60 protein-coding genes, 2 tRNA genes and 1 pseudogene (1 of these 63 running past the window's edge) are annotated in these 57,671 nt (G+C 34.2%); 50 read left to right on the forward strand and 13 right to left on the reverse strand.

Annotated features, from left to right (window positions below):
- The first annotated feature begins 157 nt into the window (after positions 1-157).
- Complete coding sequence (locus tag KTQ83_RS01025) at positions 158-649, forward strand: PocR ligand-binding domain-containing protein (protein WP_186999385.1); 492 nt, start codon at positions 158-160, stop codon at positions 647-649.
- Positions 650-693: 44 nt separating this feature from the next.
- On the opposite strand, the gene KTQ83_RS01030 is transcribed toward KTQ83_RS01025, so the two are convergent.
- Positions 694-1,344 (reverse strand): polysaccharide deacetylase family protein, encoded by a 651-nt coding sequence (locus KTQ83_RS01030; protein WP_217255846.1) that lies wholly within the window; start codon positions 1,342-1,344, stop codon positions 694-696.
- Between the two features lie 49 nt (positions 1,345-1,393).
- Positions 1,394-2,065 carry a hypothetical protein gene (locus tag KTQ83_RS01035; RefSeq protein WP_217255787.1) on the reverse strand — a complete coding sequence of 224 codons (672 nt, stop codon included), beginning with the start codon at positions 2,063-2,065 and terminating at the stop codon, positions 1,394-1,396.
- Positions 2,066-2,265: 200 nt separating this feature from the next.
- Between KTQ83_RS01035 and KTQ83_RS01040 the strand changes: the two genes are divergently transcribed.
- The 3 genes from KTQ83_RS01040 (at position 2,266) to KTQ83_RS01050 (ending at position 5,617) form a co-directional block, all read left to right on the forward strand.
- Positions 2,266-2,589, forward strand: a complete 324-nt coding sequence (locus tag KTQ83_RS01040) for a cyclic-di-AMP receptor (protein ID WP_003865930.1) — start codon at positions 2,266-2,268, stop codon at positions 2,587-2,589.
- A 123-nt stretch (positions 2,590-2,712) separates the two neighbouring features.
- Positions 2,713-3,945 (forward strand): phosphoribosylamine--glycine ligase, encoded by a 1,233-nt coding sequence (gene purD / locus KTQ83_RS01045; RefSeq protein WP_117925736.1) that lies wholly within the window; start codon positions 2,713-2,715, stop codon positions 3,943-3,945.
- Between the two features lies 1 nt (position 3,946).
- Positions 3,947-5,617: a formate--tetrahydrofolate ligase gene (locus KTQ83_RS01050; protein ID WP_217255788.1), complete on the forward strand. Its 1,671-nt coding sequence runs from the start codon at positions 3,947-3,949 to the stop codon at positions 5,615-5,617.
- Positions 5,618-5,713: 96 nt separating this feature from the next.
- Here the strand turns inward: KTQ83_RS01050 and KTQ83_RS01055 are convergent, their stop codons facing one another.
- Both KTQ83_RS01055 and KTQ83_RS01060 read right to left on the reverse strand, forming a co-directional pair.
- Entirely contained in the window at positions 5,714-6,508 is a 795-nt protein-coding gene (locus KTQ83_RS01055; RefSeq protein WP_217255789.1) for a hypothetical protein, read from the reverse strand.
- Positions 6,509-7,399: 891 nt separating this feature from the next.
- Entirely contained in the window at positions 7,400-7,873 is a 474-nt protein-coding gene (locus KTQ83_RS01060) for a PTS sugar transporter subunit IIA (RefSeq protein ID WP_217255790.1), read from the reverse strand.
- Positions 7,874-8,170: 297 nt separating this feature from the next.
- On the opposite strand from KTQ83_RS01060, the gene KTQ83_RS01065 reads away from it, so the two are divergent.
- The 6 genes from KTQ83_RS01065 (at position 8,171) to KTQ83_RS01090 (ending at position 15,057) form a co-directional block, all read left to right on the forward strand.
- On the forward strand, positions 8,171-8,995 hold the full coding sequence (locus KTQ83_RS01065) for a PRD domain-containing protein (RefSeq protein WP_117925732.1): 825 nt from the start codon (positions 8,171-8,173) through the stop codon (positions 8,993-8,995).
- Positions 8,996-9,102: 107 nt separating this feature from the next.
- Positions 9,103-10,653, forward strand: coding sequence for a PTS transporter subunit EIIC (locus KTQ83_RS01070; RefSeq protein ID WP_117925731.1), 1,551 nt, complete (start codon positions 9,103-9,105; stop codon positions 10,651-10,653).
- Positions 10,654-10,671: 18 nt separating this feature from the next.
- Positions 10,672-12,033 (forward strand): 6-phospho-alpha-glucosidase, encoded by a 1,362-nt coding sequence (locus tag KTQ83_RS01075; RefSeq protein ID WP_217255791.1) that lies wholly within the window; start codon positions 10,672-10,674, stop codon positions 12,031-12,033.
- A 340-nt stretch (positions 12,034-12,373) separates the two neighbouring features.
- On the forward strand, positions 12,374-12,712 hold the full coding sequence (locus KTQ83_RS01080; RefSeq protein ID WP_217255792.1) for a hypothetical protein: 339 nt from the start codon (positions 12,374-12,376) through the stop codon (positions 12,710-12,712).
- A gap of 111 nt (positions 12,713-12,823) precedes the next feature.
- Positions 12,824-14,068: a peptidase T gene (gene pepT, locus KTQ83_RS01085; RefSeq protein WP_217255793.1), complete on the forward strand. Its 1,245-nt coding sequence runs from the start codon at positions 12,824-12,826 to the stop codon at positions 14,066-14,068.
- Positions 14,069-14,154: 86 nt separating this feature from the next.
- Positions 14,155-15,057 (forward strand): ROK family protein, encoded by a 903-nt coding sequence (locus tag KTQ83_RS01090; protein WP_217255794.1) that lies wholly within the window; start codon positions 14,155-14,157, stop codon positions 15,055-15,057.
- Between the two features lie 6 nt (positions 15,058-15,063).
- On the opposite strand, the gene KTQ83_RS01095 is transcribed toward KTQ83_RS01090, so the two are convergent.
- Entirely contained in the window at positions 15,064-16,395 is a 1,332-nt protein-coding gene (locus KTQ83_RS01095) for a 6-phospho-beta-glucosidase (RefSeq protein ID WP_217255795.1), read from the reverse strand.
- A gap of 393 nt (positions 16,396-16,788) precedes the next feature.
- Between KTQ83_RS01095 and KTQ83_RS01100 the strand changes: the two genes are divergently transcribed.
- The 18 genes from KTQ83_RS01100 to KTQ83_RS01185 all read left to right on the forward strand — a co-directional run bounded on the left by KTQ83_RS01100 (position 16,789) and on the right by KTQ83_RS01185 (position 29,585).
- Positions 16,789-17,091, forward strand: a complete 303-nt coding sequence (locus tag KTQ83_RS01100) for a PTS sugar transporter subunit IIB (protein WP_217255796.1) — start codon at positions 16,789-16,791, stop codon at positions 17,089-17,091.
- Positions 17,092-17,142: 51 nt separating this feature from the next.
- Positions 17,143-18,528, forward strand: a complete 1,386-nt coding sequence (locus KTQ83_RS01105; protein ID WP_244975712.1) for a PTS sugar transporter subunit IIC — start codon at positions 17,143-17,145, stop codon at positions 18,526-18,528.
- A 75-nt stretch (positions 18,529-18,603) separates the two neighbouring features.
- Complete coding sequence (locus tag KTQ83_RS01110; RefSeq protein ID WP_217255798.1) at positions 18,604-18,918, forward strand: PTS sugar transporter subunit IIA; 315 nt, start codon at positions 18,604-18,606, stop codon at positions 18,916-18,918.
- Between the two features lie 17 nt (positions 18,919-18,935).
- Positions 18,936-19,118: a glycosyl transferase family 1 gene (locus KTQ83_RS01115; protein ID WP_217255799.1), complete on the forward strand. Its 183-nt coding sequence runs from the start codon at positions 18,936-18,938 to the stop codon at positions 19,116-19,118.
- Positions 19,112-20,488 (forward strand): glycoside hydrolase family 1 protein, encoded by a 1,377-nt coding sequence (locus tag KTQ83_RS01120; protein WP_217255800.1) that lies wholly within the window; start codon positions 19,112-19,114, stop codon positions 20,486-20,488. Before KTQ83_RS01115 ends, KTQ83_RS01120 begins: the two co-directional genes overlap by 7 nt.
- A gap of 23 nt (positions 20,489-20,511) precedes the next feature.
- A complete protein-coding gene (locus KTQ83_RS01125; protein WP_217255801.1) occupies positions 20,512-21,006 on the forward strand; it encodes a DUF3284 domain-containing protein in 495 nt (164 codons plus the stop codon).
- Positions 21,006-22,094: a DUF871 domain-containing protein gene (locus KTQ83_RS01130; protein WP_217255802.1), complete on the forward strand. Its 1,089-nt coding sequence runs from the start codon at positions 21,006-21,008 to the stop codon at positions 22,092-22,094. The genes KTQ83_RS01125 and KTQ83_RS01130 overlap by 1 nt, the downstream gene beginning before the upstream one ends.
- Positions 22,095-22,097: 3 nt before the next feature.
- Positions 22,098-22,763 (forward strand): GntR family transcriptional regulator, encoded by a 666-nt coding sequence (locus KTQ83_RS12605; protein ID WP_342367241.1) that lies wholly within the window; start codon positions 22,098-22,100, stop codon positions 22,761-22,763.
- A 67-nt stretch (positions 22,764-22,830) separates the two neighbouring features.
- A tRNA-Leu gene (locus tag KTQ83_RS01140) sits at positions 22,831-22,916 on the forward strand.
- 10 nt (positions 22,917-22,926) lie between these two features.
- Positions 22,927-23,002: transfer RNA gene (locus KTQ83_RS01145), tRNA-Thr, on the forward strand.
- A gap of 95 nt (positions 23,003-23,097) precedes the next feature.
- Positions 23,098-23,817 carry a sugar isomerase domain-containing protein gene (locus KTQ83_RS01150; RefSeq protein WP_217255803.1) on the forward strand — a complete coding sequence of 240 codons (720 nt, stop codon included), beginning with the start codon at positions 23,098-23,100 and terminating at the stop codon, positions 23,815-23,817.
- 21 nt (positions 23,818-23,838) lie between these two features.
- Positions 23,839-24,945 (forward strand): AI-2E family transporter, encoded by a 1,107-nt coding sequence (locus tag KTQ83_RS01155; RefSeq protein WP_217255804.1) that lies wholly within the window; start codon positions 23,839-23,841, stop codon positions 24,943-24,945.
- Between the two features lie 61 nt (positions 24,946-25,006).
- Entirely contained in the window at positions 25,007-26,386 is a 1,380-nt protein-coding gene (purF, locus tag KTQ83_RS01160; RefSeq protein WP_117926677.1) for an amidophosphoribosyltransferase, read from the forward strand.
- 2 nt (positions 26,387-26,388) lie between these two features.
- Positions 26,389-27,273: a Cof-type HAD-IIB family hydrolase gene (locus KTQ83_RS01165; RefSeq protein WP_217255805.1), complete on the forward strand. Its 885-nt coding sequence runs from the start codon at positions 26,389-26,391 to the stop codon at positions 27,271-27,273.
- A gap of 28 nt (positions 27,274-27,301) precedes the next feature.
- Positions 27,302-27,610 (forward strand): thioredoxin, encoded by a 309-nt coding sequence (gene trxA / locus KTQ83_RS01170; RefSeq protein ID WP_117926679.1) that lies wholly within the window; start codon positions 27,302-27,304, stop codon positions 27,608-27,610.
- Between the two features lie 36 nt (positions 27,611-27,646).
- On the forward strand, positions 27,647-28,057 hold the full coding sequence (locus KTQ83_RS01175) for a gamma-glutamylcyclotransferase family protein (RefSeq protein WP_217255806.1): 411 nt from the start codon (positions 27,647-27,649) through the stop codon (positions 28,055-28,057).
- Positions 28,058-28,111: 54 nt separating this feature from the next.
- Positions 28,112-28,696, forward strand: coding sequence for a VanZ family protein (locus KTQ83_RS01180; protein ID WP_117926681.1), 585 nt, complete (start codon positions 28,112-28,114; stop codon positions 28,694-28,696).
- A complete protein-coding gene (locus KTQ83_RS01185) occupies positions 28,686-29,585 on the forward strand; it encodes a ketopantoate reductase family protein (RefSeq protein WP_217255807.1) in 900 nt (299 codons plus the stop codon). The genes KTQ83_RS01180 and KTQ83_RS01185 overlap by 11 nt, the downstream gene beginning before the upstream one ends.
- A 16-nt stretch (positions 29,586-29,601) precedes the next feature.
- Here KTQ83_RS01185 and KTQ83_RS01190 read toward each other — a convergent pair whose 3' ends face one another.
- The gene (locus KTQ83_RS01190) at positions 29,602-30,519 is read right to left on the reverse strand and encodes an ATP-binding protein (RefSeq protein WP_244975713.1); all 918 of its coding nucleotides are present in this window, start codon (positions 30,517-30,519) and stop codon (positions 29,602-29,604) included.
- Between the two features lie 190 nt (positions 30,520-30,709).
- Here KTQ83_RS01190 and KTQ83_RS01195 point away from each other — a divergent pair, with 190 nt between their 5' ends.
- Together KTQ83_RS01195 and KTQ83_RS01200 are read left to right on the forward strand one after the other, a co-directional pair.
- The gene (locus KTQ83_RS01195) at positions 30,710-30,958 is read left to right on the forward strand and encodes a hypothetical protein (RefSeq protein ID WP_117926684.1); all 249 of its coding nucleotides are present in this window, start codon (positions 30,710-30,712) and stop codon (positions 30,956-30,958) included.
- A 3-nt stretch (positions 30,959-30,961) separates the two neighbouring features.
- The gene (locus tag KTQ83_RS01200) at positions 30,962-31,330 is read left to right on the forward strand and encodes a hypothetical protein (RefSeq protein ID WP_117926685.1); all 369 of its coding nucleotides are present in this window, start codon (positions 30,962-30,964) and stop codon (positions 31,328-31,330) included.
- Between the two features lie 139 nt (positions 31,331-31,469).
- On the opposite strand, the gene KTQ83_RS01205 is transcribed toward KTQ83_RS01200, so the two are convergent.
- The gene (locus KTQ83_RS01205) at positions 31,470-32,966 is read right to left on the reverse strand and encodes a carboxypeptidase M32 (RefSeq protein WP_217255809.1); all 1,497 of its coding nucleotides are present in this window, start codon (positions 32,964-32,966) and stop codon (positions 31,470-31,472) included.
- 107 nt (positions 32,967-33,073) lie between these two features.
- Here KTQ83_RS01205 and KTQ83_RS01210 point away from each other — a divergent pair, with 107 nt between their 5' ends.
- From KTQ83_RS01210 to KTQ83_RS01255, 10 genes are all read left to right on the forward strand, one after another.
- Positions 33,074-33,574 (forward strand): nitroreductase family protein, encoded by a 501-nt coding sequence (locus KTQ83_RS01210; RefSeq protein WP_117926840.1) that lies wholly within the window; start codon positions 33,074-33,076, stop codon positions 33,572-33,574.
- Positions 33,561-34,073 (forward strand): GNAT family N-acetyltransferase, encoded by a 513-nt coding sequence (locus tag KTQ83_RS01215; RefSeq protein ID WP_217255810.1) that lies wholly within the window; start codon positions 33,561-33,563, stop codon positions 34,071-34,073. Before KTQ83_RS01210 ends, KTQ83_RS01215 begins: the two co-directional genes overlap by 14 nt.
- Before the next feature lie 98 nt (positions 34,074-34,171).
- The gene (locus KTQ83_RS01220) at positions 34,172-36,100 is read left to right on the forward strand and encodes a BglG family transcription antiterminator (protein WP_217255811.1); all 1,929 of its coding nucleotides are present in this window, start codon (positions 34,172-34,174) and stop codon (positions 36,098-36,100) included.
- Positions 36,097-36,381: a PTS sugar transporter subunit IIB gene (locus tag KTQ83_RS01225; protein ID WP_217255812.1), complete on the forward strand. Its 285-nt coding sequence runs from the start codon at positions 36,097-36,099 to the stop codon at positions 36,379-36,381. Before KTQ83_RS01220 ends, KTQ83_RS01225 begins: the two co-directional genes overlap by 4 nt.
- A gap of 1 nt (position 36,382) precedes the next feature.
- Complete coding sequence (locus KTQ83_RS01230) at positions 36,383-36,835, forward strand: PTS sugar transporter subunit IIA (RefSeq protein WP_217255813.1); 453 nt, start codon at positions 36,383-36,385, stop codon at positions 36,833-36,835.
- On the forward strand, positions 36,835-38,244 hold the full coding sequence (locus KTQ83_RS01235) for a PTS galactitol transporter subunit IIC (RefSeq protein ID WP_244975714.1): 1,410 nt from the start codon (positions 36,835-36,837) through the stop codon (positions 38,242-38,244). The genes KTQ83_RS01230 and KTQ83_RS01235 overlap by 1 nt, the downstream gene beginning before the upstream one ends.
- Positions 38,245-38,247: 3 nt before the next feature.
- Positions 38,248-38,943 carry an L-ribulose-5-phosphate 4-epimerase gene (gene araD, locus KTQ83_RS01240; RefSeq protein WP_217255814.1) on the forward strand — a complete coding sequence of 232 codons (696 nt, stop codon included), beginning with the start codon at positions 38,248-38,250 and terminating at the stop codon, positions 38,941-38,943.
- A 46-nt stretch (positions 38,944-38,989) separates the two neighbouring features.
- Entirely contained in the window at positions 38,990-39,808 is an 819-nt protein-coding gene (locus KTQ83_RS01245) for a transketolase (protein ID WP_217255815.1), read from the forward strand.
- A complete protein-coding gene (locus tag KTQ83_RS01250) occupies positions 39,808-40,731 on the forward strand; it encodes a transketolase family protein (RefSeq protein ID WP_217255816.1) in 924 nt (307 codons plus the stop codon). The genes KTQ83_RS01245 and KTQ83_RS01250 overlap by 1 nt, the downstream gene beginning before the upstream one ends.
- Positions 40,732-41,331: 600 nt before the next feature.
- A complete protein-coding gene (locus KTQ83_RS01255) occupies positions 41,332-42,357 on the forward strand; it encodes a 3-deoxy-7-phosphoheptulonate synthase (RefSeq protein ID WP_244975715.1) in 1,026 nt (341 codons plus the stop codon).
- 102 nt (positions 42,358-42,459) lie between these two features.
- Here the strand turns inward: KTQ83_RS01255 and ftsH are convergent, their stop codons facing one another.
- The 5 genes and pseudogenes from ftsH to KTQ83_RS01280 form a co-directional block, all read right to left on the reverse strand.
- Positions 42,460-44,328, reverse strand: coding sequence for an ATP-dependent zinc metalloprotease FtsH (ftsH, locus tag KTQ83_RS01260; RefSeq protein ID WP_117925903.1), 1,869 nt, complete (start codon positions 44,326-44,328; stop codon positions 42,460-42,462).
- A 120-nt stretch (positions 44,329-44,448) separates the two neighbouring features.
- Positions 44,449-44,763 carry a PRD domain-containing protein gene (locus tag KTQ83_RS01265; protein WP_367947721.1) on the reverse strand — a complete coding sequence of 105 codons (315 nt, stop codon included), beginning with the start codon at positions 44,761-44,763 and terminating at the stop codon, positions 44,449-44,451.
- A 96-nt stretch (positions 44,764-44,859) separates the two neighbouring features.
- Positions 44,860-45,284, reverse strand: a pseudogene (locus KTQ83_RS01270) (CAT RNA binding domain-containing protein); the annotation flags it as partial.
- Positions 45,285-45,302: 18 nt separating this feature from the next.
- A complete protein-coding gene (locus tag KTQ83_RS01275) occupies positions 45,303-46,733 on the reverse strand; it encodes a glycoside hydrolase family 1 protein (RefSeq protein WP_217255820.1) in 1,431 nt (476 codons plus the stop codon).
- A 10-nt stretch (positions 46,734-46,743) separates the two neighbouring features.
- Entirely contained in the window at positions 46,744-48,576 is a 1,833-nt protein-coding gene (locus tag KTQ83_RS01280; protein WP_217255821.1) for a beta-glucoside-specific PTS transporter subunit IIABC, read from the reverse strand.
- A gap of 247 nt (positions 48,577-48,823) precedes the next feature.
- Between KTQ83_RS01280 and KTQ83_RS01285 the strand changes: the two genes are divergently transcribed.
- From KTQ83_RS01285 to KTQ83_RS01300, 4 genes are all read left to right on the forward strand, one after another.
- Positions 48,824-49,843, forward strand: coding sequence for a sugar kinase (locus KTQ83_RS01285; RefSeq protein WP_217255822.1), 1,020 nt, complete (start codon positions 48,824-48,826; stop codon positions 49,841-49,843).
- Positions 49,844-49,997: 154 nt separating this feature from the next.
- Complete coding sequence (locus KTQ83_RS01290) at positions 49,998-50,261, forward strand: type II toxin-antitoxin system HicA family toxin (protein ID WP_217255823.1); 264 nt, start codon at positions 49,998-50,000, stop codon at positions 50,259-50,261.
- Between the two features lies 1 nt (position 50,262).
- Positions 50,263-50,760, forward strand: coding sequence for a toxin-antitoxin system HicB family antitoxin (locus tag KTQ83_RS01295; protein ID WP_217255824.1), 498 nt, complete (start codon positions 50,263-50,265; stop codon positions 50,758-50,760).
- Positions 50,761-50,769: 9 nt separating this feature from the next.
- Positions 50,770-51,156 carry a hypothetical protein gene (locus KTQ83_RS01300; protein WP_217255825.1) on the forward strand — a complete coding sequence of 129 codons (387 nt, stop codon included), beginning with the start codon at positions 50,770-50,772 and terminating at the stop codon, positions 51,154-51,156.
- 56 nt (positions 51,157-51,212) lie between these two features.
- Here KTQ83_RS01300 and KTQ83_RS01305 read toward each other — a convergent pair whose 3' ends face one another.
- Positions 51,213-51,536: an acylphosphatase gene (locus KTQ83_RS01305; protein WP_217255826.1), complete on the reverse strand. Its 324-nt coding sequence runs from the start codon at positions 51,534-51,536 to the stop codon at positions 51,213-51,215.
- Between the two features lie 295 nt (positions 51,537-51,831).
- Here KTQ83_RS01305 and KTQ83_RS01310 point away from each other — a divergent pair, with 295 nt between their 5' ends.
- The 6 genes in view from KTQ83_RS01310 to KTQ83_RS01335 are tightly spaced (at most 51 nt apart) and all read left to right on the forward strand, a layout consistent with a single transcriptional unit that may run on beyond the window.
- Positions 51,832-54,456, forward strand: coding sequence for a PRD domain-containing protein (locus KTQ83_RS01310; protein ID WP_217255827.1), 2,625 nt, complete (start codon positions 51,832-51,834; stop codon positions 54,454-54,456).
- 2 nt (positions 54,457-54,458) lie between these two features.
- Positions 54,459-54,872 carry a PTS sugar transporter subunit IIA gene (locus KTQ83_RS01315; RefSeq protein ID WP_217255828.1) on the forward strand — a complete coding sequence of 138 codons (414 nt, stop codon included), beginning with the start codon at positions 54,459-54,461 and terminating at the stop codon, positions 54,870-54,872.
- A gap of 20 nt (positions 54,873-54,892) precedes the next feature.
- Positions 54,893-55,357, forward strand: coding sequence for a PTS sugar transporter subunit IIB (locus KTQ83_RS01320; protein ID WP_217255829.1), 465 nt, complete (start codon positions 54,893-54,895; stop codon positions 55,355-55,357).
- Between the two features lie 30 nt (positions 55,358-55,387).
- A complete protein-coding gene (locus KTQ83_RS01325) occupies positions 55,388-56,185 on the forward strand; it encodes a PTS mannose/fructose/sorbose/N-acetylgalactosamine transporter subunit IIC (protein ID WP_217255830.1) in 798 nt (265 codons plus the stop codon).
- 16 nt (positions 56,186-56,201) lie between these two features.
- A complete protein-coding gene (locus KTQ83_RS01330) occupies positions 56,202-57,041 on the forward strand; it encodes a PTS system mannose/fructose/sorbose family transporter subunit IID (protein WP_217255831.1) in 840 nt (279 codons plus the stop codon).
- 51 nt (positions 57,042-57,092) lie between these two features.
- Positions 57,093-57,671: the 5' portion of an SIS domain-containing protein gene (locus KTQ83_RS01335; RefSeq protein ID WP_117925935.1), read on the forward strand. Its footprint extends 393 nt past the window's final position; 579 of the gene's 972 nt are visible here — the first part of the coding sequence; it begins with the start codon at positions 57,093-57,095; its stop codon lies off the right edge, out of view.

Consider the following 57,671-nt stretch of genomic DNA (forward strand, 5'->3'; position numbering starts at 1 on the left):
GCAAATGAAAAGCGCCCATACAAATCATTTTATATGATTTGATGGGCTTTTTTTACAAAAAAACGGCCAAAGTGATTGAAACGGCTTACAATACGCTTGAAATCAGTCACTGAAAGTGATTTAATTAAGATAAGAAAAGGATTTGAGGTGCTATATTATGTTGCCTGAAGAAGCTATCCAAAAGGTGATGGATGCGTATTACCATATTACTGGATTAAGATGCTATTTCGTGCAAGACGAGACAGAAATTAGCAGTGCAAAGGAAAAGAATTTCTTTTGTAAATGTTTAAAAACAAGTTCATCTGCATTACGTCAATGTGATGAATGTACATTTGAAAATTATACAGGAGCTTTAAAATCAAATAAACCGCAAAAGTATGCATGTCATGCTGGACTTATCAAATGGAGTGTTCCCGTATCGTTTGCAGACGTAAAAGGTGTAATTATATCAGAAGGTGTTATTACAAAGCAGCAAGGCTTAGAAGCAGAGGATTGGGTCAATCATTTGGCAGAAACATATAATGTTTCTAGATCTATACTTTTACATAACTACACAAAAGTTGTTGTGATGAATGAAGATCAGGTTGAAGAAAGTATTGAATTGATGCAAGATCTATTAAAGTACTACAAAGCAGTAATCGAGGGTTAATTCCTTCGATTTTTTTGTATAAAAAAAGCCAGCAAATTGCTGACTTAGTTATTGACTCCATGATGGAATATCGGTGTATCATCACTGATCGCTTTAAATACATAACCACGACTTTTATAGTTTTCAATGATGGCTGGCAAAGCTTCAACTGTAGAAGTTTTAGGACTTGAGTCGTGGAACAACAACATAATTTGATCGTAGTTACAATTCGTTGAGTTATCGACGATTGTTTGAGCAGGTACGCTGTTTGAAGCGGCATCCCCACTTGAGCAGTTCCAGTCAAAATATTCATAACCTCTTTCATGTACCATACTATCAAGTTTTGACATAATACCATGAGAGTAGTTGGCAGAAACCATATTGCTTGAACCACCAGGGAAACGAATATATTTTGGAGCTTTTCCTGTGATTTGTTTAACCATATCACTTATTTGTTGTAAATCATTAAAATATGCTTCTGTAGATGAATAGACGGTCGCATAATCATGCGTATATGTATGAAGTGCAATCGTATTTCCTTGTTTTTCTGCTTTTCGAATGGAATCATTATATTTTTGATTGTTTCCAGTCACAAAGAATGTAGCTTTCGCATCATATTTCTTTAGTATCTTTAATACTTTATCTGTATTTTCACTTGGACCATCATCAAATGTTAGATAAACGACTTTTGCAGGTTCCTCAACAACGACACTAATCTTTTTCTTAGCCTTATTGCCAGAACGATCCGTTGCCGTAACCGTTAATTTATAAGTGCCTTCTTTTTGTCTTTACTTTTGAAGAATCGATTTTGATCTTTGGATTTAAATCTAAGTTATCCGTTACTTCAATATAAGATTTATAGTTCGGTTTTGAATCTGTATAGACATGAATTGGATCTGTACTAATAACAGGTTTTTCAGTATCTATTTTTAACGTAAGTGTCGTATCTTTCATTGTGCAATTTCCATATGCATCTTTAGCTATGATCGTCACTGTTTGTTTTTCATCTTTAGTCACTTTATTTTTAAAAGATAAGGTAACCTTTGAATCATCTTCAACACTTTCTACAAAAGAATTGGGCTTCACATCTTCTTTTAAATCGGTGGTGTACGTTTTAACTTTTAGCTTTGGTGCTTTCGTATCTTTTACTGAGACTGTACACGTTTTTTTATAGTCTTTTATTTGATAAGTAACTGTATAATTACCTACTCTTTTAGTATCGATATCACTTGAAACTTGAACACTAGAATCCGAATGATAGAAGACTTGTTGAATGTTTGTCTTTGGATCATACTCATGATTGATCTCTACTTCTGGATTTGTAGAATATAATAATATAGGATTTTTAAAAGCATAACCCATCAAAAATATCATGCATATAAATAAAAAAGCAATCAAGCCATTTCCGAAAGTATCTTTCCTTTTTTTATTTGTCATAGTTGACCCTCGAAAGATATGGTCCAGTCTTTTTTTGTGCACAAAAAATTAAATTCCCTAAACATAATTAACCCCTTTTAAACTCTATATCTATTATACATGAAATAAGAGAAATTGTTCTAAAGATTATGGTTCTTTTTTCTTGTTGTAGTTGTGCATAAATTCTTATATAATAACCTTAGAAAGGTGGGGGAAGCACTATGAAACTTATCCTAGCAATTTTATCAAATGACGATAGTCCAGTGGCAAGTAATGCACTAAATAAAAATGGTTTTTCTGTTACTAAATTAGCAACGACTGGTGGATTCCTTCGCGCAGGCAATACAACGTTGATCATTGGTTGTGAAGACGAAAAAGTAGAAGCAGCTATAGATATCATCAAGGAATATTCAAGTAAGCGAACGGAAATTGTACCTAGTACAGCTAGTTATGACATTGGCCGTTATGCAAGTTTTCCTGTGGAAGTTACTGTTGGTGGAGCCACAATTTTCGTGCTAGATGTAGCACAATTCTTAAAGGTTTAGAAAACAAAGGGGGTAGAATATAATGTTCTACCTTTTTTCTGTTAAAAAAATTGTGAATAAAGACCCATTAGGGGCTTTTTTCTGTTATGATTGAATGGTAAAGAAAAAGGAGATTAAAACGCAATGAAAATACTAGTTATCGGTAAGGGCGGACGTGAACACGCACTTGCGTATGCATGCAAACGCTCAGTTTTGTGTGATGAGTTGATTTGTGCTCCAGGTAATCCTGGAATGGAAAAAATTGGAGAATGTGTCAATGTGAAAGACAATGATGTAGAAGGTCTTGTCGCTTTGGCAAAAGAAAGAAATGTAGATTTAACCATCGTAGGTCCTGAGGCAACTTTAGCTCTAGGTGTTGTAGATGCGTTTAAAAAAGAAGGCCTAAAGATTTTTGGGCCAGACAAAAAAGCAACTCAGGTTGAATCAAGTAAGGATTTTGCCAAGAAAATTATGGCAAAATACAATATTCCAACAGCTGCATATAAAACATTCTATGATTTAGAATCTGCATGGACTTATGTACAAGAACAGGGAGCTCCTATTGTTATTAAGGAAGATGGCTTAAAAGCTGGAAAAGGTGTTACAGTAGCTTCTACGTTAGAACAGGCTAAGGAAGCCTTAGACATTGCCTTTGCGATTGAAAATAATTCGGTTGTGATTGAAGAATGTTTATTTGGATTTGAATTTTCTTTGATCTGTCTAGTACACAATGAAACAGTTGTACCTTTAGAAGTAGCCCAAGATCACAAGTGTGTATTTGATGGAGATAAAGGCCCAAATACAGGTGGTATGGGATCTTATAGTCCAGTTAAGAAGATTACTTCTGAAATTATCGATGAAGCTATGAATGAAATTATGAAACCAATGGCAAGTGCTATGGTTAAAGAAGGTGTTCCATTCACTGGATTCTTATATGGTGGATTAATGTTGACAGAAAAAGGTATCAAAACAATTGAATTTAATGCACGTTTTGGAGATCCAGAAGCCGAAGTTATTTTGCCTCGTTTAGAAAGTGATTTTGTCCAAGCTATTTTAGATTTAATGGATAATAAACCAGTTGAACTAAAATGGACAGATAAAGTCAGTCACGGTGTTGTTTTAGCAAGTACAAACTATCCTGCAAGCTCTACAAAAGGATCTTTGATTACAGGTGTAGACGATGTAGATGGATTGGTTTTCCACATGGGAACAAAAATGACAGATGAAGGATTGGTCACAGATGGAGGCCGTGTTTTAATGGTCGTTACTCTAGAAGATGACTTACAGACTGCATTTGATCATACATATAAAGAATTAGAAAAGATTCAATGTAAAGATTTATTTCACAGAAATGATATTGGAAAGAAGGATATGTAAAATGGCTAAAACAGATTTAGAAATTGCACAAGAATGTGTCATGGAACCAATTGAAAAGGTTGCCGCAAAAATTGGAATTCCTGCAGATAGCTTGGAACATTATGGAAAATATAAAGCTAAATTGTCTTTTGATTATTTAAAATCCATTGAAAATAATCCTCATGGAAAATTAGTATTAGTTACAGCCATTAATCCTACTAAGGCTGGAGAAGGAAAGAGTACGACAACTGTTGGTTTAGGTGATGCTTTAAATCGTTTAGGTAAGAAAACGATGATGGCTTTACGTGAACCAAGTTTAGGTCCAGTATTTGGATTAAAAGGTGGAGCTACAGGTGGTGGCTATGCCCAAGTTGTACCAATGGAAGATATCAACCTTCACTTTACTGGAGATATGCATGCGATTACAACAGCTAATAACTTAGTTAGTGCATGTTTAGATAATGTGATTCATCAGGGAAATGAATTGAATATTGATCCTGAAAAAGTAACTTTCAAACGTTGTTTAGATATGAATGATCGTACTTTGCGTAATATTACCATTGGTTGTGGTGCAAAAGCCAATGGAGTTGAACGTAAAGACGGATTTAATATTACTGTCGCAAGTGAAATCATGGCAGCTTTATGTTTGGCAGATGATTTAATGGATTTAAAGAAAAGATTTGGAAAAATGCTTGTGGCATATACTTATGATGATAAGCCTGTATATGTACATGATTTGGGTATAGAAGGCGCATTGGCTATGGTTATGAAAGATGCTGTATTGCCTAACGTTGTTCAAACACTTGAACATAATCCAGTATTGATTCATGGTGGTCCATTTGCGAATATTGCGCATGGATGTAACTCTGTCATTGCCACAAAAGCATGTCTAGAACTTGCAGATTATACAGTTACAGAAGCTGGATTTGGTGCGGATTTAGGCGCTGAAAAATTCTTGGATATCAAGTGTCGATTGGCTAATCTTAAACCAAATGCGGTTGTAATCGTTGCGACAATTCGTGCCTTAAAACAACATGGTGGAATTGCCTTAGAAGATTTAAAAGAAGAAAATGTAGAGGCTATGCTTGTAGGATGTGAAAACTTAGCAAAACATATTGATACCGTACAACAATTTGGTTTACCATACATTGTTGCGATCAATGAATTTGCGACAGATACACCAGCTGAAGTAGCTGCATTAGAAAAATGGTGCGAAGAAAACAACCACCCAATGTCATTATCTCAAGTATGGGCAAAAGGTGGAGAAGGTGCTATTGATTTAGCCAATAAAGTAGTTGCGTTATGTGATCAAGAAAATAACTATGCTCCTTTATATGATTTAGATAAGTCAATTGAAGAAAAAGTAGAAACCATTGCCAAGAAAGTATATGGTGCAGATGGTGTTGATTTTACAGAAGAAGCACAAGCACAAATTGCGAAGTTCAATGAATTAGGATGGGATAAATTACCAATTTGTATGGCTAAAACACAAATGTCATTATCAGATGATGGTAAAGTAATGGGTCGTCCTACAGGATTTAGAATTACAGTTCGTGAATTACGCCCAAGTTTAGGTGCAGGCTTCATTGTTGCTCTAACAGGTAAAGTATTAACAATGCCAGGACTTCCAAAACATCCAAGTGCATTAGACATGGATGTGGATGAAGATGGTAAGATCGTAGGATTATTCTAATGTCAAAGGCTGGATGAAAAATTCCAGTCTTTTTTTGCTTTCATCAAAAAAGAGTCCAGACAATCAAATGTTGTCTGGACTTTTGGTGAGTAAAGCTTATTGTCTTCCAATGTCTAAATCAAGGGTTTTATTTGTTGCATCATAGTGTATATTGACTAATATATTATCGTTGTTAACTCCTAAAAAAGATTTTTCTGGAGAATTTGGATCCATGGAATCAAAACCTTTCTCCTTTATTTTCTTTATGTAGTCAAAATATTCATTTTCTTCTACTTCATAATAATGAATGGCATATTTATTCTTTTTGTTGAAAACCGTTCGTGAAATAGAATCTGTTTTTGGCAATAATGAGTTTAATTCACTTACTGGAGAAGACAGATTTTTCTTTTCTTCTTTAGCATCTTCTTGGATCAAACGATTGTATTCTTTTTCTTTTGCTTCTATTACTGTCATAGAATCATAATTTGGATTATTGGCTAAGTCTTTTTCGTTACCATTTTCATCCATGACTGTAGATGCATCTGTGAAGCCACCATTTTTCTTATTATAGAAAACCTCATCTGAATCATTGAATCCCTCAAATTCTTCAGTTAAATAGTTATTTACATCCATAGCTAGTAAAGCATAATATTTAGCTTTTTTTGCCTGAATGGCTCCTGAATCTTGATCACTATCATAATATTTTCCATTCACTTCTTTTGTTCCATGTATATATTCTCCATTTGGCAAACGAATAATTGTATCTGAATCACTATATGAAGAGAATGAATCATAAGCTACATTATCCTTTAGAATATACTCCTTAATATTATTTGTGTTTGTGATGGTAGGTGTAGAAGAGCATCCAGTTATTAAAAGTAAACTTGTGATTGCGATAGCTAATTTTTTCATAGTTAAGTGCCTGCCTTTCTAATTTAAGTATAATATATTATTTTAATTATTGACTAGTTATGTATAAGAGGCAAAAATAATGAATAAGATTTTGTGTAGATTTGAAAAAATAACAGACGCAAGTTTTAAAGTGTTGTATACAGTAGAAACTAATGATTTAAAATCATTTGCAGGAGTTTCGAAATCAGTTTCAATGTCGTTAAGTTAAGTCAGGATTGTAATAAAATCCTGACTTATGAGGTTCATAACAATTTGGGGAAATTTATAAAAGTTTAGTCCAAAATATTTTAAGTTTTAGATACCTTTTATTTTCTTTTCCTTAAATAAAAGAATTAATTCTTGCTTTTTTGTTATTAATCATTAAAAATACTCCATCTTTTACAATCATATAATTTGTAAACTCGGACAAATCTCTAATAATAGTTTTATTTGGTAAGACACCAATGATTTGTTTGTTGAAAGCTATATAAACAACATATAGATTTGTCGGAATATATAAATAAAAATACTAACCCGAAGCTTACGCAGGAAAAATTGAACAGTATCATGATCTACATGCCTAACGACACAACATTAGATTTAATTATTTCAAGTATCAACCAATGTGACAAATTGAAATTTAAAGCACAAGAATTTATAAAAATTCTCAAAAACACAATAGAAAAAGTTTTATTGGAGTGAAGCAATCTGCTAGTGCGATGCGCATGTTGGAGGTTGTTCATAAAATAACTTCACATGCCATTTCGGTACTTGAGCATAAGAAAATAACCACATTGGAGTAAATCGATACTCTGATGTGGTCATCTAATTTTGAGTTTTGTTTGAAGGCTTCACTTAGAAATTATTGCTGTTTTCGTTAATTCCTAATTGAGCCATCCAAAAATGAACTCTTTACTTCTTCTTATAAGTAATTAAAACTGTTTCACCTGCTTTAGCTGTGTCGTTGTTTAAAAACGAGATGTTAAATAGACTATGATTTAGGATTACTAAAGGTGTGGTAAGGTTGATGTTTTTAGATTCCATAAAAGCTCTATCAATTGAGATGATAGGTGTTCCTTGTTTTACTTTAGTATTAACTTCAACTAAGGTATTAAAGCCTTCTCCTTTAAGGTTTACAGTTTCTAGTCCTATATGAACAAGAAGTTCCATGCCGTTATCTAGAGTCATACCAAAGGCATGTTTTGTTTCTGAAATTAGGGTAATAGTACCATCTGCTGGTGCTACAAAGCTTGAATCTTTAGGGATGATTGCGATTCCTTCTCCCATCATTTTTTGGGCGAAGACTGGATCTGGTACTTCTTCGATTGGAATAATTTTTCCGTTAACTGGTGCGACTAAATTGTTTTTCTTTAAAAAATTGAACATACTGTTATCTCCTTTCCTAAAAATAAAAGGCATGAGCATCTAAAAAGAATAACTCATGCCTGATTGAACAGTAACATTGTCAGTAATTATTTAAACCCATTTTTGATTGCTTGTCAAATGAAAAAGAAACCAAAGAAATGAAAAAGAAAAAGAATGCGTTGACATTTGTGTGGGAATTGCTATAATTTAAATCGTAAGCAGATTATAAAATAGGATTGTTACTTTAATTAGGCAAGACCTACCCAGTAGACATTTGTTTATTGGTAGGTCTTTTTTTAACAAAAAAGGGGGATATCGATGAGGGTAATTCGTGTATACAACAATAATGTTGTGGCGACGAAAACTGATGATAAGGAAGCTATAGTTCAGGGATCTGGTATTGGATTTGGTAAAAAACCAGGTGATCTTATTGATGAAAAAAAGATTGAAAAGATATATTTCATCAAAGATGATCAATTAAGTAAGTTTGAAGAACTATTAGATGATGTCCCTATTGAGTATTTCCAAATTGCTGAGATGATTGCAGAAAAGGCTACAAGAGATTTAAATGTTTCTTTGGATAATCAAATTCTTGTAGCACTAGCCGATCATATCTATTTTGCGGTTGAGAGATATTATAAGAATGCCAATATGAGTAATTTCTTAAATTCAGAGATTTCTTACTTATATCGTAAGGAATATCAAGTTGGATTATGGGCTCTTGATAGGATTGAGGAGATGCTTAAGGTTAGACTGCCTAAGGATGAAGCTGGGCTTATAGCTCTTCATATTATTAATGCTTCAACTAAGGCTTCAACTCAAGATATTTCTGATACGCTTATATTTATTAAGGGAATATTAGATATTATTAGTGAACAATTTAATATCACCTTTGATAAGGAAAAACTAGATACAACTAGGTTGATGACACATTTGAAGTTCTTGGCTAATCGTGTTATCTATCATGAAAATGAGAATATAGTTGAGCTAGATGATATGTATGACTTATTGGTTAGTAGGAAAACAGAGTGTAAGTTGTGCATTGAGGAGATAGATAATTATGTTCAAGGAAAATTTGGGTATAAGTTGTCTAAGCAGGAGAAGGTGTACTTGTTGGTTCACTTGTTAAGGTTTCTGCATTAAAAATTTAAATTAGGATTGTTACTTTAAGTAGGCAAGACCATTAGATACTAGTTTTTAGTATTTATTAGTCTTGTCTATTTTTATTTCACTAGAAGGAGGGAAAAGAAGTGAAAGAGAAAATTATGGTTGCTTTAGAGAAATTTTCTAAGGCGATGGTACAGCCACTAAGCTATATTTCAGTGGCAGGTATGATTCTTGTTGTTGGTGTGCTTGTTACTAACAAAGCGATTGTGGGGTTATTGCCTTTCTTAGGATGGGCTCCTATTCAATTGGTTGGTAACTTATTGTACCAATGTATCATGGTTATTATTAATAACCTGGGTCTTGTGTTTGCAGTAGGTATTGCAGCGGCTTTAGCTAAAAAAGATAAGCATCAGGCTGCAATGATAGGTCTAATGTCTTATTTCATGTTCCTAGTAGCTAATAATACAACATTGTCTACAAATGGTTTATTAGCTGAAGCTAATAAAATGTTAGGCTTATATGGTACAGGTCAATCTACAGTATTAGGTTTCCAAGTTACTGATATGGGCGTATTCTCGGGTATCATTCTTGGTTGCTTAACAGGTTATGTATTCAATAAGACATGTGATGCATCATTTAAGGGATATTGGAGTATGTATTCAGGAACTCGTTTCTCATTTACTTGCATGGTTTGTGTTTCAATCTTAATGGGTGTGGCTACATGTTATGTATGGCCAGTTGTTCAACATGGTATTTCTGCATTAACTAATGTGATTGCTAGTAGTGGTGCCTTTGGTTTATTCCTATATGGTATGTTAGAACGTTTGTTGATTCCTACAGGCTTACATCACTTAGTATATGCACCTTTCCAATTTGGTGATTTAGGTGGAACTTTAGCTTTAGGTGGTAAGACAATCGTTGGTGCTTATCCAATTCTATTAACTGAGTTACAAATGGGCGTTCCTTTCTCTGATTCAATCTATTATATGGGAACAGGTTTAGCTAAAACATTTGGTTATATTGGCATCTGTGCCGCTTTCTATTACACAGCTAAGCCAGAGAATAAGAAGAATACTAAGAATATCTTAATTCCGCTTGCATTAACAGCCACTTTAAGTAGTATTACTGAGCCAATCGATTTCATGTTTGCGTTTGTGGCACCTGGCTTGTTCTTAGTTCATTCAATTATTGCAGGTACATTTGTTGCTTTATTAAAGGTGTTCAATATTCATTCAATGACTACAGGTTTAATTAATAGTTTCTTGATGAACTTATCTGCTGGTGTTGAAAGAACTGGCTGGCCAAAGGTGTATGTATTAGCTTTAGCTGAAATTATTGTTTACTTTGTAGTGTTTGTGTTTATTATCAAGAAGTTCAATTTAAAGACACCTGGTAGAGAAGATACTGTTGTTGTTGAAGGTGGAGAAGCTACTGTTAAGGCTGTTAATACTTCTAATGATGGTGTTGCCGAAACAATCATTGAAGGTTTAGGCGGTAGAGAAAATATTGAGAATGTTGATAACTGTTTTACTCGTTTAAGAGTTAAGGTTAAGGATGCAAGTTTAGTTAATGATGCAGTTATTAATAAGGTTAAGAATAGTGGAGTTGTTAAGAAGAACAATGATATTCAAGTTATCTTCGGCATCGAGGTTCCACAAGTTAGAAAAGCTGTTGATGCAGCATTAAATAAGTAAAATTAGGAGGTTATATATATGATTATTGCGATTGCAGGTGGAGGAAGTACTTTTACTCCAGGTATTGTTAAGTCTATTGCGTTACGTAAGGATGAACTAGGTGTTGATGAGATTCGTTTATACGATATCAACAAGGAAAGACAAGATAAGGTTGCTGTTGTGGTTAAGTGGATCTTGGATGAAGAGTTACATTCAGGTATTAAGTTAACTGTAACAAATGATAAGAAGGAAGCTTATACTGATGCATCATTTGTGTTTGCTCAAATGCGTGTTGGTTTGTATGCAATGAGAGAAAGCGATGAGAAGATTCCTTTGAAGCATGGTTGTGTTGGTCAAGAGACTTGTGGCTGTGGTGGTTTAGCATATGGTATGCGTACCATCTTCCCTATGATTGAGTTGATTGATGATGTTGAAAAGTATGCTAAGAAGGATTATTGGATTCTTAACTATTCTAATCCTGCTTCTATTGTTTCTGAGGCTTGCAATAAGTTAAGACCTAATGCTCGTATTATCAATATTTGTGATATGCCTATCGCTATTATTGATTTAGTTGCTGCTGCATTAGAGATTAAGGATAAGAAGAATATCGTATATGATTACTTTGGTTTAAATCATTTTGGTTGGTTTACAAATATCGAATATAAGGGCGAAAGTATCATGGAACCTTTGAAGGCTTATATCAAGGAACATGAAATCTTGTTACCTGCTTCTTATTTAAAGGGTAAGGAAAGTTTAACAAGTACTAGCAACAATACTAATCGTCATGCGAAGGGTAGTTGGTATTATGTATGGAAGGGTGTTTATGAGATTCTTGAGAACTTCCCTGAATATATTCCAAATACTTATTTAAATTATTACTTACAAAGTAAAGAGTTTGTTGAGCATTCAAATGTTGAATATACTCGTGCTAATGAGGTAATGAATTCTCGTGAAAAGAACTTGTTTGATGGTATTGATAATTACTTAAAGACAGGCAAGATTGATGAGAAGGTATTCTATGCAGGTAGTCATGGTGACTGGATTGCTGATTTGGCAATTGCGCTTAAGAATGATACTAAGGCTCGTTTCTTGGTAATTGTTGAGAATAAGGGTGCTTTACCTAATATGCCATATGATGCAATGGTTGAGGTTCCTGCTTATATTGGTAAGGATGGACCAGAGGTAATTTCTCAAAAGCCTATTCCATTGTTCCAACAAGGTTTGATGATGCAACAATTAAATAGTGAAAAGCTATTAGTTGAAGGTTGTATTGAAGGCTCTTATGAGAAAGTATTGCAATCATTCACTTTAAATAAGACTGTTCCTAGTATGACTGTTGCTAAGGCTATCTTGGATGACATGATTGAGGCTAATAAAGGTTTCTGGCCTGAATTAAAGTAAGACTTGTTATATAGATGTCCTTTAGAATTCCCTAATTACTCATTTGATTTTTAGGACAAAGTAAAAACACGATGTTTCGTAATAATGCGAGATATCGTGTTTTTAATATATTAAGAAATTCAATGCGCCGGTCATAAAGTCCAAATGCTATAAAATTTGATATGCTGGATAGAAACTATAAATCAAATTTTAATTTTATGCATTCATTGCTTCATGAAATCACGACATTAAAAACAGGATCGAAAAATCTGGGGATCAGGCAGAATATGCACAAAGTATAGATGCAATAGAAAAAATTGTATTGGAAAACTTTAATCAGATATATCCGAATAATATAGCGATGTCTGTGGTTTTAAATGAGTGTAAAAGTAAATTAGAAAATAAACACATAAAACTTTCAATGAATCTTCCAATAGATATTTTTTCAAGTATAAAATATGACGAACAAATTAATTTGTATCCATGTTTATTTGATATTATCTTTGAAAAAATTAAAGAAAATAGTGTTCTTAGTATCCAAGGATGTTCAACTAAACTACAAGATGTGATCAAAGTTGTTTTTGAGTCACAAGAACAATGTGTTGAGTTTGGTAAACTATTCAAAGAATTTTCATATATTCAAATTTATTCATTTGAAGAAAATGGACATTTCAATGGACTTATCATATATAAGAAGTAGAAAAAGTATAGACTTATAATGGCGCTTACATCTTCGTAGGTACCTTTTTTAAATTCCAGTCTTTCATTTCTTTTAGAATAAGAATAAAATAATCAAAAAAGGAGAATTCGTATGACAGAATTTTATGAACAAGTAAAAGAGAGATTGATGCGCTACGTAAGAATCAATACAGAATCCAATCCACATAGTACAAGTGTTCCTACTACATCTTGTCAGCATGATTTAGCTAGTGTTATTTATGAAGAGCTTCAAAAAATTGAGGCTACAAATGTATATTATGATAAAGAAACATGTGTAGTATATGGATCTTTAGAAGCGAATGTAAAAACGGGTAGAGCCATTGGTTTTGTGACACATATGGATACAGCTCCGGATGCGAGTGGTAAAGATGTGAAGCCTTGGGTACTAGAAAATTATGATGGAAATGACATTGTTTTAAACAAAGAAAAAGATATTGTGATGTCACCATCTGTATTTCCAAATCTGAAACAATATATTGGGCAGGATTTGATTTTAACGGATGGTACAACACTACTTGGAGGGGATGACAAGGCAAGTATTGCAGCTGTCATGACGTTGTTGGAGTATTTAGTGAAACATCCAGAAATCAAACATAATTTTATTTCTGTCGCATTTACGCCAGATGAAGAAGTGAGTGGACTTGCTAAAGATTTAGATTTAGAACGCTTTAAATCACCAATCGCATATACACTAGATGGAGATCATTTGGGTTATTATATGGATGAAACATTTAATGCGAGTCTTTCAACGATTGAGATTCATGGTATTTCAGTACATACAGCTACCGCAAAGGGTATTATGAAAAATGCGGTGGATATTGGAAATGCATTCTTAAATAAATTACCGGCATTAGAAAAACCACAATATACCCAAGGAAGAGAAGGCTTTTATCATGTGGTGAGTTTTAATGGGGATTGTGAATATGCCAAGATTGAAATCAACGTTCGTGATCATGATAGCTTGCAGTTTGATATACGTAATAACACATTAAAAATGATTGTGGATATGTTAAATAAAGAGTATGGACAAGGTACCGTAAATATTACACAAAGAATTCAATATCGTAATTTAAAAGAAGCGATTGATCAAGTACCATTTATGATTCCATATTTGAAACAAGCCATTGAAAGTGTAGGATTAACACCTCAAACAGAACCATTTAGAGGAGGAACCGATGGCTCAGCCTTATCTCATAGAGGACTTCCTTGTCCTAACTTATCAGCGGGATATGAGAATGCGCATGGACGTTTTGAATATGTTCCCATTCAGTCAATGGAAAAGAATGTGGAAATCTTATTGAATCTAATTGATATATATGCGAAATGTGACTGTTAAAAAGGTCACATTTTTAATTTGCTTGTTTTATTGTAAACGGTAACATACAATGGATGTGTGAATAGTGAGGTAGAGGAGAATAACTTATGAAAACATTTATTGCGGTTGACTTAGGTGGAACGAATATTCGTGTAGCTAAAGTTGATGAAGAGGGAAATATCCTACAAATGGTTAAGGATGCGAGTGAGCCTGAAAAAGGCTGCGAACATGTGATGAATAAAATTATTCATCTAATCGAATCTATTGATGGATATAAGGATTGTGAAGGTATTGGATTAGGCGTTCCAGGACCCATCGATACAATTCATGGAAAAATTATTGTGAGCACAAACTTACCAAAACTAGTGGGATATCCAATTGTTGAACATATTTCAAATTATTTCAACAAACCAACATTTATGGATAACGATGTTAAGGTGGCAACACTTGGAGAAGCTTGTCTAGGTGCTGGTAAAGAGTATCCAATTGTATATTACGTGACTATATCAACCGGTATTGGTGGAGCATTATCCATAGATCAAAGAGTGTTAAGTGGACAGAATGGTCATGCAGGAGAAGTTGGGAATATCATTGTAGATCGAAATGCACCTAAATATAATATTTTAAATGCAGGTGCTGTTGAAAATGAAGCGAGTGGAACAGCTTTAACGCGAAAAGGAAAAGAAATATTTGGCGATTCCATTCATCATGCTGGAGATGTGTTTGATCTAGCTTGTCAAGGGGATGAAAAGGCTATTAAATTAGTTGATGAAATGGCTTATAACTTGGCTATGATGTTTAGTGCCATTGCCCATATTTGTGATCCACACGTCTTTGTCGTTGGTGGAGGTGTTATGAAAGGTAAAGATGTTTTCTTTGATAAGATGGAAACGTACTATCGTTCAATGATTCATGAAGGAATGCAGCCAGTGGTATTCAAAGAAGCTGAATTAGAAGAACCTGGTATTGTTGGTGCGGCAATGCTTGCGATGACAAAAATAAAAGACTGATTTCGATCAGTCTTTTATTTTGAATTGCGGAAGATATTCTTTATGGGCTTCTAATAGTTCATCTACGACAATATTAGCTAATGTGTCACTAGGACAAAGAGGATTCATGTTTAATGCAGTTACGGCTAAGTCACGATCTCCTTTGATAGCAGCTTCTACAACGAGGCGTTCAAATGTTTTTATTGTATGAACATAGCCAGAGATAGCTAACTTTAAATTTCCAGTGGCTAATGGCTTTGGACCATCGGCAGTAATGCGACAGGCAATCTCGACTGCACTTTCGTTTGGTAAATCTGAAATAGTGCCATTGTTTAAAACATCTACATATTGAATGTCGCCAGTATTATTGTAGATACTTTGAATTAAGTTACATGCTGCATCTGAATATTTAGCGCCACCGCGCTTAGATAATTGTTCAGGCTTTTCTTGAAGTTCTTCATGAGAATAAAGTTCGAAAAGTTCTTTTTCAGTTTCGGATACGACTTCACCACGAACAGTCCCAGTTTTAAATTGTTCAAGTTCTTCTTCTAATTGTTCTTTTGTGAAAAAGTAGTAATTATGATATGGGCATGGAATGGCACGAATGCCTTTAATAAAGCTTGAAGAATATGGATGAGAAACAAAGTTTTTCATCTGAATCGTATCTTCTTCATTTAGATTGGCATATTTATTTAATAATTCATCAAAACAAGATACACCATCCACAAATACGTCAGTCGCAAAGATGAAGTGGTTAACACCTTGAATTTCCATAGTTACGCGTTCTTCTTCAACACCTAAAATATTCGCAAAGCCAGCTACCATATTAACAGGTACATTGCATAGGCCGATGGCACGCTTGAAGTTTGTATGGCGCAAAATAGCTTCGGTTACGATTCCAGCTGGATTTGTGAAATTGATAAGCCATGCATCTGGGCATAGTTCTTCCATGTCTTTGACAATATCTAAAATAACAGGAATTGTACGAAATGCTTTAAACATTCCACCTGCACCATTGGTTTCTTGGCCAATCATGCCATGACTTAATGGAATTCTTTCATCAAGGATACGTGCAGGTAAACGTCCTATGCGCATTTGTGTAGTGACAAAGTCAGCGCCTTTTAAAGCTTCACGACGATCGTAGCTTAAAATGATTTTCATATCGACTCTGGCTTTTTCTACCATACGTTTTGCCAGAGCCCCAACAATTTCTAATTTTTCTTTTCCTGCTTCAATGTCAACAAGCCATAATTCTTTGATAGGTAAAGTATTGTAGCGTTTGATAAATCCTTCGATAAGTTCAGGGGTATAACTGCTTCCGCCTCCAATCGTAACGATTTTAATGGATTCCTTTATCATTTTTTTAGCCTCCTCACTGTGTGGTCTATACCATGGTACAACGAACTATATTGAACTTGCAAGATAAATTTAGACCATTATAAAATCAGGATGGTTTATTTTAGTATGAATAATTCAAAACATAAATATCTAGATATACGGAATTATCATGTCTATTCTAATTTAGGCATAAACATTCAAAGAAGACATAAAGGCCTTAAATAAAGCGATAATAATAAATTCACTATGTCTATTCATGTTTGTTTTAAGTTAGACAAATATGATTAATTGTGTTTTTGAATGTGATTTCACATTAAAATCATAAAAAGAGTTGAAAACGGTTGCAAAAGAAATATTAAAATGATAGACTAGAGAAGGTTTGTGGTCTATACCACTGGAAAGGAGGAGTTTGTTATGGTAAAAATTTTGTTAGTGTGCTCTGCCGGAATGTCAACGAGTATGATGGTAAACAAAATGAAAGATGCTGCTGCAGCTAAGGGCGTTGAAGCTGAAATTTGGGCAGTTGCTGATGCTGAAGCTTCAAACAACATTGGCAAAGCAGATATCATGATGTTAGGTCCTCAAGTACGTTTCTTGTTGTCAAAAATGCAAGGAATTGCTGGAGACAAACCAGTTACAGTTATCGATATGCAGGCTTATGGCACAATGAATGGTGCGAAAGTGCTAGACCAAGCTTTGGAATTGCTTAATAAGTAGTAAAAAATTCCGAACATAATCAGAAAGGATATTATTATAATGGAGAAATTTATGAATTGGATGGAGAAAAACTTCATGCCAGTTGCAGCTAAAATCGGTTCTCAAAGACATTTAGTTGCAGTGCGTGATGGTTTTATCTCTATTATGCCAGTCACTATGGTTGGTAGTATTGCTGTATTGTTGAACGTATTCTTACGTGACTTGCCAAATAGCTGGTGGGGACCAGGAAATGCATTTGTGCAAGCTACGACACCTTTGATTAGTGTCAATGGAAACGTTTATTTTGGTTCAATCGTTATTTTGGGTATTGCTTTTACATTCGCTTTAGGATATCACATCGCTAAATCTTACGATGTTAACCCTGTTGCTGGTGGTGTAATCGCGTTTGCTGCGGTTGTTACTTGTATGAATCAAAGTGCTGTATTTGACTACACATTGGGTGGTGTAGATGCTGGTGCATTAGACACTTTGAAAGATCTTGGTTTAAATGTAGCTCTAAATGGTGAAAACGTAGTATTATCAGGCGTTTCAAACTGGGGTTATTTAGGACAGGCTTATACAGGTTCTGGTGGTTTATTTACTTGCTTGATTGTTGGTCTATTATCTTCAATGATTTATGTTAAATTAATGTTGAAAAAGATCACAATTAAATTGCCGGATACAGTACCTCCTGCAGTAAGTAACGCATTCGCTGCAATTATTCCAGGATGTATTGCTATTTATACTTTCGGTATTGTTACACAAATTTGTATCGCAACAACTGGTTTATATCCAAATGACTTAATCGTTGAATGGATCCAAAAACCATTATTAGGATTATCTCAAAACATATTCAGCGTTATGATCATGATGTTCTTGATCCAATTATTCTGGTTCTTCGGATTACACGGATCTAACGTTATGGCTCCAATCACAGAAGGTGTTTTCACTCCTGCATTATTGGAAAACTTACGTGTTTGGAATGAAACAGGATCTACAGAAAAAATGCCTTATATCTTCACTCGTGGTTCTATCGATGCATATTGTCAAATGGGTGGATCTGGTATTACTTTAGGTCTATTGATCGCAATCTTTGTATTCTCTAAACGTGAAGACTCAAGAGCTGTTGCTAAATTGTCTGCTCCAATGGGTATCTTCAATATCAACGAACCGGTTACATTCGGTATGCCAATCGTATTGAACCCATTGTACATGATTCCATGGTTACTTGTACCACCAATTTGTGCAATGGTTGCTTACGGATTTACAGCTGCAGGAATTATTCCTCCATGCTTCGTTCAGGTTCCTTGGGTTATGCCAGTTGGTGTATATGCATTCTTAGCTACTGGTGGAAACTTCATGGCTGCATTAGTTGCATTATTGAACCTATTCATTTCTTTCTTGATTTGGACACCATTTGTATTGTTGGCAAATAGAGAACAAGAAAAAAATTCATAATAATTAATAAATAATTTCGGTAGGCAGGTGGGAATACACCTGCCTATCCTTCTATATGGACATGAGGAGGTTACGATGGAAGGTATTGAAATGACTTGCTTTCAGATCATTAGTTCTGTAGGAATGGCAAGAGGAAGTTATATTGAAGCTATCGATTTGGCAAATGAAGGAAAATTTGAAGAAGCTGAAGCTAAAATCAAAGAAGGAGAAGAATTCTTTGTTCAAGGTCATACAGCTCATGCTGAATTGATTCAAAAAGAGGCAAGCGGAAATCGAGTGGAAGTAGTCTTATTGTTGTTGCATGCAGAAGATCAATTGATGAGCGCAGAAAACTTTAAAATCATTGCAGAAAAATTTATCGCATTAAATAAAAAATTAGATAATAAGTAAGAAACGGAGAAATATTTATGAAAAAATGGGCCTCTTGGCAAGTGTTTTTTATCGGAATAGGCTTTCTATTTATCATGATGGCACCACAGACGGATTCACCCTATGTATTTATCATTGGAGGATTGGTCATTGTTTTGCTTGGGGTCATTATCTTGAAAAAGGGGGCCCGTAAGGAAAGGAGAAAACAAGGAAAATGGTAAAATTTCCAGAAAACTTTTATTTTGGTAGTGCTACGAGTTCTACACAGTCAGAAGGAGCTCACTCAATAGATGGAAAAGGGAAGGATATTTGGGATCTTTGGTATGAGGAAGAACCATTTAAATTTCATGATGAAATAGGCCCGGAAAACACTTCAACATTCTATAAAAACTATAAATCAGATATCCAGTTGTTAAAGAAAACAGGACATAATTCTTTCCGTACATCAATCAGCTGGTCACGTATGTTCCCAGAAGGATATGGCGAAGTTAATGAAAAAGCTGTAGCTTTCTATCGTGATGTATTTGAAGAAATGAGAAAAAACGATATTGAGCCATTCGTTAACTTATTCCATTTCGATATGCCAGTTGCGATGCAAGAAATTGGTGGCTGGGAAAATCGTGAAGTAGTAAATCACTATGCAGCTTTCGCTAAAAAATGTTTTGAATTATTTGGAGACATCGTTAAGCGTTGGTTTACATTTAACGAGCCAATTGTACACGTAGAATGTGGATATCTACAACAATATCATTATCCATGTAAAGTAGACCCAAAAGCAGCTGTTCAGGTAGCTTATCATACAGCTTTGGCTTCTGCTTTAGCAATCAAAGAATACCATGCATTAAATCAGGGTGGAAAAATCGGTATCGTATTGAACCTTACACCAGCTTACCCAAGAAGTGAAAATCCGGCGGATGTTAAGGCGGCTCAAATCGCAGAATTATTTGCGAATAAGAGTTTCTTGGATCCATCGGTTAAGGGTGAATATGATCCAATGTTGATTGAAATCATCAAGAAACATGATTTGATGCCAACTTACACAGAAGAAGACAATGCTGTAATTAAAGAAAATACAGTGGATTTCTTAGGTGTTAACTATTATCAGCCAGTTCGTGTATGTGCACGTGCATCTTTACCAAATCCAGAAGCACCATTTATGCCATCTTATTATTATGATCCATATGTAATGCCTGGAAGAAAAATGAATCCATATCGTGGATGGGAAATTTATCCAAGAGGCATCTATGATATTGCTATCAACATTAAAGAAAATTATGGTAATATTGAGTGGATGATAACAGAAAACGGAATGGGTGTAGAAAACGAAGAACGTTTCCGTGTAGATGGACAAATTCAAGATGATTATCGTATTGAATTCTATAAAGATCATTTAACTTGGCTAGCTAAAGGAATTGAAGCAGGAAGTAACTGTGTCGGATATCACGTTTGGACATTTATTGACTGCTGGAGCTGGTTGAATGCATATAAAAACCGTTATGGTTTAATTGAATTGGATTTAGAAACACAAGAAAGAAGAATCAAAAAGTCAGGATACTGGTTCAACGAACTAAATAAAAATCATGGCTTTTAATAAAAAAGGAAGAGTGAATTAACATGGTTGAAGTGAACGAAAGACTTTATGTAAGTGCCGAAGATTTTTTTACGCAAATTGCAGAATCAATAGCTTATGACATCAAAGAGTCAACAGGAAAAAATATTCGTACTTCACAATTACACAAAGGATATTCCTATACTAAGACTTTAAAGAATAAAGTGGGTAGACAAGGAAATGTAAAAGTTACAATTACAGAATTTGAGTATCCAAAAAGCTATGTTGCACAGTTTAAGTCTTCTACAGGAGTCAATATGATTTCGTATCAGATTGAAGTTTTAGATGAAGATTCTATTGGTGTATCTTATAAAGAATCTTTTGAAGGAGATACGAAGACGCATGATGCGAACTTTAAACTTGTTTCATTCTTCTATAATAGAAAAGCTAAAAAGCGCGCAAAGAACATGTTGCGTTCTTTAGAAAAATATATTAAGGCGAACGGAAATCAGATTGGAACTGAAAAACGTCCGCATCTGCAGGAAGATGGTGAAGCATAATGAAACGTTTAGGAGTATCGATTTATCCAGAACATTCGACACCAGAAAAGGATCGTGCGTATTTAAAATTAGCGAGTCAATATGGGTGTAAAAGAGTGTTTAGTTGTTTGTTAAGTGTAGACAAACCAAGAGAAGAAATTGTAGAAGAATTTAGGGGGTTGAATGATTATGCACATTCGTTGGGAATGGAAGTAATATTCGATGTGGCGCCTTATGTCTTTGATCGATTGGATATCTCATATGATGATTTATCCTTTTTCCATGAGATTCATGCAGATGGGATTCGTTTAGACGAGGGGTTTGATTCATTAAAAGAGGCATTAATGTCTTATAATCCATATGGATTGAAAATTGAAATCAATGCTAGTTTTGGTAATCAATATATTGCCAATATTATGAGTCATCATCCAAATCCAAATAACTTGATTACTTGTCATAATTTCTATCCTCAAAAGTATACGGGTCTAAGTTTTTCGCATTTTGAAAAATGTTGTAAAGATATTAAAAAGTATAATCTTCCAATTGCGGCATTTGTTTCTTCAAATGCACCTGGAAGTTATGGCCCTTGGCCTGTGAATGAAGGATTGTGTACATTAGAAATGCATCGAGAACTGCCTATTGATGTGGCGGCAAGACATTTGTTTGCGACAGGACTAGTTGATGATGTAATCATAGCGAATTGTTATGCGAGTGAAGATGAGTTTAAAGAATTAAACAAAATCGATTCGGGAATACTTACTTTCAAAGTGGATCTTGAAAAGGAACTTACAGATGTTGAAAAAGCGATTCTATATAAACATCAACACTTTGTTCGTGGTGACGTGAGTGAGTATATGGTACGCAGCACACAGCCTAGAGTTACATTCGCAAAGGAAAGTGTTCCTGTGGCGAACACAAGAGATTTGAAACGAGGAGATGTAGTCATCGTTAATGATGAGTATTCACGATATAAAGGAGAACTTCATATAGTATTAAAAGATATGCCTAATGATGGAAGAAAGAATGTGGTTGGTCATTTGCCAGAACATGAAATGATGTTACTTGATTACTTGGAACCATGGAGAGCATTCTGCTTTATAGAGTCTTAAATTGTGCCTAGATATTTAGAAATCAAACAAGAGATTTTAGAACAAATCAAGACGAAAGAAGTAAATACTTCCATTCCATCGGAAAGAGAATTATCGTTATTGTTTGATGCTAGCCGCATGACAATCAGAAAGGCAATTGATGAATTAGTAGAAGAAGGAGTTCTTTATAGAGATAAAAATAAAGGAACGTTTATTGCGGATCATACTTTCGTGAATCGAAATAGTTCGAAGGAAATTTTGTTAGAACAAGATGTAGATGACTTATCCTTGATTCATTTCAATGCGAAAGAGTATCCGGAAATGGCGATTCGATTTAATAAACCAACACATACGTTGTTGTTGAGGGTTGTTTGTTTGAATAAAAAAGGTGGTCGCCCACGATGCATTGAAGAATTTTTCTTCCTGTATAATCAGGTAGAGAATCCACATTTAACGAATATTCATGAATTATTGGATATTAAGAATGTGTTTGATGTTGGAAAAATGGTTCAAAGATTTTATCCGGAAATCATTCCAATCAAATATGCGAATTTATTGGGACTTTCCCTAAATATGCCTGTGATTATGGTGGAAACAACACTGTATGATCAAAGAGGAGAACTTATTACGATCGTGAAAACATACTACAATCCGAAAGAATCACCAATTGAAATTGTTTCAAATATTTAGATAGGGTTAATTTCCCTATTTTTTTTTGTTGCGTACTGTTTGAATTTTTAGTATAATACACTCAGTCGCAGAGATGGTGAAATGGCAGACACGCTGTCTTCAGGCGGCAGTGCGAGAGATCGCGTGAGGGTTCAAATCCCTTTCTCTGCACCACATAAATCATGCCGACTTAGCTCAATTGGTAGAGCAACTGACTTGTAATCAGTAGGTTGTGGGTTCAATTCCTATAGTCGGCACCACTTAAACAATATACAGCCTTGATGGCTGTTTTTTATTTTTCTTCTTGTTGTATAATGAATATAAAGAAATATGCATATCAAGGAGAAACAATAATATGAAAGAAGTATTTGAAGTGGGTCTTGATATCGTTAAAAAGATTCAAGAAACACAATTTGAAAAATTAGAACAAACTGGTCATTTAATGGCTCAAGCTTTTATGGAAGGTCATAAGTTTTTCGTAAGTGGAAGTGGCCACTCTCATACAATGGCAGAAGAGATGTATGCTCGTGCAGGTGGTTTAGCTTTTGTGGTTCCCATTTTGACAAGTGAACTTACGATGACGGAGCATCCGACAAAAAGTTCAAACATTGAAAGACTTAGTGGTTATGCCAAAATTTTAGTGGACTTATATGGAGTATCATGTGGTGATGTCGTTTTGATTGCATCCAATTCTGGGCGTAATGCCTATCCAATCGAACTTGCACTTGAAGCTAAAAGTCGTGGTGCACATGTAGTTGCCATCACAAGTATGAAACATACAACTGCTCAATCTTCTCGTCATTCTTGTGGAAAGAATTTGTACCAAATTGCAGATATTGTCATTGATAATTGTGGAGAAATTGGAGATTGCGCTTTATCTATTGATGGTTTGGATGCCAAGCTTTGTCCAACATCAAGTATGGCCAATTCTTTCATTGCACAATGTATCAATGTGGCATGTGCCGAATATTTGATCGAACACAACGTAGAAGTACCTGTTTTTTCTTCTTTAAACTGTGATGGTACGGAAGAAAGAAATGACAAATTATTTAAAAAGTATACACGTATGTATTAGAATAAAGGGGGCGAGGTGCTTATGAATAAAAGAAATTTATGGATATATATATTTGGAATCACAATCATCATTATTGGATTGATTAAATTGGATACATTGATTTCTATGGTATCTATATTATGGAATGCATGTAGAGTTTTAGTGTTTGGAGCTATGATGGCTTTTGTGATTAACTTGGTTATGGCTAAGATTGAAAAGCGCTTAGGTTTTATGAAGAAGGGGAAGCGTGCAACAAGCCTGCTTCTTTCTTTGATTTTAATTTTTCTTTTTGTGTATTTCTTAATTACACTCGTTGTTCCATCGTTAAGCGAAGCCATTGGAGTGATTGTGGCTGTATTGCCAAAATATTTTGAGAATACACAGAAATTTTTGGTGAATTTATTTGAGAACAATCCACAGCTTGCGGAATCTATTAATAACTTAGATATCAACTGGAAAAATTTGATTCAATCCGGTATTAATGTTCTTTCGACTGGTGTTACCAATGTTGTAGGTACGACATTTAATGTTGTGACAGTCATAGTGAATAGTGTATTTAATTTTGTGTTGATGTTTATTTTCGCAATCTATGTTTTATTAGAGAAAGAAAGATTCGTTCAGTTGTATCACCGTTTAACGAATCTATATCTAAGCAAAATTGTGAAACGTAGAATAGATAAGTGTTTGCAAATTATTAATCAGACTTTTAGTGCTTTTATTGGTGGACAATGTATTGAGGCAACTATTCTAGGGACACTATGCACATTGGGTATGATTATACTACGTATGCCATATCCGGCTATGATTGGAACATTAGTTGGAGTTATTAATATTATTCCGATGATTGGAGCTTATATTGGTGGGGCGATTGGTATGTTTATGGTATTTACTGTAAGTCCAATTATGTCTCTTTGGTTCTTATTATATTTATGTATTCTTCAACAAATCGAAAGTAATGTGATCTATCCACATGTCGTTGGAAATTCAGTAGGATTACCAGGAATCTATGTCATGATGACTGTTGTGATTTTTGGATCTTTAGCAGGTATTCCAGGTATGTTTCTAGGAATTCCTACAATGGCAAGTGTGTATAAAATTGGTGTTTTATATCTAAATCGAAAAGAACGTTTAAAAGAAATGAATGGATGACGAAAAATCGTCCATTTTTTCTTATATGCATGATATAATGTTGTGGCAAAGGAGATCAGTTATGTTTGATGAAATTCATGAAGAGTGTGGTGTGTTTGGTGCATATCGCGTAGATAATGCAGCAAGTATTACGTATTATGGTTTGCATTCCTTGCAACACAGGGGTCAGGAAGCGAGTGGTATTGCCGTTTCAGATGGCGAAAATATCACTTTACAGAAAGGAAAAGGCTTGACTGTAGATGTTTTTCAAAGAGAAAAATTAGACTCTATGGTCGGAAGATTAGCTGTTGGGCATGTTCGTTATAGTACAGCGGGCGGTCAGGAAAATGAAAACATTCAGCCAATTGTATCAAAGGGACATAATGGAAGTTTAGCTATCGTTCATAATGGACAGATTGTTAACGAGAAAGAGCTTCGTATTGAACTTGAAAATGAAGGGGCTATTTTCCAGGGAACAAGTGATAGTGAAATTATTCTTCACTTGATTCAGAAACAAAAAGGTACTTTAAAAGAACGTGTCATGAAGACTGCAAATCGTATTGAGGGTGCATTCTCTTTCTTAGTTATGAATGAGGATACTATTTATGCGGTTCGTGATCGTCATGGTTTAAGACCTTTAAGTTATGCTAAAAGTAAAGATGGCTACGTAATTAGTAGTGAAACATGTGCTTTTGAAGTTATGGGAATTTATGAAAGTGTGGATTTAAAACCAGGAGAAATCGTAGAGTTCCATAAGGGTATTGTGAAACATGAATTTTATTCAACAAATACAGATAACCATATGTGTGCAATGGAGTACATTTATTTCGCAAGACCAGATAGTGTAGTGGAAGGTATCAATGTACATGCGTTCCGTAAGGCTACAGGATCTATTCTTGCCAGAGAAGATAAAGATTTACATGCGGATATCGTTATTGGTGTTCCAGACTCATCTTTATCAGCAGCCATTGGTTATGCAGAAGAGGCGGGTATTCCATTTGAAACTGGATTGATTAAAAACCGTTATGTAGGACGTACATTTATTCAACCTACACAGGCGATGCGTGATCGTAGCGTTCGATTAAAATTAAGTCCTGTATCTAGCGTGGTTAAAGGAAAATCAATTGTTATGATTGATGATTCGATTGTACGTGGTACGACTTCAAGAAGAATTGTACAATTATTGAAGGATGCAGGAGCTACCCAAGTGCATGTTCGTATCGCTAGTCCAGTCATCACGAGTCCATGTTTCTATGGTGTAGACACTTCTACAAAGGATCAATTGATTGGTGCTCAGATGAGTGTAGAAGAAATTCGTGACTACATTCATGCGGATACATTACGTTTTATGACCGAAGAAGAAATGAAGGAAGCTACGCATGGCGTTGGTTTATGCTTGGCATGTTTTAATGGAGAATATTGTACAAAATTGTTCTCATATCAAGAAGAATTGGATAAATAATTATGACTATAAAGTGTTTGGCTTTTGATTTAGATGGAACTTTACTTTTAGACGAATCGAAAAGAATGGATCCAAGAACGGTGGATTCGATTCAAAGGGCGATGGCACAAGGTATGCACGTTGTGATTGCGTCGGGTCGAGATAAAAACGGATGTAAATTTGTATATGAACCATTGGGATTAGAAAATGGAAATCATTTTTTGGCATTGGTAAACGGACAAGTTGTATATGATTTTGAAAATAAAGAATATGATTTGGATGATGTTTTGACGGCAGAAGATGGAATTAAGATTCAGAAAGTTTGTAAGCAATTTGGTGTAGAGGGAATTTTTCAATGTGGATATGATTTTTATAGTTACATATCTTCATTGAATCGTGTAAAGAAAAAAGTCAAAAATGCCATTTTAGGAGAGCCAGATGATTATGGCTTGAAGGATGGCAAAGAAAATCGTAATTTTATTGATTTGCCTTTTGAAGAAATTCGTTTGACGCAAGATATCAATAAAGTGATTATGGTGCATTCTCCTAGATTCTTTGAAAAGAATTTTGAAGGAATTAAAGCGGCTTTAAGTGATTATGATGTATTGTTGATTGGTCCAGATTGGCTGGAAATTATGCCAAAACATGTCAACAAGGCTAGTGCATTGTGGAAAATCTGTGATAGGCTTGGAATCAGCATGAATGAGGTCATGGCTTTTGGAGATGCACAAAACGATTTGAAGATGCTTCAACAAGTAGGTATTGGTGTAGCTATGGGGAATGCGATGGATGAAGCTAAGTATGCAGCTACTGTAGTTACGGACACAAATATGAATAATGGTATTGGAAAAGTCATTGATGCTTTGTTGGCGGGCAAAGAAATGGACTTACGCAAAGGCTTGTTATAGAATAGAATCAGATAAGGAGGAACCTTGTATGAAAATTGTAAATACAGAAGAATTTAACGCATTAATGAACGAAGATGCAGTTTTAGTCGACTTTTTCGCAACTTGGTGTGGACCATGTAAAATGTTGACACCTGTACTTGAATCAGTCGCAAATAAATTAGATGGAAAAGTAAAAATCGTAAAGGTGGATGTGGATGAAAGTCCAGATTTAGCTCAAAGATTTGGCATTATGTCTGTTCCAACAATGATTCTATTTAAAAAAGGACAACAAGCTGCAGCATTCTCAGGATATATGCCTGAGGCAATGTTGATGCAAAATATTGAAAGTAAACTATAGGATGATTCGTCATCCTATTTTCTTTAGGGGGAAAATATGTATTATATCGCATATGGAAGTAATTTAAACAAAGAAGAAATGAAGCAGCGATGTAAAGATGCGAAGTTTGTGTCTTTGGCAAGACTTGAAAACTATACACTTACATATCGTGGAAATCCTGGACGAGCTTATCTTACAGTAGATAAGAAAAAAGGGGATTTTGTGCGAGTAGCTATATGGGATGTGAGTGAAAATGATAAGAAGAGTTTAGATGAATATGAAGACTATCCATACTTATATGATTGTTTTGAAGAAAAGGTATTATTAGAAAACAATGAAACAATCACTGGTTTTATCTACCAAATGTATGATCGTTTTCCAATATGTAAACCGAGCGATTCGTATATGGAACGTTGTAAACAAGGCTATAAGGATATGGGTTGGGATTCTTCAATTTTAGATTTTTAATGAATTTTAAAGTTTGGTGTGTCATAATAGAAAGAAAATAAGGGGACTTTAAAAATGAAAAATTGGAGATACTTAATTTTAAGTTTAGTTTTATCCTTGTTCATTCATTACTACGTCACAGCTGTTTTAATGGAAATTTTTGGCATGGGATGGTATCCAATTCAATTTGTCGTATGGTGTATTGAACTGGTCGTTATATATGATGCGTTGATGTTTTTTACGAAAAACTGGAATGTAAAACATCGAGCCATGTTTTTCTTTGTATATTATATATTTTTGATTATTGCCCTATTGATGCGCTATGATCAAGGTATCAGCATTATTCAATTGAATCCATTTGCCTGTCTTAGAGAAATCTATTATGGTTCTTGGACAGAGTGGATCGTATTCGCATTTAATATTGGATACTTTATGTTTATGCCATGGGTGAATGGACTGCTTATTTCATCAAATAAAGAAAACTTTATTGTTTCTGTATTCATTGGTTTTCTGTGTGAATTTATGCAGTTGATCTTTCATAGAGGCGTATTTGATTTAGGGGATATTTCTCTATATGTAGTTGGAATCTTGTTGGGAATTTATGTAAAAGAAAAGTACCATGTTCATTTAAAAGAAAAGAGTGAAGTACATGACAATTAAAAAGGTTGCGATATTCGGTGCGGGAGCTGTTGGCTCCTATTGTATTTATGGTTTATCAAAGTGCGATATACAATTAAGTGTCATCGCAAAAGATGAACGAAATGAAAGAATAAAAAAGAATGGTTGTTTAATCAATGATGTCATTTATCATCCCGAAGTATTAACGCCTGAAGAAGCACATGGAGTAGATCTTCTTATTGTATGTTTAAAATACAATGCGTTGCCAGATGCTTTAGAAGATATTCAACAAATTGTAGATGAACATACATTAGTGATGTCTTTAATGAATGGTGTGGATAGTGAACAAATTATTGGAAATCAGATTGGTATGCAGCATATGGTGTATTCATTGATTAAAGTTGCAAGTCACAAAGAAGGTAATGGATATGTATTTGATCCAGAAACAACGATTGGAATTGTACTAGAAGAAAATAAGGAAATCGATGAATTGTTTAGTCAAAGTGATCTACATTATCGAACAACTTCCTATATTCAGGAAGAAATATGGAGTAAGTTTCGTTTAAATGTAACGAAAAACTTACCTCAAGCTATTCTTGGAGCAGGTGTTGGATGTTATTCGGATAGTGATCATGTGAAAGCTATACAGTCTGGATTAAAGGATGAATTAGAGACTATCGCAAAAGCTAAAGGTATTGATATATCAAAGGCTGATTCAAGTGCAACACGTGGTAGTGCAGTGCCTAAAACGGCCAGATATTCTACACTGCAGGATTTGGATGCCAAAAGGCATACGGAAATTGATATGTTTTCGGGGGCAATAATGAAGATGGGGAAAGAACTAAATATTCCAACGCCTTATAATGAATTTGTATATCATATCATCAAGGCTATGGAAGAAAAGAATGATGGTTTATTTGACTATAAATAAAGAGAAGTGATTTGACTCACTTCTTTTCATTTAGTATATAGAATGTATTTTTTCCTTTTCCATGTTGACTGATTTGACCTTCTTCTTTCATTCTGTTTAAAATGCGTCCACAAGTTGTTTGAGAAAGGTTAAATGTATCTTGAACATCTTTACGAGTGAATTGGGTGTGTGTTTTCGCAAACTCTACTATTTTGTTTTCGGGACAATCATATACAACTATATCTTCCTGAATTTTATTGTTTTTCTTTTGATAATTTAGATTTGGAAGAATAATTTTAAAGGCGTTTTCTGTTGTCACAAATTGAGGCTTGAATTTAGATTCTGAATACGAATCAATAATCTTTTGAATGCCAGTACCATAAGCTTCAATGAGTTCTAATCGGTAAAAGATATTTGCGAGTTTTGGGTTTCGACAAACAGAAATACCAAGTCGAATGTCTTCTAAAGTGATTCCTTTTAATAAGCCTCCGATGGAAGTGAATTCAATACGATCTGTATACATACGAATGAAAGAACTTGCGCTATATGAATATTCACGATGAACAATTAGATTCAATAAAGCTTCTCTAATGGCTACTTCTGGATAATCTCTTTTATCGATTCTTTTCAATCCTGAAAAGTTGGAATGTTTTTGATTTCTAAAATCGATATAAGAATATACTTCGTGCATTTGTTTGAATAATGAACCGGTAAATTCATTTCGATCTTGAAAAACATTCTGTGTTTCTCCATTAAAAACTGCAACTTTAATTGTGTGCTTACATTGATCCGATAAAAGTAGTCCTAAATTCGTGTATATACCATCTTGATTTTGAATGCCTAAGTTCTTTTCTTTAAATGGGATGTTTGATTCATCGAATTCAGTTTTAGCAGAAAGAAAAGTTAAGTCTTGTTCTAAAGAACGCATTTGTTCAAAATCTTCTTGAAATATCATAAAATAGCTCCTTTTTACCCATATACTAACCATTCTAATCAATAAAGAATTTGTTTTTCTTGTTGTGCATATCCCCCTTCCTGATGATAGTGAACAAGAAAAATTAGATTGACAAAGAATATAGAAAAAATTATTATAATGATAGGGAGTGGGAATTCCCACATTTAGATTTATATTGGAGGTGTTGATAATGGAAACAATAAAGGATTATGTTGCACATTTGGATAACAAAAAAAGAATTACTCTTAGAGGAGCTACTTATCATTACTACAATGTGAAAGAATATGGAAATGGTTGTATAATTCTTGAACCTCGGGAATTATCAGTGCCAAAGAGCATTTCAGCTAGAACATTGGCAGATATGGATCGTGCGGTAAGTAATTTTAAGTGTGGAGATGTTTCCACGGCTATTGATTTGTCGGATTTTTCAAAGGAATAATAAATGAATTTTAATATACGAATGGGAATTCCTGAGATGCAGGAACTTTGGCAAGATTTGCAACAAAAATATCGTTCTGGTAAGATCAAAAAGAAGGAAGAGCAACTCTATAAAAAATGGGGGAAAGCTTTAAAGTTGTTGTCGGCGGATCCATTTTATCCGAGTCTTCAAACCCATGAAATAGAGCCTTTATCTAGACGTTACGGAATGAAAGTGTGGCAATCTTATTTGGAAAATAAAACAAGTGGTGCAATGAGAATGTATTGGGTTTACGGACCGGATCAGAAAGATATCACGATTATTGGATTGGAGCCACATCCGGAAGATAAGAAAAATGGCGCATACGATAGAATTTCACTGTCGGATTTGTAGAATAAATTTGAATAAGGTACTAAATATGAGTAGTTAGTCTGTGAAAATAGGTTAGCTGCTTTTTTTCTTAAAAATTCAGAATGATTCATTTCTAACCATTCTTGTCAATAAGAAAAGAAGTGATGTTACTCACTTCTTCTTAGTCTAGATTGTATAATTTCTTATATTTTTTGATTAAATAATCTGTGTAGTAATCAGGATTAAATGGTTCTCCACTTACTTCTTCTACGATTTCAGCCATAGATTTACTTGCAGCATAATGGTGTACATTTTCTTTTAACCAGTTTGTGATTTTTTCAAAGTGGTTTGTTAGTAGGGCTTCTTCTACGTCAAATTGTTTTTCCATTGTTGCATATAATTGTGCAGCATACGCACTACCCAATGCGTATGTTGGGAAGTATCCTAAGTATCCTGTAGACCAGTGCATATCTTGTAAGACACCTTCTTTATAGTTTGTAGGACGAACACCTAAATATTCTTCGTATTTATCGGCCCATACTTCTGGTAGCTTATCATAATCTACATTTCCTTTCGCAATTTCTTTTTCGATTTCATAACGAACCATAATGTGTAATGGGTATGTTAATTCATCCGCTTCTGTACGAATCAAAGCACATTCAGTTTTATTGATCATGTTTACTAACTCGTCAACAGACACATCTTTAAATTCTGGGAATAAATTTACTAATTGATTATAGTTTGCTTGCCAGAATGCGTGACTTCTACCAACGTGGTTTTCTAAGAAACGAGATTGTGATTCGTGTGCAGCCGAACCAACAGCCTGTGTTAGCATGGTTCCTTCAAAAGCAGGATCCATTTGTAGTCCATAAAGAGCGTGTCCATATTCGTGTACAGTTGAAAGGATAGCGCTCAAAAATTGATCTGGATAATAGTGTGTTGTGATACGAGTGTCGTTGCTTGAGAAGAAATCTGTGAATGGGTGTTCTGTCGTTGAAAGGTATACTTTCCCAAAATCTACTTTCATGAAGTCACAAATAACATCCATAAATTTTTCTTGGCGATCCACTGCATAAGTTTCATGAAGTAAGTCATCATTGATTTGTGGCTTGTTTTGAATTTCATGAATTAGTGGAACTAATTTCTCTTTCACATTATTAAAGAATGCATCATATTTTTCTTGTGTCATTCCTTTTTCATAACGGTCTAACAATACATCATACGCATTGTTTCCATTAAACTTAGGGTCATATTCTAAAAGGTGTAAAGTCTCTTTCATGATTGCTTGTAAATGAGGCTTGAAATGTTCATAGTTATCTGCTTCTTTAGCTTCATGCCAAGCAAGTTCACTATCGGCTTTGACTTTGACATAGTTCGCATATACATCACTCGGAATGTTTTCAGATTGAGCTAAGGCTTCAAGACGATAGTCGACTTCTTTCTTTTCCAAACTTCCTTCTGGCAATGTCTTTGCGTATTCCTTGATCTTTTTGATTGTTTCTGGATCATTTTCAATGATGAATGCTTGTTTAGATAGTCTAGACAACATTTCATTTGAATAAGGAATTCCTTTCTTTGGTGCAATTGTCATTTGTTCAAAATAAATGGTTGAGAATGCCAATGAGAAGGCATCTAATGTTCTTTCGTATTCTTGATAGAATGGTTCAAATTTTAACATGGTTAAATTCCTCCTGCTTGTATTGTAACACAAAGAAAAGAATAGTCATTATATAATGAAAGCGAATTTTCAAAATGGTGATATAATACAGAAAAGGAGTATAGAGTATGGATGCAATTTTTAATCGTACGAGTATAAGAAAATATAAACAGGAATCTTTAAAAAAAGAAGAGATTGATTTGATTTTAAAGGCAGCATTTAGTGCACCTAGCGCTAGAAATAGTCAGCCTTGGCAATTTATTGTTGTTCAAAACAAAGATACATTAAAGGATTTAAGTCAAATGACACCCTATGCATCTTTTCTAAAAGATGCAGCCATGGGAATGGTTGTTTGTGCGGATAAAAATAAGAATGATAGTTTGGATTATTGTCAACAAGACTTGGCAGCGGCTACAGAGAATATGTTGGTTGAAGCGAAAAGTTTGGGTATTGGTTCATGCTGGTTGGGTGTGTATCCGAATGAAGAGCGTTATTTGGCTTTAAACCAGTATTTTAAATTGCCAAAAGGAATTGTTCCAATGTGGATGATTTCATTTGGATATATAGATCAAGAAGAGGTTGTAAAAGATAAGTTTGATTCTTCGAAGGTGCATTATGAAAAGTATTAATATTGTAGAGTGTAAGAATGAAAATGATTTAAAAGAAGTAGCTATTCTTGCCGAAAAGATTTGGCATGAATTCTTTCCTGGAATCATTTCAGAAGCACAAATTGATTATATGGTAGATAAGTTTCAGAGCTTTGATGCCATGCAAGACCAAGTAAAACATCAGCAGTATCATTATCATAAGGTATATGAAGGTGATGAGCTAGCTGGATATATTGGGTTGCAGAATCAGCCAGATCGTTTATTCTTGTCTAAACTGTATTTAAAGGATTCAGCTAGAGGAAAGCACTATGCGACTGAAATGTTTGAATATGTAAAGAAGCAGGCAGAAAAGTATTGTTACCCATCTATTTATTTGACTTGTAATAAATATAATAAACATAGTCTAGCTGTATATGAGAAGTTTGGTTTTCAATGGATAGATTCTGTACAGACAGATATAGGAAATGATTTCATCATGGATGATTACATCTTGGAATATCGATTAGGGACATTTTTATAAGTGTTCTTTTTTCTTATGTCTTTAATAATGGAGACAAGGTTGAACTGTGAAAACGTTAACACAATAATTATAATGATGATGTCGAGGAGCTGAGAATAGTGAATAACTTAACAGAACGAGAGTTAAAGATTTTATCTTATCTAATTGATGAAGATGACTTTATCAATGGAGACGATTTATCGAGTCGACTCGGAATTTCAAAAAAGACGATCCAACGAGAGATTGGTAGTATGAATGAAATTCTTAAAGATGAAAATTGCGCAATAGAGTCTGTTCCTAGCAAGGGATACAGGCTTGGAAAAGATGAAAAGTCAAAATTGATTAATGTATTGTTTTTGACAAAGGATAAAGATCAAGTCATCCCGACAACTCAGCAGTCTCGCCAAGAGTGGTTGATTCACAAATTTATTTCTTTAAGTTTCAACGATGAACCTGTTACTTTACAGAAACTATGTGATGAATTATATATCAGCATGACTTCTTTAAAGTATGATTTAAAACGTTTGAAAGGTATCTTTGAGAAATATGATTTGGAATTGGTGAAAAGAGAGAATAAAGGCTTAATCTTAAAAGGAGAAGAGAATAAGGTTCGTAAGTTGATTGTAGCCAGTTTGAATTCTGAACACACAAATTATTCTGTGAAGGATTTGATTGGATTTACGCAAAAAGATGAACATCAATTACGTTCGATGATTCTTGAAGCTATCGAACAATATGGAATTCTAGTTACGGATCTAGGCTTTACGAATTTATTAATTCACATTGAAATTGCGGTTAGTCGTATTCGTAAAAACAAAATTATTCAATCTACAATGAAATTGGAGAAAGATGATTTTGTATCTAAAGAATATGCGTGTGCAAGTTACTTGTGCCTTAAAATCAGTCAGGAACTGAATTGTGAAATGCCTGTATTTGAAATTCAAAATGTATATCAGCATTTAATTGCTCAAAAACGAATTTTAAATAAAAATATGCAAATTGAAATGGATGAAGATACGGCTATGCTGGTGAATCATACGTTAGAGAAAATCAAACAAGTATATGGATTTGATTTCTCGAAGGATTCGACATTAAGATTTGGACTTGTCGCTCACTTGGATAGTGCATTAAATCGCTTGAAATTAAAAATGCGAATTCAAAATGATCTTTTACAAGAGATAAAAACAAATTATCCATTTGCCTTTGAATTGGCAAATATCTTGGGAAAGGATATTGAAGAAGCATATGGTGTTTCAGTAAATGAAGATGAAATTGGCTTTTTAGCAATTCATTTCTGTGGTGCCTTAGAAAGATTGAATTCTTCAAAAGAAACAAGTGTTAAAGCTTTGATTGTTTGTTCAACAGGAATTGGAACTTCGCTTCTTTTGAAATCAAAAATCAACGCAAAATTTAAAGATAAAATTGAAATTTTGGATGTTTGTGCCATGTATCAAATCAAAACATATCCAGAAGACGAATATGATCTGATTATCAGTACAATTCCTTTAGAGGCAAAGAAAGATTCAATAGTGGTGACTCCATTGTTGAATGAAGATGATATTGAGCAAATCAATCGATATTTAAAATATGGAAATGATCAGTTTAAACCAATCAAGAATTTATTTGTTTCTGAATTGTTTTTTCCGGATATTGATTTAGACAATCGAGAAGATATTATTGAGTTTATGTCAGATCAATTGTTGGAGAAGGGATATATTGATCAGGAGTGCAAAGAATCTTACAAAAAAAGAGAAAATATGGCAACTACAGAAATAGGTAATTTAGTCAGCGTACCTCATAGTATGGATGGAAAAATCTATAAGAGTGCGATTTGTGTAGGCATATTAAATAAACCTATTCAATGGGAATATGGAATGGTTCAAATCGTATTGATGATAGCTGTAAGAAAGGAAGATATTCATAAGGAAAATGAATTTTTCTTACATGTATATCAAAAATTTGATCCGCTATATAAAGCAAAAAAAAGTATTTCAATGAAAAATATTGAATATATAAGACAGCAATTTACAGAGGAGGAATTTATATGAAAAAAATCTTAGTAGCATGTGGAGCAGGCGTATGTACTAGTACAGTAGCTTTACAAAAATTAAAAACAGCAATGGAACAAAGAGGATTGTCTAATCAAGTATCTTATGGACAATGTGCAGTTGCCGATTTAGGTATGAATGCAAAGAACTATGACTTAGTAATCACAACTTCAAAGGTAACAGCCGATTATGGTGTGCCTGTAGTATTTGGATTGAATTTTATTACAGGAATTGGAATTGAGCCACTTGTAGATGATATTGTAAAAAAATTAGGTTTATAAAATGCTAAATGAAGAATTGATTTATTTAGATATGCCTTATTCTACACAAAATGAATTGTTCGAAGAAATGAGTAAAAAATTTCTAGAATTAGGCTATGTAAATGAAGAATATTTGGATGCATTGAAGAAAAGGGAAGAGGAATTTCCTACAGGAATCAAAACACAGGTGGCAGGACTTGCAATTCCACATGTTGATAGTAAGTATATCAAGAAGGCTGGAATTGCGGTAGTTCGATTAAAAAAACCAATTCTCTTTCAAGAGATGTGTACAAACAATGATGTAGATGTAAATCTAGTATTCATGTTACTTGTAAAAGATAAGTCAAAACAAGTAACGACATTAAGTGCTTTAATGGGTTGTTTTTCAAATGAAGAAGCTTTGAAGCAGTTAATGACAGGTTCAAAAACAGAAATTATAGAAGAATTAGAAAAAATTTTAGAGGAGAATGAATAATGGCAGTAATTAATGGTATTAAAAGTGCAATTATGTTGATCATTAATTTAGGACCAACCGTCATGATGCCAATCATTATGACAATTATTGGGTTGTGCTTAGGTGTAAAGTTTGCACGTTCGTTAAAAGGTGGTTTATTAGTAGGTATTGGATTTATCGGTTTGAATGCGACAGTTTCTATTTTAACAGGAGCTGTACAACCAGCCGTAGATAATATGGTTAAATTATTTGGCTTAAACTTAACAGTTATTGATGTTGGATGGCCTTCTGCAAGTGCTATCGCATTTGGTACAGCCGTTGGTGTTGCGATGATTCCATTAGGAATTTTCATTAACGTTATTATGTTGTTGACTAAGACAACTCGTACAGTTGATGTTGATATCTGGGATTTCTGGCACTTTGCCTTCTCAGGATCTATCGTTTATGCTTTAACTCATAATATGTTAATCGCATTATCTTTAGCTGCTGTAAACATGGTTGTAATTATGGTCATTGCAGATCGTACTGCTAAAGGAACAGAAGAAATCTTAGGTTTACCTGGAATCACATTCCCTCATGGATTAGCTGGTTCATTTGTTCCAATTGCTTATGTATTGGATAAAATTATTGATAAGATTCCTGGTATTAATAAAATTAAATTGGATGAAAACGCAATCAATAAAAAACTAGGTTTGATTGGTGATCCATCCATCTTAGGATTGATTGTTGGTTTAATTTTAGGTGTTGCAGGTTATGCATTTATGCCAAACTTAACTTTAGAATCTAAAGTAGGAAGTATTTTGACAATGGGTGTTACAGTTTCTGCTGTATTGGTTATTACTCCAAAGATGGCAGCCATCTTAATGGAAGGTGTTGTACCAGTTAGTGAAGGGGTTCAATCTATTATTCAAAAGAAATTCTCAGGTCACGGAAAAGTATATATTGGTCTAGACTGTGCTGCTGGTATTGGACACCCAGTTGTATTGGCTATGTCAGTTATCATGGTTCCAATTACATTATTACTAGCTATTATCTTACCTGGAAATGAATTCTTACCATTAGTTGGATTATGTGGTATTTGTTTCCAATTCCCATTAATTGTTGCGATTACTAAAGGTGATTTCTTCAGAACATTCTTAATTGGTATCGTTGTTATGGGTCTTGGATTATATATTGGTACAAACTTAGCGCCATTATTTACTTCAGCTGCTCAAGCTGCTCACTTCCCAATTCCAGATGGAGCTGCATTGATTTCAAGTATTGACTATGGATCAAACCCAATTCCTTGGTTGTTAGTTCAAATCACAAATTTAGGTCCAGTATTCATTATTGTAGTTATCGCATTAACCGTATTATTGGCTTTGTGGAACCGTAAACAAATTTTACGTGAAGAACAAGAAGAAGCTCAAGCTGCTAATCAAGGTGAATAGTAAATGTTAGAAGACTTAAAACAGCAGGTTTTAGAGGCAAATTTACAACTTGTAAAGAACAATCTAGTTATTTATACATGGGGAAATGTATCGGGTATTGATCGTGAAAAAGGATTGTTTGTGATCAAGCCATCGGGAGTTCCTTATGATAAATTGACGGCTGATGACATGGTTGTTGTAGATTTACAAGGAAATATAGTTGAAGGTAAATTGAATCCAAGCTCAGATACACCTACGCATCTAGCTTTATACAATGCTTTTGGTGAAATTGGTGGAATTGTGCATACACATTCAAAATGGGCTACCGCATGGGCACAGGCTGGTTGTGGCATTAAACCTATGGGAACAACACAGGCCGATTATTTCTATGGAGAAATTCCTTGTACTCGAGAAATGACAAAACAAGAAATCGAAGGGGATTATGAATTAGAAACTGGAAATGTGATTGTCGAAACATTTAAGGATAGACAAATCAATTCGGTATATGTTCCAGGCGTTCTTGTACATAGTCATGGACCATTCGCATGGGGAAAAGATGCAAATGAAGCTGTGTACAATGCAACAGTCATGGAAGAATGTGCTATGATGACCTATGTATCAACGCAATTAGCTCATGAAAATGTTTTTATGAGTCAAGATTTATTAGATAAACATTTTTTGAGAAAGCATGGAGCACATGCGTATTATGGACAAAGATAGAGAATGATTCATCAATCATTCTCTTTTTAAAAAGGAAGGGACAAAAATGACAAACGAAAAATTAAAAGTTCACGCCAATAACATTCGTAAAAATATTATTACTGAAGTCTATAGTGCAAAGTCAGGACATCCAGGAGGCTCATTGAGTGCGGCGGATATCATGACAGAACTATATTTTGAACAGATGGATATCAATAAGGAAAATGTAAATACAATCGATCGTGATCGTTTTGTATTGAGCAAGGGACATGCAAGTCCATTATTGTATGCAACTTTAGCTGAAAAAGGTTTTATTGATATGGAAGATTTAAAAGGATTTAGACATATTGATTCAAAATTACAAGGACATCCAAATATGAACTATGTAACAGGTGTCGATATGTCTACTGGATCTTTAGGACAAGGTATTTCTTGTGCAGTAGGTATGGCTATCACAAATAAAGTAGATGGAAACGATCATCGTATTTATGCATTACTTGGCGATGGCGAATGTGAAGAAGGACAAGTATGGGAAGCTTGTATGGCAGCAGCTCACTATAAATTGGATAACTTATGTGCGATTCTTGATTATAATCACCTTCAAATTGATGGAAATATTGATGATGTGATTTCACCAGAGCCATTCGCAAGTAAATTTGAATCTTTTGGATGGAACGTATTGGACGTAAATGGACATGATTTTGATGAATTAAGAAATGCATTTGAACAGGCTGAACAAGTAAAAAATAAACCAACTGTAATTATTGCTCATACTATTAAGGGTAAAGGTGTATCCTTTATGGAGAATAACTATGCATGGCATGGTGCAGCTCCAAATCAAGAACAATATGAGCAGGCAATGGAAGAATTAGGAGGTCTTGAATAATGGCAACAGCAACAAGAGAAGCATATGGTAAGACTTTGGCAAAACTAATTGTAGAACATGATGATTTATTTGTGTTGGATGCTGATCTTACAAAATCTACAAAGACAATCGAAGCTAAAAAGGCAAGACCTGAGCATCATTTCAATATGGGAATTGCCGAAGGAAATATGATGGCAGTCGCTGCAGGTATGGCTGCATCTAATAAAGTAGTGTACGCATCAAGCTTTGCGATGTTTGCGGCAGGAAGAGCTTTTGAACAGATTCGTAACAGTATCTGTTATCCAAACTTGAATGTAAAAGTATGTGCTACACATGCTGGAATCAGTGTAGGAGAAGATGGCGCTAGCCATCAGTGTATTGAAGACTTAGCTCTAATGCGCTCTATTCCAAATATGAAAGTATTCCAACCTTGTGATGCCAAACAGACTGAAGAAATTATTAAGGCTGTATACTCTATTGAAGGACCTTGTTATGTAAGACTAGGAAGACTTGGAGTTGAGGATGTATATGATGAAAATTACAAGTATGAATTTGGCAAGGGAAATGTACTAAAAAAAGGAGGCAAGGTAGCTATTATTGCTTCTGGATTAATGGTACAGGAAAGCTTAAAGGCGTATGATTTATTAGAAAATAAACCAACAGTTATTGATATTCCAACGATCAAACCTATTGATAAGGAATTGATCATTGAAACAGCGAAAACACATGATGTGATTGTAACTGTGGAAGAACACAATGTATATGGTGGTTTAGGTAGTGCAGTCAGTGAAGTGCTTGCACCAGAAGGAATCGCATGCAGACAATATATGTTGGGTATGCAGGATACGTTTGGCAGAAGTGGAAAACCTAAAGATCTATTAGATTATTATGGTTTGGATGCAAAGTATATTGCAGATAAAATTATGAGAATTACAGAAAAATAGTATTAAAAAACAAGTCACCTGATAACTGGGTGACTTGTTTAATGTTTATGGAAGATTTTTTTTGAAATTTACGTGATTTAATAATGTTTTCACATTGGATCTTTATAATAAAAATTGGCTACTGGATGTGGTTGGTGGTTGCCTCTTGTTAAGGAGTTTTGAAGCCTTGAATCTTGAATTCCAGGTAAGTAGATCCTTCTATTTTTTGCAGGAGGAAAGCTTATGTATATATATCTACATATTGATGTTGCTATGTGCTTATTTGCCATAGTAGAAATACTAAAAGTAACATTGATTATTATAGAAAAATGCAAAAAGCACTAATCACCACTAGCAATGGAAATAGATTAGTGCTTCAGCATTAACTATATTTCAGAGCAGCCACTGCTTTTCCAGTAGCTTTTCTCTATTTGTATTATACCGATAAAGGAATGGTTATGCAAATTTATTGGATTATTATGGTTTGGATGCTAAACATATCAAAGAATTTGTTGAATCATTAAAATAAGATGGAGTTTGACTTCATCTTTCTTTTTTTGAAAAAATTTTTAGAATATGATATTGTCAAAGGGTGATTAAAGAGGGATGTTGAATATGGATATGAAGAAGATACAGGAGTTACCAACTCCAGAAGAATTAAAGAAGGAGTTTCCTTTGCCTTATAAGGTGCAAAAAATCAAGAAACAAAGAGATCAGGAAATTGAAGATATTTTTACTGGAAAAGATGATCGTTTAATTTTAATTATTGGTCCTTGTAGTGCGGATCGTGAAGATTCGGTTTTAGACTATATGAATCGTTTGGCTGTTTTACAGGAAAAAGTAAAAGATAAGATTTTTATGATTCCACGTGTCTATACAAATAAACCTCGTACAAAGGGGGTTGGATATAAGGGGATGTTGCATCAGCCAGATCCACATGCCGAAGAGGATATGTTGAAGGGAATCATTGCGATTCGTAAACTGCATACAGATGTTGTAACACAAACTGATTTTACTTGTGCAGAAGAGATGCTGTATCCAGAAAATCATGCGTATTTATCGGATTTATTAGGATATGTTGCCATAGGGGCAAGAAGCGTTGAAAATCAACAACATCGTATAGTGGCTAGTGGTGTAGGAATTCCTGCAGGAATGAAGAATCCGACAGGTGGAGATCTTGCAGTCATGATGAATTCTATTGTGGCAGCGCAAGCCGATCAAAGATTTGTATATCGTGGCTGGGAAGTACAGACTGAGGGAAATCCACTAGCTCATGCGATATTAAGAGGATATGTGGATAAGTTCAATCATGCGCATGCGAATTATCACTATGAAGATTTGATGGAGTTGATTCACTTATATGAAAAGTCAGATTTAAAGAATCCGGCTTGTATTGTAGATTGTAATCACTCGAATTCAAATAAACAATATTTAGAACAGATTCGTATTGCCAAGGATGTTATGCATTCTAGAAGTAAATCGGAAGATATCAAAAAGCTGGTGAAAGGCTTAATGATTGAGAGTTATTTAGAGGATGGAAATCAGCCAACAGATGGTAATGTGTATGGAAAGTCGATCACAGATCCTTGTCTTGGTTGGGATAAGACAGAACAATTGGTTTTAGATTTATATAAGTTGTGCGATTAGGAAGCGTTGTAAAATGGTACCCACAAGTGAGTATCACAACTGTCACGTTGTTGTCCTCCTTATGGGTACCATTTTAGATTTTAAATGATCTTCATCCTTTTCTTAATATGTTTCCTTTGTAGAAATTTCAGCTGGCTTATTTAAGATATACATGAATTCTTCACCCGTAATTGTTTCTCTTTCATATAAGAATTTGGCAAGTTCATGTAGCTTCATTTTGTTGTCTTCTAGAATTTGATAAGCCTCGTCATGTGCTTTTTTAATTAATGTGATGGTTGCCTCATCAATCTTAGTCGCTGTTTCATTTGAACAAGCTAAGGATGTATCGCCACCCAAATATTGGTTGTTTACTGTTTCTAAAGCTGTCATACCAAATTCATCCGACATTCCTAATCGTGTAATCATGGCTCTGGCTAGTTTCGTGGCTTGTTCAATATCGTTGCTCGCACCACTTGTGATCGAATTAAAAATTAATTCTTCAGCACAACGACCACCTGTATACACCATGATTTTTTGGAAAGCTTCTTCTTTTGATAATAAGTTTTGTTCGTTTTCTTCTACTTGCATAGTGTATCCCAAAGCCCCTTTTGTACGAGGAATAATTGTGATTTTATGAACGGGAGCCGTGTTTTTACATTTGGCAGCCACTAAAGCATGTCCAATTTCATGATAAGAAACAATCATTCTTTCTCGATTTGAAATTACAGCCCCTTTCTTTTGTTCACCCGCAATAACGATTTCAATGGCTTCTTCCAAGTCTTTTTGAACCACCGTTTTACGATGGTCACGAACCGCTAATAAAGCCCCTTCATTAATGATGTTGGCAAGTTCGGCACCACTGGCACCTGCACTAGCTCTAGCGATTACGTTAAAGTCAATGTTGTTTGAGCATTTGATGTCTTTGGCATGTAATTTAAGAATGGCTTCACGACCGGCAAGATCAGGAAGTTCAACTGGAATTCTTCGATCAAATCGACCAGGACGTGTTAAAGCAGGATCTAATGAGTCAGGACGGTTTGTGGCGGCAAGCAATACGACGCCTTTGGATCCATCAAATCCATCCATTTCAGCAAGTAACTGGTTCAATGTTTGTTCACGCTCATCATTACCATTCATACCTGCACCATCACGTTTTTTACCAATGGTATCAATTTCATCAATAAATACAATACAAGGTGCTTTTTCACGAGCTTGTTTAAATAGGTCACGCACTTTAGCGGCTCCTCTACCAACAAACATTTCTACGAATTCACTACCTGAAATCGAGAAGAATGGAACGCCAGCTTCACCCGCAACGGCTTTGGCAAGTAGTGTTTTACCAGTTCCAGGAGGACCGACTAATAAGGCTCCTTTTGGCATCTTGGCACCAATCTCTTTATATTTAGCTGGATTGTTTAAGAAGTCTACAATTTCTTGTAGGTTTTCCTTCGCTTCTTCTTGTCCAGCTACATCCTTGAATGTTTTTCCCGTTTGTTCACCGACATAGACTTTGGCATTGCTCTTTCCTAGATTGCCTAGACCAAAACCAGAGCCTTGTGAAAATGACATTTGATCATCCCCGCCCATTTTCTTTTGCATACGCTTAAACATCCATGATCCAAATGCCCAGAAAATGATTAATGGTAAGAAAAAGGAAATTAAACTCGATAAAATTGGATTCATTTGTTCTTGATAGACTTGGCCAAACTTAGCTCCAGATTTATCCAAACGATTGACTAAATCTGAATCATTCATAACACCTGTTTTATATGTTTTATCTGTTGAATTTTTCTTTAATGTGTAATAAATATTGTGATTTTCAATTTGCACAGTATCTATCTTCTTTTCTTCAATTTTATTTAAGAAATCTGAGTAATTGGTGGTTTCAAGCTTAGATTGTTGAAACATAGGGAATACGATAAAGTTTAAAGCCATAATAACAATCAATATGATCATGTAATATCTATATAAAGGCTTCTTTTGTTTGTTCATGAGTGTTCCTCCTTATGAAATTGATTACATTATACACCTTATTAGCACTTTGACAAGTAGAGTGCTACATATTCCATAATTCCACATAATTTAAAAGAAAAAGTACCGCCATTGCGATACTTAATGAGTTGTGATACGCGTAATATGTACAATTAAATATATTTTTTCATCACGCGTAATTTGTTTATGTAGTAATCTATCGATATATTTTTCGATTTGTTCTACGCAGTCTAATGCAGAAGAATTCTTGATAATATATGTATAATATATATCATCATTTTCATTTTCAAGCATTTTATTTTCTAAAAGTCGTTGTAAGAAAAATTGCATGTGAACAACAAATCTTGAATAGTTTAGCGAATTCTCATCAATTGTATAGCCATAATGTAATTGAATGATTTGAAAAATATCTTTTAACATTTTGACCATCAACATACCATTTTCTGTTGAAAGATCGTTCGATTTGATTTGTGCATTCACAAAGTGAAAGGCAATGTTTCCGGCTTCTGTTTCAGGCAATTGAATATGAAGTGTTTCATTAATGTAGTCTACAGCTTGTAAACCAAGCATAAATTCATTTGGATAAAATTTTGGATTTCCCACAACATTCTATTTTGTAGAACAATGCCTTTTTCATATCTTTCTACCGCATATAACAAGTGATCTAACAAGGTCACAAAGATTTGTTTGTTGAATGGAGAAGAAATTTTAAGTTGTGCCATTTCAATGATGTGGTGCACAATTTCTAAATAGATGTCGGGTGCGTTTTCTAAAACTTGAAGATATCCATTTTTATTTGTACTATCTTGAAGAATGTATGTTTTTTCTATATCTTCATCTCTAATTTCGTCTCCTACTTTATAGTGAAAACGCAGCCCCTTTCCCATCACAATCATTTCCTCATGATTATCATTCACTAGAAGCATATTGTTGTTTAAAAATTTTTCGATAATCATGTGAAGCACCTCATCTACTTAGATATTCTTTCCGTTTTCCTCAATTACTTGTTTGTACCAGTAGAAACTGTCTTTTTTATATCGTTTTAATTCTTTTAAATCAAATTCATCACGATCGACATAAATGAATCCGTATCTTTTCTTATAGCCTTGATGTGTACTAACAACATCAATGGCAGCCCAAGGACAATAGCCAAGCCAAGGACAATAGCCAAGCATTTTGACACCATCTGTAATGGCTAAGCGCATTTGGTGAAGGTGTTTTTGAATAAAATCAATACGATATTGGTCATGAATACATCCATCTGGTTCTAATGTGTCATTGGCGCCAATTCCATTCTCTGTAATCAGAATAGGAAGTTGGTAACGTTCATATACCTTTCTTAAAGTATATCGGAATCCAACAGGATCAACAACCCATCCATACTGCGTTTTCTCTACGTATGGGTTCTCACTAGGTCGATATACGCCTTGTTCACCTAGCATAATTTGTTGGTCACCCGCTCTTGCAGTTACATCTGAAGCATCTCCTTTACTTGCAGCTATAGTTGCGGTTGAATAATAATTCATAGCGATAAAGTCTGGGTTTGCGCCTTTTAATGTTTCAAAGTCTCCATCTTGAATTTCTGGAGCGATATTACGATCTTTTAGGTAAGACCATGCCAAAGGGTGGTATTTTCCAAATGCACAAACATCGACAAAGTTCCAACAGCGAAGTACTTCCCAGTTGTGAGCGGCAATCGCATCATTTGGATTACAAGTAGCTGGATACATAGCTGTTAAATTTAGTGCAGGCCCGATTTTACCTTCTGGAACCATATTATGGAAGAGTTTCATGACTTTTGCCTGAGCAAGCATCATATGGTGGTTTTGTTGATACAAATCTTTTTTAGATGGTAATTTTCCGACTTTAGGTAAGCCGATTGCTCCAGGATGTAGAATCATCGTATTTTGTTCGTTGATCGTTAACCAGTACTTTACTTTTGATCCATAGTGGATAAATAATACTTTGGCATATTCAACAAAGGCTTCAATCGTATCACGGTTTAACCAACCACCCTTTTCTTCTAGGCAATATGGTAAATCAAAGTGATACATTGTAACAACAGGTTCGATGTTGTATTTTAAGCATTCATCAATGACATTATTGTAGAATTCGATGCCTTTTTCATTCACTTTACCCGTTCCATTTGGTAAGATACGAGTCCATGCGATAGAGAAACGATAAGCTTTTAATCCCATTTCTGCAAATAGGGCAATATCTTCTTTATATCTATGATAATGATCAGAAGCTACAGAGAAATCAGCAACATCACTTGGGTGTTCATACATGTCAATGATAGATGGGCTTTTACCATCTTCATCAATGGCACCTTCAACTTGGTATGCTGAGGTAGATGCTCCCCACAAAAAGTTTTGAGGGAAGTCTTTTAATTTAGAATAGTGCATGGTTTACCTCCTAGTCTAAAGAAATTAATTTGTTTCCATGTTGAGTTGTTGATTGTTTTTCAATTTGAATCGAACTGAAATTCTTTGAATTTGTGATGATGATTGGAGTGGTTGTGTCATAACCTTCTTCTTTGATTTTAGCTAAATCAAAAGTTAATAGTAACTGTCCCTTTTTAACTTCTTCATTGACTTGAATTTGAGGACTGAAATATTTTCCTTGTAGATTAACAGTATCAATGCCTATGTGCATTAAAATTTCTGTTCCATTCTTTGATTTTAATCCAATCGCATGACCTGTTGGGAAACATACAGTAATTGTTCCATCACAAGGAGCATATAAATTTCCTGTGCTTGGTTCGATTGCGATACCTTTTCCCATGATTTCTTGTGAGAAGACATCGTCATTTACTTCGGACAGTGATTTTACAGTTCCATCGCAAGGTGCAACAATTTCATCTTTTGAAACAGTATCTACTACTTCTTCTTGTGGTGCATCTTCTTTAAATCCTAGAATCCATGATGCGACAAAACCTACAACGAAAGAAATAATGATTGTGACAATGGCATGAACTACGTTCATAGGGTTTTTACCAATGAAGGCTGGAATAGCAGTTAATCCTGGTGAAACAAAGGCATAACGAACTAGGCCAGTAATTCCTGCATAGATACCTCCGGCAGCTCCACCAATCATAGAAGCAACAAATGGGCGTTTTAATTTTAATAGGACACCATATAAACATGGTTCAGTAATACCCATAACTGCTGTAAATCCAGATGAAGATGCAAGAGATTTTAAGTTTTCATCTTTTGCCTTTAGAGCAACCGCCAAAGTAGCACCACCTTGTGCAATATTGCTTGCTAACATACCAGGTCCATTTACGATTTCATATCCAAGTGTAGAAATTTGACTTGTCGCAATTGGAGTCATGGCCCATGCAGTACCTGTTAGTGTTAAGAATGGTTGGAAGGCTCCCATCAACATTGGAATCAACCAACTTACGTGTGCATTTAAATAGTTAGCGCCAGATTGTACTAAATCGTTTAATAAGTTTCCTAATGGACCAACAATGATTAATGCGATTGGTACAGAGATAAACATCACTAAAAGTGGTTTTAAGAAAAACTTGATAATAGATGGTGAGTATTTTTCGGCAAATTTTTCAATGTAAGACATGATCCACACGCTTAAAATAATAGGAATTACACTTGATGCATAGTCAACTAATACAACAGGAGCTCCAAAGAATGTTAATGGACTTCCTGCAGCGACTAAGCCTGACCATGTTGGGTGTAAAAGAGCACATGCCATAGTCATTGCCATGATTGGACTTGTTTTGAATTTTTGGCTAGCTCCATACGCTAAAAGGACAGGCATGAAATAGAATGGAGCATCGGAAATAAAGTTGATGATTTCATAAGTGGAACTTGCTTCATTAACTAAGTTAAATAAAACAAGAATAGATAATACAGCTTTGATCATACCACCGCCGATTAGGGCTGGAATCACAGGAGTAAATGTAGTGGAAATTACACTGATAATACGATTGACAATACTGCCTTTTTCTTCATCGGATTCTTCGTGAGAAGTAGAAGGAACATCTTTCATTTGGGATTGAATGGCTCTAAAAACGGATTGTACTTCATTGCCAATTACGACCTGGTATTGACCACCTTTTTCTACAACACTGATAACGCCGTTTAAAGATTCCACTTTTTTGGTGTTGACTTTATTCATGTCATAAAATTCGAATCTTAAACGAGTTGCACAATGTGTTAATTGTTTGATGTTGTCGATACCACCAATGCTTTGGATGATATCATTTCCTAATTGTTGATAATTCATATTCTCCTCTTTCTAGGCTGATGGCAATAAAAAAGACCAAGATAAAAGGAGCATTAAAAATGCAACTTAAATATCTTGGTCTTGCCTGCATTACCAGTAACAGCCGTTATTTACATGTAGGATGATAGCATAGCTAAAAATAAAATACAAGCACTTTTTGAAATCCCTTTCATGAAAGGACGAAAAAATAAGAATGAGTAGACATTAAAAAATGGTATAATTAAAGAGTTTATGGAGGATATATATTATGAAGGTAGTAACTTTTGGAGAAATCATGCTTCGTTTAAAGACACCAGAAAACTTGCGTATTATGCAAAGCGATGGTTTTGAGGCGAGTTATGGTGGTGCAGAGGCTAATGTAGCTGTAAGTTTAGCGATGTATGAAGATCAATGTGCTTTTGTATCTAAAGTACCAAATAACCCAGTGGGTATGTCAGCATTAAGTGAAATTCGTTATTATGGTGTAAATACGGATTATTTGGTTAGAGGTGGAGACAGATTAGGAATTTACTTCTTTGAAAAAGGAAGTGATATTCGTAGTACAAACGTTGTATATGATCGTGCATTTAGTGCTTTTTCACTATCTCAGCCAAGTGAATATCATTGGGAAAATATCTTAGAGCCAGGAGATGTTTTCTATTTTTCAGGCGTAACTCCAGCTGTATCTAAATATGTTGAGGATACAGTAAGAAGTGCTTTGAAGTATTGTAAGGAAAATGATATTCAAGTGATTTGTGATTTAAATTATCGTGGAAAAATGTGGTCTAAAGAACAAGCGCAAGTTGTCATGCGTGATTTAATGCAGTATGTAGATGTATGTATTGCCAATGATGAAGATTTTGAAGCAACACTAGGAATTCATGCCTTTGATGGTAACTTATCTACAGGTATTGATCAGATTGATACTTATAAAGAAGGTATGTTAGAAATTACTCGTCAATTCCCAAATGTGAAGAGTGTGACTAGTGTATTAAGAAATATGCATACTGTAGAAGAAGGAGATTGGATGGGCATCTATTACGTAGATGGAAAGTTCTACCAAAGTCCAATTCATAGAGTACATAGTTTAGAAGCTGTGGGAGCAGGAGATGCCTACGGTGCTGCATTTGTGCATGGACTAATCAATGGGTTTGATCCACAGAAAACAGTCGATTTCGCAATCAGTGCTAGTGTATTAAAGCTTATGATTCAACATGATTTTAATGTGGTAACACAAGAAGATGTATTTAAAATCATGAATTCTAAGAATACAAACTTATCTAGATAGAGTAAAAGATATCAGTTCAAATAAAATGAATTGATATCTTTTTTTATGAAATTTTCAGATTTAATGTCTTTTTCACATTGGGTTGTTAAACTTAAATATGTAGATAATTATACATAAATGATATTGAATATGATATCATATAAGAAAGGACCGAATGTCAAAAATTGAAAAGTTAATTGCGAAGATTGAGAATTATAAATCTGGAAATAAAATAGAATTTTCCGATTTAGAGAAGTATTTAAAATATTTTGGTTTTAAGAAGAAAAATCAAAATGGAACAAGTCATGTAATATTTACACATGATTTGTTAGATAGGCCTTTCCCAATTCCTAAACATGGGAATAGTGTAAAAGAAGTATATGTAAAAAAAGCGGTAGAATTAGTTGAAGAGATTAATTACAGAAAGGAAGAGAGATAGTATGGATTATGCAATGAAAGTATATCCTATGCATTTGGAAAATGGAAAAACAGAATGGTGTGTTGAATATCCAGATTTAAAAGGGTGTGTAGGTGGTGGAGATACAATTGAAGAGGCAATTGCCGATGCAGAAGCTTCAAAAAGAGTATATTTAAATTATTTAAAAGATGAAGGAATAGAATTACCGGTTCCAAAAGAGGAAGGGGGTCTTCCTAGTGGAAAAATAGCTTTGAGGGTTCCTAAAACGACGCACAAGCAATTGTTAGAAAATGCACAAATGGATGGAGTGAGTCTAAATGCGTATATTAATACAGCTATTAGTGAAAAAATTGGACGAGCTTCATTTTCAAATCAACGCATATTGGAGTTGGAACAAGAGTTAGCTTATTATAAATTTAAGGATAAAAATTTAGTAGATAAGCAAAATATAGGTCATGAATTTAAGAAATTTAGTGTTGGAAATATTGTGTTAAGGTCATTAAAAGATTTTAATGTATAAGGAGATTATATGTTGCAAATAACTGGAGTGAATTTATATTTGGAAAGTATCAAATATTCAGTAGAACAAGTATCTACAGGAAATGAAAATGTTCAAGTTTCTCGATTGTTAGAAATTGTGGATTGTACTGAAACAAAAATAAGTGTTCGCTTAAGAAAAGAGTTAAAATCCAAAAATTTAAATGCTCCTTTTTTAGATATTTCTTCAATCGGGGAATTCTATTTGTCGGATAAAGCAATGCAAAATTTTGATAGTATAAGGGATATGCAAGACTATGTAGAAAAGCGATTGGATTTTCTAGTTGACAAAGTGCAAATGGATGCTTATCTATCGCAGTTGATTGCGAATGTTACAGGATCCTTTGGTAACGCGCCTGTTGTGATTCTATCGGAATAACGCAATTATTTCTTGATACAAAAAAACAATGCTCTAACTCATGAGCATTGTTCAAGTTAATAGATAATACTAAAATCATTCTCATAATAATCTAAAGGAATATCCTTTCCACTGATAAAGTCAATTTGAATACGATCAATATTTTGAAGGTCTAAAATGACTTTATTAATATCATTAGGTTTTCCCTGAAATTGTGCTGTGACACTACCATCATCATTATTTTTGGCATAGCCTGTAATACCTAATGGTTTGGCATGGCTTTGTACTTCAAAACGAAAACCAATGTTTTGAACATTTCCTTCAAAATGAAATTCCTTGCGAATTGTCCCTGGTGGCAATTCTCTTTTTATTTTCTCTTTCTTTTTAAAAAATCTAAACATAATCTTTAATCCTCTGACTATATTATAATGCAAAACAAAAAATGATGCGGTGCATTTTTTTGTGATAACGCTTAGATTTATAGACTAATTCATCAATTTGAAATTAGTATTGGTACTTGTGTCGACACAAAATCATAAAAAAAGAAAATGAGTCGATTATTTAAAAGATATAACAATAATGTGTCGAATGCTATAACAATTGACGAAAAAATAGAATAAAATAAAAAATGTGTTGTAAATAATTAACAAAAATATTTTCGAATTATTTTTGGATAGAATGGAGATGGTTAAAGATATGAACAAGACAACAAAGGAACTGATCAGTGAATATTTGGCTGATCAAACTAAAAAATTTGATTTAGTACATGCGGATGCGTTTACTACAGTTGCAATATCTGATGCACTTCATATTTCACGAACTATTACAAGCCAGTACTTGAATGAGTTGTGTGAATCTAATGAAGTGTTCAAGGTTAAAAGTCGACCTGTGTATTTCTTTAATACTCGCTGCTTGAACCAAAGATATGGAATCAACGTTGAGAATTATGAATTTATTGATCTTGAAGAAATGGTTGAGTTTTTGCAAGATAATGGTCAACTAACTGATGTGTTTGCTGAACTGATAGGTCATGATGGTTCGTTAAAGCGAGTAATCAAAAGGTGTACGGAAGCCTTTAATTATCCGCCAAACGGTTTATCATTCGTAATCTATGGTAATGAGGGTACTGGGAAGAAGAGCTTAGCAAAACTTATTTGTAAGCATTCCATCCTTAGTAAGGGAATTCTTGATAAGGATGCCAAAATTGCTGAGTACGATCTCTCAGTGGTTGATCCATTATCGATTCATCAGCAATTACAAGATTGTATAAATGCAAACAAACAGAATTCGCTATGTATTATCCTATCGCATTTTGAAAAAATCAGTGATTCATTGACTGGATACTTGATTCGATTCTTTGAAAAAAAGCAGAATGATCGTATTCATTTTATCTTTCTATCAAATGAAAGACCTGATGATTACCTTCCTTCATCTTTGGGAAAATATATACCAATTGCGGTTAAACTAAAAGATTTTAGTGAAAGACCAAAGGAAGAACGAGAAGGAATTATTGTTGAGCTTTTCCGAAAAGAGGCAGCAAGTTTACATGTTCATATGTTGATTTGTTCAAATGTCTTAAAGACATTATCTAACTTTCAACCAAATCAGAATGTTGAAGAAATATTTAAAAAAGTGAAACTGATTTGTGCTCAGGCTATAAGTAATCAAAAAAGTGATACAGTGACTATTCATACGTATTATCTTCCAGAAGAAATGTTTGAGTCACTAGAAATCTCAAGTGAGAATATCTCTTATATTGATTGTGATACGTATACAAAAAGTAGCAAAATCAGCCAATTTGATGAATTATTTACTTCGGTAATCAAGTTGTGTGTTAAGAAAGAAAGTAACCTTATTGAAAAGTATAGAAGCATTTACGATTTGATTGTAGAAACAATTATGAGTACTTCTAGAAATGAACAGACACTAAAGGGAACAGAAGCTACATTAGCCTTAATTGTGAATCAGGTTGCAAAAAAGCACTTTATCAATATTCCAGGAAACTTTACGTTCGTTGTAGCAAAGTTGATGTACATCTATGAAGAGAACGAATCAATGTTTAAACAACGCGAAGATAAAGAAAAGGTAAATATTGAAGCAGCTTTAAATAAAGTGAAGAGAATGTATGTCAGTGAAGCAATGATTGCGAATGAGATTAAATCTCTTTGCATGTCAAATCTTGAAAAGGAAATTCCTGGCATAGTTCAATTGATTATGATCTTAACTATCGCAGCTTATAACGTTGAGTTAAATAAGAATAAAACATTTGGAGTCATTATCTGTCATGGTTATTCAACTGCTTCTTCAATGGCAGCGGCAGTTAATTCACTAATTGGATCTTACATATTTGATTCAATCGATATGCCAGTAACGACAACAATGGAAGAAATTCGGGCAACTCTAAGAGATAAATTGTCTAGAGTTAACGCTTATGCAGACCTTTGCATTATGGTCGATATGGGTTCATTGGAAAACATTGCGGATGAGGAATTCACAAAAAACAGAAATGTGGCACTTATAAACAACGTAACAACAAAAATGGCTTTAGATATCGGCTATAAGATTAAAAACGGTGACCCAATTGATCGATATTTTATAGATGCAGATAAGAACTACAAGGTAGATTACGCTATCTTAAAGGGTAAGAAGAAAGATGTCATTTTATTTACGAGTGAAAGTGGATTACAGACATCTCAAAGAATGGCAGACTTATTTGCAGATTCCTTCCCGGAAGAAATACCTGTTGATTTAAGAGCTGTACCGTTTGATTCATTGATTGATGATATTAATGAACTTCAACAAATGTACAACATACTATTTATAACAGGTACAGACAATCCGTTAATAAGTGACGTTGTATTTATTCCATTAGAGGATATTGTGACAACGACAAACTTGGATTTGGTGTCATCAAAATTAAATATGTATTTGGATGATAACAATTTAAAACAATTGATTATCAACATTCGTACAAACTTTTCTTTGATGAATGTGTTGAATTATTTAACGATTTTAAATCCAAAACCACTTATGGATGAGACAACAATCGCGGTTGAAGATTTACAGAAACGTCGCCATGTGGAACTTGAAGGTAGAACGCTGGTAGGTATTTATATTCACGTTTGTATTCTTGTTGAAAGACTTGTAACTAAAACAGGAATGATTCGAGAAGACAGTGCAACGGAAGCATTTGTGAAAGAGCATGGAGATTTTATAGAGGATATAAAAGCATCGTTTGGAAATATAGAGAAACATTATAGTATCCAAATTCCGGATTCTGAAATGAAATATATTTATTCGTTTATTTATAGGGAGGATTGAATATGAGTAAAAGAAAAATAGTTATTGCGACACATGGAACGCTTGCAGAGGGGTTTAAATCAGCACTACAAATTATTGCCGGGGCTGAAAATGTAGAAGCGTTTAATTGTTATACATCGCCAGATTTTAATCTTCAAGAAACAATTCAAAAAGTAATGGACTCTAAAGGTTCAGAAGAAGAATTGTTTGTATTCACAGATTTGTTTGGTGGATCAGTAAATAATGGGTTTGTCGCAGCTTTGAAAACATATGATTTCCATCTAATTACAAATACTAGTTTAGGACTCTTGATTGATTTTATCTTGATGGAGCCTGATGTAGAAACTTTGAAAAAGAAGTTTGATGAAAAAGAATTTAATGCTGTTTATTGTAACGACTTTATAAGCAATATGACGGACATTGAAGATGATCTGTAAGAGAAACGGAGGTGAAAATTATGATTAAAGCACTACGGATCGACCATCGATTGGTACATGGGCAAGTAGCATTTACTTGGACACATTTCTTGGGAGCAACGAGAATAATTGTTATTGATGATAAAGCAGCTGGAGATGATTTCCAAAAGATGGCATTAAATATGGCAAAACCAGCAGGAGTTAAATTGAATGTATTCTCTGTAGCTAAAGCAGTTGAAAGAGCAGAAAAGATTGATTCATTAAGTGATTCGGTATTCATTATTTTTGGATCAACAAAAGATGCAGCAGGATATATCACAGCACATCCAGTATTTAAAGAATTGAATCTTGGTGGTATTGCCAAAAAAGATGGGTCAAAAAACTATGGAGATGTAGTTTATTTGACACCTGAGGAAGAGGAAGATCTTCGTAAGATCAAAGCAACAGGTTGTCAATTGTTCATGCAACAATTGCCAACAACAAAACGTGAATCATTAGATTTATAATTCTTAAATTTGTAGAAGGAGAAGTTATTTATGAAATTAGCTTATACACTAATCGTGGTTTTAATTTCTATTATGATGAAATTAGATTCCAGAATGTTTGGACGTCTAAACTTCGAAAGACCATTATTGACATGTACAATTTGTGGTTTGTTACTTGGTAATTTACAAGTTGGTTTAGCAGTTGGAGCCCAAATGGAATTGGCAACATTAGGTATGATGTCAATTGGTGCTTCTGGAATTGATATGAACATGGGTTCTTTAGTTGGTTGTGCAATTTGTATTATGTCAGGTGCAAACATCGAAACAGCAATCACAATTGCAGTACCAATGACATTGTTATCAACAATTATCGAAACTTGTGCGGATGTAATTCGTATTCAATTTACACACATGATTGATGCAGCTGTTGAAAGAGAAGATTTCAAAAAAGCTAAACGTATTGATATCGTATACGGACCATCATTATATGTAATTTGTACAATCATTCCAGTATTCTTATCAGTATACTTTGGAGCAGATCTTGTACAATCAATCGCTAGTGTAATTCCTGCATGGGTTACTGATGGTGTTACATTAGGTGCCAACATCATCGCATTCTTCGGATTTGCAATGTTATTAACTACAATGGTTAACAAAAATACAGTTGTATATTTCTTCGCTGGATTCTTGTTAGCTGCTTATTCTGGATTGGATTTAACAGCAATCGCCCTAATCGGTATTGTTATTGCATTGATTCTTTATACAGTTAAATACACTGGTGGCGGTGTGAAAGCGGCAGTAGCTTCTAGTTCGAATTCCTTAGATGAATTAGAAGATTTAGATAACTAAGAAGGGAGAACTACTTATGTCTATTAAAGGTTTAGAAGCACAAAGAAATTATCCACTAAATAAAAAGTTAAAAGAAATCTTCTGGGGTTCTTGGTGTATGCAAACAAACTGGAACTATGAAAGACAGATGAATACAGCTTTTATGTATGGTATGTCTAAAACAATTGATCGTTTGTATCCAGATCCAGATGAAATAGATAAGAAAAAAGAAGCATATCAAAGACACCTTGAGTTCTTTAACATCACACCACAGTGTGCATCATTGGTTTACGGTATTTGTATTGCCATGGAAGAAGAATATGCTGAACATCCAGATACATTTGATCCAGGTGCAATCAATGCAGTTAAAGTTGCTTTGATGGGTCCTTTATCAGGTATTGGTGATTCATTGTTCCAAGGAACAATTCGTATTATCGCAATGTCAATTGGTATTTCATTAGCTCAACAAGGAAGTATTGTAGGACCAATCTTAGCAGCGCTGATCTCTATTGGAACTTCAGCTCCATTTACTTGGTTCATGGGTAAATTGGGTTATACAAAAGGACAAGATTTCGTAAGACAAATGGCAGAAGCAGATTTGATGGAAAAAGTAATGTTTGGATGCTCAATTGCAGGTTTATTCGTAATTGGTGGTATGTCAGCTTCATTAGCAAACTTAACAACTCCACTTAAATTTGGAGAAGCATTCGTATTACAAAATGTATTAGATGGTATTATGCCAAAAATGATTCCACTTGCAGTAACTTGGATTATGTACTTCATTATTAAATCAGGAAAAGTTAAACCTATGGTTGTAATCTTGAGTTGCTTCGTTATTGGAATTGTATTGAATTACTTTGGTATTCTAGCTTGCTAAAGCTTTGAATAAAAATATTTTAAGATCGAAAAGGAAAAGAGGGTAAAAATTATGTTCGATGTAAAAAAGATGATTGAAGAAATCGCAGCAAAAAAGGAAATCAAAAACGTTAGTTTCGTTGGTTGTGGAGGGTCATTAGCATGTTTCTTTGCTCCTCACTATTATGTAACTCATGAAGCTAAAACATTGACAACATTGTATGAAAATGCTAATGAATTTACAAATGACACACCTGCATTCATCAATGAAAATGCAATCGTTGTATGTGCTAGCCGTAGAGGTAATACTCCACAAACTGTTGAAGCAGCTAAAAAAGCAAAAGAATGTGGTGCTACAGTAATTGGATTACAATTAGAAACAGGTACACCATTAGAAGAAATTTGTGATTACATTGTACAGTTCAAAGATACTGGAGCAGATGGTGCTTTATATGAAGAATCAAAGAGTTCTTTAGCATTACAAATCGCTTATGAAACTGTAAATGTTGTTGAACATAATACAGAAACTTACGAAAAAATGGTTGCAGCTACTAAGAAAATGAATGACATCATTCCTGCAGCAGTTAAAGCTTGTGTACCAGATGCAGTTAAATTCTCTGTAGACTATGCAAATGATGACATTATCTACACT

It is taken from the genome of Holdemanella porci, assembly GCF_019052655.1.
Lineage (GTDB): Bacteria > Bacillota_I > Bacilli_A > Erysipelotrichales > Erysipelotrichaceae > Holdemanella > Holdemanella hominis.

What these genes read in the sequence shown, in the direction of transcription:
- KTQ83_RS01330 (WP_217255831.1), top strand. Translation starts at nt 56,202, where the DNA reads ATGTCTATTAAAGGTTTAGAAGCACAAAGAAATTATCCACTAAATAAA.
- KTQ83_RS01055 (WP_217255789.1), bottom strand. Translation starts at nt 6,508, where the DNA reads ATGAAAAAATTAGCTATCGCAATCACAAGTTTACTTTTAATAACTGGA.
- KTQ83_RS01115 (WP_217255799.1), top strand. Translation starts at nt 18,936, where the DNA reads ATGAAAAAATGGGCCTCTTGGCAAGTGTTTTTTATCGGAATAGGCTTT.
- purF (WP_117926677.1), top strand. Translation starts at nt 25,007, where the DNA reads ATGTTTGATGAAATTCATGAAGAGTGTGGTGTGTTTGGTGCATATCGC.
- KTQ83_RS01200 (WP_117926685.1), top strand. Translation starts at nt 30,962, where the DNA reads ATGAATTTTAATATACGAATGGGAATTCCTGAGATGCAGGAACTTTGG.
- KTQ83_RS01265 (WP_367947721.1), bottom strand. Translation starts at nt 44,763, where the DNA reads ATGTTGATGGTCAAAATGTTAAAAGATATTTTTCAAATCATTCAATTA.
- KTQ83_RS01190 (WP_244975713.1), bottom strand. Translation starts at nt 30,519, where the DNA reads ATGATATTTCAAGAAGATTTTGAACAAATGCGTTCTTTAGAACAAGAC.
- KTQ83_RS01310 (WP_217255827.1), top strand. Translation starts at nt 51,832, where the DNA reads ATGAACAAGACAACAAAGGAACTGATCAGTGAATATTTGGCTGATCAA.
- KTQ83_RS01280 (WP_217255821.1), bottom strand. Translation starts at nt 48,576, where the DNA reads ATGAATTATCAACAATTAGGAAATGATATCATCCAAAGCATTGGTGGT.
- KTQ83_RS01285 (WP_217255822.1), top strand. Translation starts at nt 48,824, where the DNA reads ATGAAGGTAGTAACTTTTGGAGAAATCATGCTTCGTTTAAAGACACCA.
- KTQ83_RS01060 (WP_217255790.1), bottom strand. Translation starts at nt 7,873, where the DNA reads ATGTTCAATTTTTTAAAGAAAAACAATTTAGTCGCACCAGTTAACGGA.
- KTQ83_RS01185 (WP_217255807.1), top strand. Translation starts at nt 28,686, where the DNA reads ATGACAATTAAAAAGGTTGCGATATTCGGTGCGGGAGCTGTTGGCTCC.
- KTQ83_RS01180 (WP_117926681.1), top strand. Translation starts at nt 28,112, where the DNA reads ATGAAAAATTGGAGATACTTAATTTTAAGTTTAGTTTTATCCTTGTTC.
- KTQ83_RS01095 (WP_217255795.1), bottom strand. Translation starts at nt 16,395, where the DNA reads ATGATAAAGGAATCCATTAAAATCGTTACGATTGGAGGCGGAAGCAGT.
- KTQ83_RS01065 (WP_117925732.1), top strand. Translation starts at nt 8,171, where the DNA reads ATGAGGGTAATTCGTGTATACAACAATAATGTTGTGGCGACGAAAACT.
- pepT (WP_217255793.1), top strand. Translation starts at nt 12,824, where the DNA reads ATGACAGAATTTTATGAACAAGTAAAAGAGAGATTGATGCGCTACGTA.
- KTQ83_RS01275 (WP_217255820.1), bottom strand. Translation starts at nt 46,733, where the DNA reads ATGCACTATTCTAAATTAAAAGACTTCCCTCAAAACTTTTTGTGGGGA.
- KTQ83_RS01205 (WP_217255809.1), bottom strand. Translation starts at nt 32,966, where the DNA reads ATGTTAAAATTTGAACCATTCTATCAAGAATACGAAAGAACATTAGAT.
- KTQ83_RS01080 (WP_217255792.1), top strand. Translation starts at nt 12,374, where the DNA reads ATGTCTGTGGTTTTAAATGAGTGTAAAAGTAAATTAGAAAATAAACAC.
- KTQ83_RS01235 (WP_244975714.1), top strand. Translation starts at nt 36,835, where the DNA reads ATGGCAGTAATTAATGGTATTAAAAGTGCAATTATGTTGATCATTAAT.
- KTQ83_RS01305 (WP_217255826.1), bottom strand. Translation starts at nt 51,536, where the DNA reads ATGTTTAGATTTTTTAAAAAGAAAGAGAAAATAAAAAGAGAATTGCCA.
- KTQ83_RS01155 (WP_217255804.1), top strand. Translation starts at nt 23,839, where the DNA reads ATGAATAAAAGAAATTTATGGATATATATATTTGGAATCACAATCATC.
- KTQ83_RS01300 (WP_217255825.1), top strand. Translation starts at nt 50,770, where the DNA reads ATGTTGCAAATAACTGGAGTGAATTTATATTTGGAAAGTATCAAATAT.
- KTQ83_RS01210 (WP_117926840.1), top strand. Translation starts at nt 33,074, where the DNA reads ATGGATGCAATTTTTAATCGTACGAGTATAAGAAAATATAAACAGGAA.
- KTQ83_RS01290 (WP_217255823.1), top strand. Translation starts at nt 49,998, where the DNA reads ATGTCAAAAATTGAAAAGTTAATTGCGAAGATTGAGAATTATAAATCT.
- KTQ83_RS01165 (WP_217255805.1), top strand. Translation starts at nt 26,389, where the DNA reads ATGACTATAAAGTGTTTGGCTTTTGATTTAGATGGAACTTTACTTTTA.
- KTQ83_RS01050 (WP_217255788.1), top strand. Translation starts at nt 3,947, where the DNA reads ATGGCTAAAACAGATTTAGAAATTGCACAAGAATGTGTCATGGAACCA.
- KTQ83_RS01130 (WP_217255802.1), top strand. Translation starts at nt 21,006, where the DNA reads ATGAAACGTTTAGGAGTATCGATTTATCCAGAACATTCGACACCAGAA.
- KTQ83_RS01255 (WP_244975715.1), top strand. Translation starts at nt 41,332, where the DNA reads ATGAAGAAGATACAGGAGTTACCAACTCCAGAAGAATTAAAGAAGGAG.
- KTQ83_RS01225 (WP_217255812.1), top strand. Translation starts at nt 36,097, where the DNA reads ATGAAAAAAATCTTAGTAGCATGTGGAGCAGGCGTATGTACTAGTACA.
- KTQ83_RS01315 (WP_217255828.1), top strand. Translation starts at nt 54,459, where the DNA reads ATGAGTAAAAGAAAAATAGTTATTGCGACACATGGAACGCTTGCAGAG.
- ftsH (WP_117925903.1), bottom strand. Translation starts at nt 44,328, where the DNA reads ATGAACAAACAAAAGAAGCCTTTATATAGATATTACATGATCATATTG.
- KTQ83_RS01025 (WP_186999385.1), top strand. Translation starts at nt 158, where the DNA reads ATGTTGCCTGAAGAAGCTATCCAAAAGGTGATGGATGCGTATTACCAT.
- KTQ83_RS01120 (WP_217255800.1), top strand. Translation starts at nt 19,112, where the DNA reads ATGGTAAAATTTCCAGAAAACTTTTATTTTGGTAGTGCTACGAGTTCT.
- KTQ83_RS01075 (WP_217255791.1), top strand. Translation starts at nt 10,672, where the DNA reads ATGATTATTGCGATTGCAGGTGGAGGAAGTACTTTTACTCCAGGTATT.
- KTQ83_RS01230 (WP_217255813.1), top strand. Translation starts at nt 36,383, where the DNA reads ATGCTAAATGAAGAATTGATTTATTTAGATATGCCTTATTCTACACAA.
- KTQ83_RS01090 (WP_217255794.1), top strand. Translation starts at nt 14,155, where the DNA reads ATGAAAACATTTATTGCGGTTGACTTAGGTGGAACGAATATTCGTGTA.
- KTQ83_RS01175 (WP_217255806.1), top strand. Translation starts at nt 27,647, where the DNA reads ATGTATTATATCGCATATGGAAGTAATTTAAACAAAGAAGAAATGAAG.
- KTQ83_RS01245 (WP_217255815.1), top strand. Translation starts at nt 38,990, where the DNA reads ATGACAAACGAAAAATTAAAAGTTCACGCCAATAACATTCGTAAAAAT.
- KTQ83_RS01110 (WP_217255798.1), top strand. Translation starts at nt 18,604, where the DNA reads ATGGAAGGTATTGAAATGACTTGCTTTCAGATCATTAGTTCTGTAGGA.
- KTQ83_RS01105 (WP_244975712.1), top strand. Translation starts at nt 17,143, where the DNA reads ATGAATTGGATGGAGAAAAACTTCATGCCAGTTGCAGCTAAAATCGGT.
- KTQ83_RS01215 (WP_217255810.1), top strand. Translation starts at nt 33,561, where the DNA reads ATGAAAAGTATTAATATTGTAGAGTGTAAGAATGAAAATGATTTAAAA.
- KTQ83_RS01325 (WP_217255830.1), top strand. Translation starts at nt 55,388, where the DNA reads ATGAAATTAGCTTATACACTAATCGTGGTTTTAATTTCTATTATGATG.
- KTQ83_RS01295 (WP_217255824.1), top strand. Translation starts at nt 50,263, where the DNA reads ATGGATTATGCAATGAAAGTATATCCTATGCATTTGGAAAATGGAAAA.
- purD (WP_117925736.1), top strand. Translation starts at nt 2,713, where the DNA reads ATGAAAATACTAGTTATCGGTAAGGGCGGACGTGAACACGCACTTGCG.
- KTQ83_RS01100 (WP_217255796.1), top strand. Translation starts at nt 16,789, where the DNA reads ATGGTAAAAATTTTGTTAGTGTGCTCTGCCGGAATGTCAACGAGTATG.
- KTQ83_RS01150 (WP_217255803.1), top strand. Translation starts at nt 23,098, where the DNA reads ATGAAAGAAGTATTTGAAGTGGGTCTTGATATCGTTAAAAAGATTCAA.
- KTQ83_RS01125 (WP_217255801.1), top strand. Translation starts at nt 20,512, where the DNA reads ATGGTTGAAGTGAACGAAAGACTTTATGTAAGTGCCGAAGATTTTTTT.
- KTQ83_RS01195 (WP_117926684.1), top strand. Translation starts at nt 30,710, where the DNA reads ATGGAAACAATAAAGGATTATGTTGCACATTTGGATAACAAAAAAAGA.
- KTQ83_RS01320 (WP_217255829.1), top strand. Translation starts at nt 54,893, where the DNA reads ATGATTAAAGCACTACGGATCGACCATCGATTGGTACATGGGCAAGTA.
- KTQ83_RS01035 (WP_217255787.1), bottom strand. Translation starts at nt 2,065, where the DNA reads ATGACAAATAAAAAAAGGAAAGATACTTTCGGAAATGGCTTGATTGCT.
- araD (WP_217255814.1), top strand. Translation starts at nt 38,248, where the DNA reads ATGTTAGAAGACTTAAAACAGCAGGTTTTAGAGGCAAATTTACAACTT.
- trxA (WP_117926679.1), top strand. Translation starts at nt 27,302, where the DNA reads ATGAAAATTGTAAATACAGAAGAATTTAACGCATTAATGAACGAAGAT.
- KTQ83_RS01250 (WP_217255816.1), top strand. Translation starts at nt 39,808, where the DNA reads ATGGCAACAGCAACAAGAGAAGCATATGGTAAGACTTTGGCAAAACTA.
- KTQ83_RS01040 (WP_003865930.1), top strand. Translation starts at nt 2,266, where the DNA reads ATGAAACTTATCCTAGCAATTTTATCAAATGACGATAGTCCAGTGGCA.